The sequence below is a fragment of the Stenotrophomonas sp. FW305-3-2-15-E-LB1 genome (assembly GCF_058787375.1).
This window is the reverse complement of record NZ_JBYSZR010000006.1, coordinates 53886-102409: the sequence shown is the minus strand read 5'-3', so window position 1 is coordinate 102409 and position 48524 is coordinate 53886. Positions and strand designations below refer to the sequence as shown.

At 67.9% G+C, this 48524-nt stretch carries 42 protein-coding genes and 1 riboswitch; of the genes, 26 read left to right on the top strand and 16 right to left on the bottom strand.

From position 1 onward, the window contains the following. Positions 1-253 precede the first annotated feature (253 nt). Both AC3WL7_RS06645 and AC3WL7_RS06640 read left to right on the top strand, forming a co-directional pair. The gene (locus tag AC3WL7_RS06645) at positions 254-1297 is read left to right on the top strand and encodes a GGDEF domain-containing protein (protein ID WP_492749739.1); all 1044 of its coding nucleotides are present in this window, start codon (positions 254-256) and stop codon (positions 1295-1297) included. Between the two features lie 15 nt (positions 1298-1312). Further along, positions 1313-3811, top strand: a complete 2499-nt coding sequence (locus AC3WL7_RS06640) for a putative peptide modification system cyclase (RefSeq protein WP_492749737.1) — start codon at positions 1313-1315, stop codon at positions 3809-3811. On the opposite strand, the gene AC3WL7_RS06635 is transcribed toward AC3WL7_RS06640, so the two are convergent. Further along, on the bottom strand, positions 3784-4062 hold the full coding sequence (locus tag AC3WL7_RS06635; RefSeq protein ID WP_079224820.1) for an NHLP-related RiPP peptide: 279 nt from the start codon (positions 4060-4062) through the stop codon (positions 3784-3786). The genes AC3WL7_RS06640 and AC3WL7_RS06635 overlap by 28 nt on opposite strands. Before the next feature lie 125 nt (positions 4063-4187). Here AC3WL7_RS06635 and AC3WL7_RS06630 point away from each other — a divergent pair, with 125 nt between their 5' ends. Further along, the gene (locus tag AC3WL7_RS06630; protein WP_492749736.1) at positions 4188-5339 is read left to right on the top strand and encodes a putative peptide maturation dehydrogenase; all 1152 of its coding nucleotides are present in this window, start codon (positions 4188-4190) and stop codon (positions 5337-5339) included. An 18-nt stretch (positions 5340-5357) separates the two neighbouring features. On the opposite strand, the gene AC3WL7_RS06625 is transcribed toward AC3WL7_RS06630, so the two are convergent. The 3 genes from AC3WL7_RS06625 to AC3WL7_RS06615 are packed head-to-tail and all read right to left on the bottom strand — an operon-like array spanning position 5358 to position 10166. Next, positions 5358-7373, bottom strand: coding sequence for an acetyl/propionyl/methylcrotonyl-CoA carboxylase subunit alpha (locus AC3WL7_RS06625; RefSeq protein WP_492749735.1), 2016 nt, complete (start codon positions 7371-7373; stop codon positions 5358-5360). An 8-nt stretch (positions 7374-7381) separates the two neighbouring features. Then, a complete protein-coding gene (locus tag AC3WL7_RS06620; protein WP_492749734.1) occupies positions 7382-8992 on the bottom strand; it encodes a carboxyl transferase domain-containing protein in 1611 nt (536 codons plus the stop codon). Positions 8993-9002: 10 nt separating this feature from the next. After that, positions 9003-10166, bottom strand: coding sequence for an isovaleryl-CoA dehydrogenase (locus tag AC3WL7_RS06615; protein WP_492749732.1), 1164 nt, complete (start codon positions 10164-10166; stop codon positions 9003-9005). Positions 10167-10324: 158 nt separating this feature from the next. On the opposite strand from AC3WL7_RS06615, the gene AC3WL7_RS06610 reads away from it, so the two are divergent. From AC3WL7_RS06610 to AC3WL7_RS06600, 3 genes are all read left to right on the top strand, one after another. Next, complete coding sequence (locus tag AC3WL7_RS06610; protein ID WP_283220994.1) at positions 10325-10942, top strand: TetR/AcrR family transcriptional regulator; 618 nt, start codon at positions 10325-10327, stop codon at positions 10940-10942. Between the two features lie 200 nt (positions 10943-11142). Then, positions 11143-11661: a c-type cytochrome gene (locus tag AC3WL7_RS06605; protein WP_079224832.1), complete on the top strand. Its 519-nt coding sequence runs from the start codon at positions 11143-11145 to the stop codon at positions 11659-11661. Between the two features lie 260 nt (positions 11662-11921). Beyond that, positions 11922-13364 carry an ExeM/NucH family extracellular endonuclease gene (locus AC3WL7_RS06600; protein WP_200733986.1) on the top strand — a complete coding sequence of 481 codons (1443 nt, stop codon included), beginning with the start codon at positions 11922-11924 and terminating at the stop codon, positions 13362-13364. Between the two features lie 62 nt (positions 13365-13426). Here the strand turns inward: AC3WL7_RS06600 and AC3WL7_RS06595 are convergent, their stop codons facing one another. Further along, positions 13427-14284 carry an EamA family transporter gene (locus tag AC3WL7_RS06595; protein WP_492749728.1) on the bottom strand — a complete coding sequence of 286 codons (858 nt, stop codon included), beginning with the start codon at positions 14282-14284 and terminating at the stop codon, positions 13427-13429. Between the two features lie 43 nt (positions 14285-14327). Between AC3WL7_RS06595 and AC3WL7_RS06590 the strand changes: the two genes are divergently transcribed. Further along, positions 14328-14999 carry an alpha/beta hydrolase gene (locus AC3WL7_RS06590; RefSeq protein WP_200733987.1) on the top strand — a complete coding sequence of 224 codons (672 nt, stop codon included), beginning with the start codon at positions 14328-14330 and terminating at the stop codon, positions 14997-14999. Beyond that, positions 14996-16096 (top strand): cell division protein ZapE, encoded by a 1101-nt coding sequence (gene zapE, locus AC3WL7_RS06585; protein ID WP_492749726.1) that lies wholly within the window; start codon positions 14996-14998, stop codon positions 16094-16096. The genes AC3WL7_RS06590 and zapE overlap by 4 nt, the downstream gene beginning before the upstream one ends. Positions 16097-16179: 83 nt before the next feature. On the opposite strand, the gene AC3WL7_RS06580 is transcribed toward zapE, so the two are convergent. After that, a complete protein-coding gene (locus AC3WL7_RS06580) occupies positions 16180-16977 on the bottom strand; it encodes a DUF2884 family protein (RefSeq protein WP_492749725.1) in 798 nt (265 codons plus the stop codon). A 567-nt stretch (positions 16978-17544) separates the two neighbouring features. Between AC3WL7_RS06580 and AC3WL7_RS06575 the strand changes: the two genes are divergently transcribed. Beyond that, positions 17545-19956, top strand: coding sequence for a ribonucleoside-diphosphate reductase subunit alpha (locus tag AC3WL7_RS06575; protein ID WP_200733989.1), 2412 nt, complete (start codon positions 17545-17547; stop codon positions 19954-19956). 112 nt (positions 19957-20068) lie between these two features. Then, the gene (locus AC3WL7_RS06570) at positions 20069-21088 is read left to right on the top strand and encodes a ribonucleotide-diphosphate reductase subunit beta (protein ID WP_079224844.1); all 1020 of its coding nucleotides are present in this window, start codon (positions 20069-20071) and stop codon (positions 21086-21088) included. Positions 21089-21209: 121 nt separating this feature from the next. Here AC3WL7_RS06570 and AC3WL7_RS06565 read toward each other — a convergent pair whose 3' ends face one another. Beyond that, on the bottom strand, positions 21210-22061 hold the full coding sequence (locus tag AC3WL7_RS06565; protein ID WP_492749723.1) for a hypothetical protein: 852 nt from the start codon (positions 22059-22061) through the stop codon (positions 21210-21212). A gap of 390 nt (positions 22062-22451) precedes the next feature. Here AC3WL7_RS06565 and AC3WL7_RS06560 point away from each other — a divergent pair, with 390 nt between their 5' ends. Then, entirely contained in the window at positions 22452-22703 is a 252-nt protein-coding gene (locus AC3WL7_RS06560) for a hypothetical protein (RefSeq protein WP_492749722.1), read from the top strand. A gap of 100 nt (positions 22704-22803) precedes the next feature. Here AC3WL7_RS06560 and AC3WL7_RS06555 read toward each other — a convergent pair whose 3' ends face one another. Beyond that, positions 22804-23439 (bottom strand): LysE family translocator, encoded by a 636-nt coding sequence (locus AC3WL7_RS06555; RefSeq protein ID WP_492749721.1) that lies wholly within the window; start codon positions 23437-23439, stop codon positions 22804-22806. Positions 23440-23532: 93 nt separating this feature from the next. On the opposite strand from AC3WL7_RS06555, the gene AC3WL7_RS06550 reads away from it, so the two are divergent. The 3 genes from AC3WL7_RS06550 (at position 23533) to AC3WL7_RS06540 (ending at position 26138) form a co-directional block, all read left to right on the top strand. Next, complete coding sequence (locus AC3WL7_RS06550; protein ID WP_079224850.1) at positions 23533-23955, top strand: acyl-CoA thioesterase; 423 nt, start codon at positions 23533-23535, stop codon at positions 23953-23955. 43 nt (positions 23956-23998) lie between these two features. Next, entirely contained in the window at positions 23999-24805 is an 807-nt protein-coding gene (locus AC3WL7_RS06545) for an NAD-dependent protein deacetylase (protein ID WP_108758357.1), read from the top strand. A 229-nt stretch (positions 24806-25034) separates the two neighbouring features. After that, complete coding sequence (locus AC3WL7_RS06540) at positions 25035-26138, top strand: NADH:flavin oxidoreductase/NADH oxidase (RefSeq protein WP_492749718.1); 1104 nt, start codon at positions 25035-25037, stop codon at positions 26136-26138. Between the two features lie 3 nt (positions 26139-26141). On the opposite strand, the gene AC3WL7_RS06535 is transcribed toward AC3WL7_RS06540, so the two are convergent. After that, the gene (locus AC3WL7_RS06535; protein ID WP_492749716.1) at positions 26142-27053 is read right to left on the bottom strand and encodes a LysR family transcriptional regulator; all 912 of its coding nucleotides are present in this window, start codon (positions 27051-27053) and stop codon (positions 26142-26144) included. Between the two features lie 122 nt (positions 27054-27175). Between AC3WL7_RS06535 and AC3WL7_RS06530 the strand changes: the two genes are divergently transcribed. Together AC3WL7_RS06530 and purU are read left to right on the top strand one after the other, a co-directional pair. Then, on the top strand, positions 27176-27430 hold the full coding sequence (locus AC3WL7_RS06530) for a DUF2798 domain-containing protein (protein ID WP_492749715.1): 255 nt from the start codon (positions 27176-27178) through the stop codon (positions 27428-27430). Positions 27431-27490: 60 nt separating this feature from the next. Next, positions 27491-28342, top strand: a complete 852-nt coding sequence (gene purU / locus AC3WL7_RS06525; RefSeq protein WP_079224860.1) for a formyltetrahydrofolate deformylase — start codon at positions 27491-27493, stop codon at positions 28340-28342. A gap of 90 nt (positions 28343-28432) precedes the next feature. Here purU and pncA read toward each other — a convergent pair whose 3' ends face one another. The 4 genes from pncA to AC3WL7_RS06505 form a co-directional block, all read right to left on the bottom strand. Next, positions 28433-29059: a bifunctional nicotinamidase/pyrazinamidase gene (gene pncA, locus AC3WL7_RS06520; protein ID WP_200734302.1), complete on the bottom strand. Its 627-nt coding sequence runs from the start codon at positions 29057-29059 to the stop codon at positions 28433-28435. A 56-nt stretch (positions 29060-29115) separates the two neighbouring features. Next, positions 29116-29787, bottom strand: a complete 672-nt coding sequence (locus AC3WL7_RS06515; protein WP_108745731.1) for an epoxyqueuosine reductase QueH — start codon at positions 29785-29787, stop codon at positions 29116-29118. A gap of 141 nt (positions 29788-29928) precedes the next feature. Then, positions 29929-30142, bottom strand: a riboswitch (cobalamin riboswitch). Between the two features lie 90 nt (positions 30143-30232). Beyond that, a complete protein-coding gene (locus AC3WL7_RS06510) occupies positions 30233-31642 on the bottom strand; it encodes a nicotinate phosphoribosyltransferase (RefSeq protein ID WP_492749713.1) in 1410 nt (469 codons plus the stop codon). 65 nt (positions 31643-31707) lie between these two features. Beyond that, complete coding sequence (locus tag AC3WL7_RS06505; RefSeq protein WP_492749711.1) at positions 31708-32757, bottom strand: bifunctional nicotinamide-nucleotide adenylyltransferase/Nudix hydroxylase; 1050 nt, start codon at positions 32755-32757, stop codon at positions 31708-31710. 224 nt (positions 32758-32981) lie between these two features. On the opposite strand from AC3WL7_RS06505, the gene AC3WL7_RS06500 reads away from it, so the two are divergent. Both AC3WL7_RS06500 and AC3WL7_RS06495 read left to right on the top strand, forming a co-directional pair. Then, positions 32982-34856 (top strand): patatin-like phospholipase family protein, encoded by a 1875-nt coding sequence (locus tag AC3WL7_RS06500; protein WP_492749709.1) that lies wholly within the window; start codon positions 32982-32984, stop codon positions 34854-34856. Positions 34857-34899: 43 nt separating this feature from the next. Then, positions 34900-35337 (top strand): hypothetical protein, encoded by a 438-nt coding sequence (locus AC3WL7_RS06495; RefSeq protein ID WP_492749708.1) that lies wholly within the window; start codon positions 34900-34902, stop codon positions 35335-35337. Between the two features lie 938 nt (positions 35338-36275). Here AC3WL7_RS06495 and AC3WL7_RS06490 read toward each other — a convergent pair. Beyond that, on the bottom strand, positions 36276-37643 hold the full coding sequence (locus AC3WL7_RS06490) for a helix-turn-helix domain-containing protein (protein ID WP_492749707.1): 1368 nt from the start codon (positions 37641-37643) through the stop codon (positions 36276-36278). 114 nt (positions 37644-37757) lie between these two features. Between AC3WL7_RS06490 and AC3WL7_RS06485 the strand changes: the two genes are divergently transcribed. Genes AC3WL7_RS06485 through mmsB form a run of 5 tightly spaced genes read left to right on the top strand, consistent with a single transcriptional unit; the run spans position 37758 to position 43297 of the window. Next, a complete protein-coding gene (locus AC3WL7_RS06485; RefSeq protein ID WP_492749706.1) occupies positions 37758-39263 on the top strand; it encodes a CoA-acylating methylmalonate-semialdehyde dehydrogenase in 1506 nt (501 codons plus the stop codon). A gap of 14 nt (positions 39264-39277) precedes the next feature. After that, positions 39278-40444: an acyl-CoA dehydrogenase family protein gene (locus AC3WL7_RS06480; RefSeq protein WP_079224873.1), complete on the top strand. Its 1167-nt coding sequence runs from the start codon at positions 39278-39280 to the stop codon at positions 40442-40444. After that, entirely contained in the window at positions 40441-41238 is a 798-nt protein-coding gene (locus AC3WL7_RS06475) for an enoyl-CoA hydratase (RefSeq protein WP_492749705.1), read from the top strand. Before AC3WL7_RS06480 ends, AC3WL7_RS06475 begins: the two co-directional genes overlap by 4 nt. After that, positions 41235-42410, top strand: coding sequence for an enoyl-CoA hydratase/isomerase family protein (locus AC3WL7_RS06470; protein WP_492749703.1), 1176 nt, complete (start codon positions 41235-41237; stop codon positions 42408-42410). Before AC3WL7_RS06475 ends, AC3WL7_RS06470 begins: the two co-directional genes overlap by 4 nt. Beyond that, positions 42407-43297, top strand: a complete 891-nt coding sequence (gene mmsB, locus AC3WL7_RS06465) for a 3-hydroxyisobutyrate dehydrogenase (RefSeq protein ID WP_079224879.1) — start codon at positions 42407-42409, stop codon at positions 43295-43297. The genes AC3WL7_RS06470 and mmsB overlap by 4 nt, the downstream gene beginning before the upstream one ends. A gap of 202 nt (positions 43298-43499) precedes the next feature. Here the strand turns inward: mmsB and AC3WL7_RS06460 are convergent, their stop codons facing one another. Then, complete coding sequence (locus AC3WL7_RS06460; RefSeq protein ID WP_079224881.1) at positions 43500-43925, bottom strand: organic hydroperoxide resistance protein; 426 nt, start codon at positions 43923-43925, stop codon at positions 43500-43502. A 109-nt stretch (positions 43926-44034) separates the two neighbouring features. After that, positions 44035-45015, bottom strand: coding sequence for a cation diffusion facilitator family transporter (locus AC3WL7_RS06455; RefSeq protein WP_492749702.1), 981 nt, complete (start codon positions 45013-45015; stop codon positions 44035-44037). A gap of 208 nt (positions 45016-45223) precedes the next feature. Here AC3WL7_RS06455 and AC3WL7_RS06450 point away from each other — a divergent pair, with 208 nt between their 5' ends. The 3 genes from AC3WL7_RS06450 to dusA all read left to right on the top strand — a co-directional run bounded on the left by AC3WL7_RS06450 (position 45224) and on the right by dusA (position 48360). Then, positions 45224-46678, top strand: a complete 1455-nt coding sequence (locus AC3WL7_RS06450) for a SulP family inorganic anion transporter (RefSeq protein WP_492749701.1) — start codon at positions 45224-45226, stop codon at positions 46676-46678. Positions 46679-46793: 115 nt separating this feature from the next. After that, positions 46794-47231 carry a hypothetical protein gene (locus tag AC3WL7_RS06445; protein WP_492749700.1) on the top strand — a complete coding sequence of 146 codons (438 nt, stop codon included), beginning with the start codon at positions 46794-46796 and terminating at the stop codon, positions 47229-47231. 97 nt (positions 47232-47328) lie between these two features. Continuing rightward, on the top strand, positions 47329-48360 hold the full coding sequence (dusA, locus tag AC3WL7_RS06440) for a tRNA dihydrouridine(20/20a) synthase DusA (RefSeq protein WP_492749698.1): 1032 nt from the start codon (positions 47329-47331) through the stop codon (positions 48358-48360). Positions 48361-48524: the final 164 nt, after the last annotated feature.

The window sequence follows — 48524 nt, the reverse complement described above, 5'->3', positions numbered from 1 at the left end:
CCAGCGCCCGGCTCTACCAGAATATGAGTGCGATCAGGGTGGCCAGGGAAGGGCCAGACGACGCCGGCAGGTCGGGGGACCTGCCGGCGTCGTTGTATCCGGGCACCGCCCGCGCGCGGCAACTGCCCTCATGAATGCGGGTTGCCCGCCTGTTCGGGCCCGATCGTGGTGTCTTCATGAAAAATGAGAAGACGCGCACAGTTTGATTCACTGCTATGCTCCGCTCCTCACCAGGGGACGCTGGCGGCGGGGAATGACCGGCAGGGGTGCGGCCGAGAACATCGACATGACAACCGGTATCGCCCAGGTGGCGATGGCCGAGATCGTGCACGCCGTGTTGTCGGACGCGGAAGTCGCCCTGTTCGCGCGGTTCGCGCGGCTCTCCCGGGTCGAGGCCGGGCAGTGGCTGTTCCATCGCGGCCATCGTGGCGAACGCATGTACGTCATCGTGGAAGGCCGGATTGAACTGGATTTCGGCGAGGACCTGGTGGTCAAGACCCTGGGGCGGCATGAGTTCTTCGGTGAACTCGGCCTGCTGGTGGGCGACCACCTGCGCAGTGCCGGCGCCCGTGCCATCGACGATTGCCAGGTGCTGGAACTGGGCCCGGCCGATTTCCATTGCCTGGTCGAATCCGATCCAGGGCTGGTGGCCTACTTCCTGCGCCGCACGATCATGCGCATGCTGTCCAACGAACAGGTGCTGATCAGCCAGCTGCGCCGGCGCAACCACGATCTGGAAACCGCGTTGGACAACCTGTACATCACCACCCACCAGCTCACCCACACGCGCGAACTGGTGCAGACCGATGAACTGACCGGCCTGCACAACCGCCGTGGCCTGACCCGGTACCTGCAGGACTGCCGCAGCCAGCCCGATGGCGCACCGCAGGCGCTGCTGCTGATCGACTGCGACCGCTTCAAGCAGGTCAACGACCGCCACGGCCACCAGGCCGGTGACCGCGTGCTGCAGAGCATGGGCAACATCCTGCGTTCGATGGCCGGCGAGCACGACCTGGCCTGCCGGCTGGGCGGCGATGAGTTCTGCCTGATCCTGCGCCACGCCGATCGCGAGGCCGCCCAGCACGCGGCCGAGTTCATCCTCAGCGCGGTGCATGGCCTGCTCGAACGCAGCCATGGCAACCCGCACGTCACCCCGGCCAGCATCGGTGCCACGATGCTGGACGCGCAGGGCGACTGGAGCGAGTGGTACGGCCAGGCCGACCGCGCGTTGTACCAGGCCAAGCACGACGGAGGCGATTGCGTGCGTTGGGCATTTGCATACCCTCCAGCAGGATAATGGCGAGCCCCACCGATGAAGGATGCCATCGGCTCCACCCCTGACAACACGCCACAGGTGCGGGCACTGCTGTTCACCGACCTGTGCGATTCGCTGCACGTCGTGAACCGGCTGGGTGATGCCGCTGCCGCCGAACTGTTCCAGCAGCATGATCGCCTGGTGCTGACCCTGCAGCAGCGTTGGCGCGGGCAGCAGATCGATCGCTCCGATGGCTTGTTCATGATTTTCAAGCGTCCTGCCGATGCGGTCGGCTTCGCGCTGGACTACCAGCAGGGGCTGCTCGAGCTGGGTGCGCCCCATCGCGCTCGCCTGCTGTGCCGCGCGGGCCTGCATGTGGGCGAGATCATGATCTGGACCAACAGCACCGACGCCATCGCACTGGGTGCCAAGCCCGTGGAAGTGGAGGGCCTGGCCAAGCCACTGGCGGCGAGGTTGATGCAGATGGCGCGGCCGGGGCAGTTGCTGCTTTCGGGGGTGGCCGAATCGATGGTCCGGCGGTCGCAGGATGCGCTGCCAGCCGAGGGTGCCGAACGGGTCTGGAAGTCGCACGGGCGTTGGCGTTTCCGCGGCGGCGATGCCGAACTGCAGGTGGTCGAACTGGGTCGCAAGGGCACGGCACCCCTGCGGCGCCCGCGCAGGAGCGCCAAGGCGTGGCCGGTCCTGCCGCTGTGGCGGCGGCCGACGTCCCTGCTGGCCGAAGTAGCGGCGTTGGCCCTGGTGGCAACGATGCTGTGGACGCTGTTGCGGCCCGAGCCTGCCATCGCCTTCGCCGAACGTGACTGGGTGGTGCTCGCCGATGTGCGGAACCTGACCAACGACCCGCTGTTCGAGCAGGGCATGGACCAGGCACTGCGCATCAGCCTCGAACAATCCCGCTACGTCAATGTACTGAGCGACCTCAAGGTCCGCGACACGCTGCGCCGCATGCGCGCCGAGGATGCCCCGGCCATCGATCGCGACCTGGCGATCCAGATTGCGCTGCGCGACGGCGCGCGTGCCGTCGTGCTGCCCACCGTGCAGGAAGTGCATGGCCAACTGCAGGTTGCGCTGCAGGTCATCGATCCGGTCAGTGGGGTCGCGGTCTATTCGGAGCATGCCGAAGGCCGCGGCCTGCAGTCCGTGCTCGGGTCCACGGATCAGGTGGTATCGGCCATGCGTGCGCGCCTGGGTGAATCACTGGCATCGATCAGGAACGATTCGCGTCCGCTGCCGGAAGTCACCACGGGTGACCTGGATGCGCTGCGGGCCTATGCGCTGGGCCTGTCAGCCTATGCCGAGCACCGCACCCGCGAGGCACTGGAACATTTCGACCAGGCGGCGCGCATCGACCCGCAGTTTGCGTTCGCCTATGTGGGGAGCATGCGGGTGCACTACAGCCAGGGCAACATGGTGATGGCCCGCACGTTCTTCGAGCGGGCAATGGCCTTGCGCAACCGCATGAGCCCCCGCGATGCCCTGTACATGGATGCCTGGGGGACGGAGTTCAGCGGAGGGACCTTCAAGGACATCGCGCGCCGCTGGGAAGCCCTCTCCACGCTCTACCCGGATCATTACGGGGCGCGTGCCAACTACGCCAATGCACTGGCGAGCGAGGGCAAGTACGCGCAAGCGATCGACGCTGCACGGACGTTGCTGGCATCGCAGAATCCGGCACGCGCCATGGCACTGGATTTTCTCGGCCGCATGTACCTGGCCGAAGATGATCTGGAACGCTCGATGTTCTACTTCCAGGCGGCCACGCATACGGGCGACTGGGCGGGCAGCCGGCAGATGGCCGCAGCGCTGGCCGCCAAAGGCGACCTTGATGGTGCAGAGGCACTGCTTGGGCAGCTTCCGCCCTCGCTGCCCAACAGCATCGAGCGCATCACGTTCGCCGCAGAACGTGGCCAGTGGGACAAGGCAGTGGCCCTGTCAGCTGGAAGCCTGGAGCGCTGCGGAGAGCCGGTGCTCTGCGAGCTGTTCACCCTGATCAATTTGAACGTTCGCTGGTCAGCCGGGGATGCGCCTTCTGCTGCAGAGTGGGACGCCGCCGCTGCGAAGGTGCAGGGCCCCGAGGACACGGTCGAACGCGAATCGAGGCTGTTCACTGCGATGGCAGCGGCGTGGCTGGCGCAGCGGGCAGGTCACCCGGGGGTCGCCAAGCGCTGGCTGCCCACCTACCGCAGCGTTGCCATCGCACTTGATGATGCGCGCGCCCGGCAGATGCTTGCGATTCTGGAAGCCGGCCAGCTGATGCAGGCGGGCGAGCCGGCCCGAGCGCTGGAGGCACTGCGGCCCTGGGACACGAACGAGGCACTGGTTGCGCTGCATGTGTCGCAACGGCAGGCGTACGCCATGCTGGGCGATGAGGCGAAAGAGCGGGGCGAGGCAGCGTGGCTGCAGGCACATCGCGGGCTGGCCTACGCTGATGTTGCAGGCAGCTATGGCCTGCAGACCCGGAACATCCTCGATACAGGGCCGGCCAGCAGGTCGGCCCCGAAGGTTGCTCAGCCCTTGGCGTCGATGAAGCAGTGAGGATTCATGAACAGCGCTTTTCCGGTCAGGTCGGCGAGCAGCGCATCGCGGGCTGCGGCAAACGCTTCCTTGCTGGCCAGCTTGGTGATCGGGTCACAGTAGACGCCCGTCTGGTCCGGCGCCGCGCCCACGGAAGCCAGGGCCGCCTCGCGATCAGACAGGAAACGGGCCCGGAAGTCATCGTCGGTCGCCAGCAGGTCGAGCAGGCGGGAAGCGACTTCAGTTGAAAGCGGAGACTTGGTGTCGGTCATTTTCTATCAAGCGCCTGGGTGGGAGTACGTAGAAAATCCTATCGGCAGCCCTGCAGCAAAATTGAGGCATTGCCCTGGTCTGCGGCCTGCGCCAATGTAGTTGTTTGGGCTTTCCGGTACATGACATGCGCTTTCGCCGTTGCAGCATTCTTTTCCTGGAGCCACGCGCGAGCCTGTCCTTCGATCTCACCGCGATGGCCGATGGCGGAGATGGCCTGCGCGAGGTGGTCCAGTGGTGGGCCCTGGCGCCGCACCTGGAGGCGCCCGTGCAGGTGGATGAAGCGGAAGCGGCGCTGCTGGGACGGGTCAGCCCGGGGCGCTGGCGGGACGTGGCGACGCTTGCCGAGCCCGATCGCGGGCATGTGACACGGCTGATCGACGTGGGCCTTCTGGTCGATGAAGCGGCACCCGGCGAGCCGGGATCCCGCGATGAAGCACAGCGGCAGGCGCACTGGTATCCCGCCGCCGCCCTGCTGCACCGGCAGTCGCGCTGGTCAGGGGAAGACAGTGCCGCTGCGATGGAAGCGCGGCGTCTTTTCACTGCGCGCGACCTGCGCGAGCAGCTGGGCCCGCCGGCACCCGAGATCGTCGAGCGCGGTCATGGCGATCCCATCGCGCTGCCGCAGGGGCCTGCTACCCAGGCCATTGCGGGCAACCGGCGGGTCACCTGCCGCAATTTCGACACGCAGCGGTCGCTCAGCCCAGCGCAGCTGTCAGCGCTGCTGGCCGCCACGGTGATGGCGCATGCACGCGTGGAAGCCGAGCCCGGCGTTGCCTTCCTGAAGAAGGCGGTGCCCTCCGGTGGCGCGCTGCATGCCGCTGAATCCTATCTGCTGGTACAGCGCGTGGACGGAATCGATCCAGGGCTCTACCACTACCGACCGCTTGAACATGCGCTGGTGGCGATGCCGTGCCCACCGATGGAAGGGTTGGCCAAGCGCCTGCTGGCGGGCCAGCACTGGTTTGCAGACGCGCCGGTGCATCTTCTGCTGACCGTGCGCTATGCACGCGCCTTCTGGAAATACCGCAACCATCCCAAGGCCTACCGCGCCGCATTGCTGGATCTGGGGCACATCTCGCAGGCGATGTTCACTGCTGCAGGCGAGCAGGGCCTGGGCGCCTATGTCACCGCCGCGATCAATGAAGTGGATATCGAGCAGGCGCTTGGCCTGGAGCCCCTGGCGGAGGGACCGTTGTTGGCCTGTGGTGCAGGCTGGAGGGGCGCCGCCCAGGTCACCCCGGAACTGGATCCCCTCGCTGTGGTGTGGCCCGGCTGAGTGCCGGGCCAGCCACGCTCAGCCCGCCTCGAAATCCACCAGCACGGCACCGTCACCCACCTGGTCACCGGCCTTGGCGCGATAACCCTTCACCGTGCCATCGGCCGGCGCCTGCAGGGTGTGCTCCATCTTCATCGCTTCCAGCACCACCAGCGGCGTGCCGCGCTTCACCTGCGTACCGGCTTCCACCAGGGTGGCCACGATCTTCCCCGGCATCGGTGCCAGCAGGCTGCCCGCGTCGGCCACTGCGTTGTCCGATTCACCGACCGGGTCGTGCAGGGTGAAGCGGTGCTGGCCATCGGCGCCGAACAGATACAGCTGGTCGCCTTCGCGCAGCAGATGCAGCTGCCAGCGGCGACCGTCCAGCTGCACGCTCATGCGCTGGCCGTCGGTGCTGCCAAGCACCGTGGCTGGTGCAGCCTCGTCGCGCTGCACGCGCCAGCCGTCGGCCTGCGCCCACACCTTCAGCGTGTGCGTGCGCTCGCCCTGCTGCAGCGGCAGCACTCGCGGTGCCGAAGCACCCAGACGCCAACCGTCCTGTGCCTGCCACGGCGAATGCGGATCGCGCGCATCGCTGCCGGCACGCACGGTGCTGGTCACGGCGGCGATGGCCGCCAGCTGCCACAGCGCATCGTCGCTGTCGCCCACGGCGTTCAGCGCGGCCTGTTCGCGTTCGATCAGCGCTGTGTCCAGCTTCGCGTTCGCGAACGAATCGGTGTTGACCAGCCGGCGCAGGAAGCCGGCATTGGTGGTCACGCCCACCACCTGGCAGTCAGCCAGGGCCTGGCTCATGCGGCGCAGCGCGGCCTCGCGGTCCACGTCCCAGACGATCAGCTTGGCAATCATCGGGTCGTAGTACGGGGTGATGCTGTCGCCTTCTTCCACGCCGGTATCCACGCGCACGTTCGCCGAAGGCGTCGGCAGGCGCAGGCGGCGCAGGGTGCCGGTGGAGGGCAGGAAGCCACGGTCGGCATCTTCGGCATACAGGCGCGCTTCGATGGCATGGCCGTGGATGGCCAGTTGTTCCTGGCGCAGCGGCATCGGCTGGCCAGCGGCAACGCGCAGCTGCCATTCCACCAGGTCGGTGCCGGTGATGTACTCGGTCACCGGATGCTCGACCTGCAGGCGGGTGTTCATTTCCATGAAATAAAAATCGCCGTCCGGACCGGCGATGAACTCCACCGTGCCCGCACCCACGTAGCCGACCGCGCGCGCGGCATCGACCGCCGCCTGGCCCATCGCAACGCGGCGTTCGGCGCTCATGCCCGGCGCCGGCGCTTCCTCCAGCACCTTCTGGTGGCGGCGCTGCACCGAGCAGTCGCGCTCGAACAGGTACACCGCATCCCCGTGGGAATCGCCGAACACCTGGATCTCGATGTGGCGCGGGCGCTCGACGTACTTTTCCACCAGCACGTGGTCGTTGCCGAAGGCCGAAGCGGCCTCGCGCTGGCAGCTGGCCAGCGCATCGACGAAGTCCTCGCTGCGTTCGACCTTGCGCATGCCCTTGCCACCGCCACCAGCGCTGGCCTTGATCAGCACCGGGTAGCCGATGGCATCGGCCTGCGCGCGCAGGAACGCGGGGTCCTGCTGGTCGCCGTGGTAGCCCGGGGTCAGTGGTACACCGGCCTGGGCCATCAGGGCCTTGGCTGCGCTCTTGTCACCCATCGCGCGGATGGCGCTGGCCGGCGGGCCGATGAAGGTGATGCCGGCGGCGGCACAGGCATCGGCGAAGTCGGCATTTTCGGAGAGGAAGCCGTAACCGGGATGGATCGCCTGCGCACCGCTGCGGCGGGCGGCGTCCAGCAGCACGTCGCCGCGCAGGTAGCTTTCGCGCGCGGCGGCCTCACCGATGTGGATGGCCTCGTCGGCCAGGCGCACGTGGCGCGCGTTGCGGTCGGCATCGGAATACACCGCCACAGTGTCGATGCCGAGGCGGCGGCAGGTGGCGATGACGCGGCAGGCGATCTCGCCACGGTTGGCGATGAGGATTTTGCTGAACATGGCAACGGGCTTCATGGGAGCTTGCTCGGTCATGGCACGGGTCACATGCGGAACACGCCGAAGCGCGTCTGCTGCGGGGCGGCATTGAGGCTGGCCGACAGAGCCAGGGCGAGCACGCGACGGGTGTCGACCGGATCGATCACGCCGTCATCCCACAGGCGCGCGCTGGCGTAGTAGGGGTGGCCCTGCTGTTCGAACTGGTCGCGGATCGGTGCCTTGAAGGCATCTTCTTCCACGGCCGGCCACTGCCCGCCCTTGGCTTCGATGCCATCGCGCTTGACCGTGGCCAGCACGCTGGCCGCCTGCTCGCCGCCCATCACGCCGATGCGTGCATTCGGCCACATCCACAGGAAGTTGGGCGAATAGGCGCGGCCACACATGCCATAGTTGCCGGCGCCGAACGAACCGCCGATGACCACGGTGAACTTGGGCACCTTGGCGCAGGCCACGGCCATCACCAGCTTGGCCCCGTCCTTGGCGATGCCGCCTTGTTCGTACTTGCGGCCGACCATGAAGCCGGTGATGTTCTGCAGGAAGACCAGCGGGATGTTGCGCTGGGTGCACAGCTCGATGAAGTGCGCGCCCTTCAGCGCGGACTCGGAGAACAGGATGCCGTTGTTGGCGATGATGCCGATCGGGTAGCCGTTCAGATGCGCGAAGCCGGTGACCAGCGTGGCGCCGTAGCGCGGCTTGAACTCATCGAAGCGCGAGCCGTCCACCAGGCGTGCGATCACTTCGCGCACGTCGTAGGGCTTGCGCGTATCGGCCGGGATCACGCCGTACAGGTCGTGCGCCGGCAGCAGCGGTTCTTCGCTGGGCTGTACTGCCATCGCTGGTTCCGGCTTGCGCCAGTTGAGCTGGGCGATGATCGCACGCACCCGCGCCAGCGCCTGCAGGTCGTTGTCGGCCATGTGGTCGGCCACGCCGGAAATGCGCGTGTGCACGTCGGCACCGCCCAGTTCCTCGGCCGTCACCACTTCACCGGTGGCCGCCTTCACCAGCGGCGGGCCGCCGAGGAAGATCGTGCCCTGCTCGCGTACGATCACCGTCTCGTCGCTCATCGCTGGCACATAGGCGCCGCCGGCGGTGCAGCTGCCCATCACGCAGGCGATCTGCGGGATGCCCTGTGCGGACAGGTTGGCCTGGTTGTAGAAGATGCGGCCGAAATGATCGCGGTCGGGGAACACCTCATCCTGCAGCGGCAGGAAGGCACCACCGGAATCGACCAGGTAGATGCAGGGCAAGTGGTTCTGCTCGGCGATCTCCTGCGCGCGCAGGTGCTTCTTGACCGTCATCGGGTAGTAGGTGCCGCCCTTGACCGTGGCATCGTTGGCCACGATCACGCATTCCACGCCGCTGACCCGGCCGATGCCGGCCACCACGCCGGCGGCGGGCACGGCGTCTTCGTACATGCCGTGCGCGGCCAACGGCGCGATTTCCAGGAAGGCGCTGCCGGGGTCGAGCAGGGCATCGATGCGGTCGCGCACCAGCAGCTTGCCGCGTGCGGTGTGCTTTGCGCGCGCGGCCTCGTTGCCGCCCAGCGCGGCGTGCGCCAGCGTGGCGTGCAGGTGATCGACCACGGCCTGCATGGCGGCGCGGTTGCTTTCGAAGGTGTCGCTGCCCGGTTGCAGCTGGCTGTTGAGGACGGTCATCGCAGTGGCCTTACAGGGTGCGCTGGAACAGTTCGCGGCCGATCAGCATGCGGCGGATCTCCGAGGTGCCGGCGCCGATTTCATACAGCTTGGCGTCGCGCCACAGGCGGCCGGTCGGGTACTCGTTGATGTAGCCGTTGCCACCCAGGATCTGGATCGCCTGGCCGGTCAGCCAGGTGGCTTTCTCGGCGGCATACAGGATGGCGCCAGCGGCGTCCTGGCGGGTGGTGCGGCCCTGGTCGCAGGCGCGCGCCACGGCGTACACATAGGCGCGGCAGGCGCCCAGGCCCACGTACATGTCGGCGATCTTGGCCTGGATCAGCTGGAAGCTGCCGATCGCCTCGCCGAACTGGTGGCGCTCGTGCACGTACGGCATCACCACGTCCATGGCCGCGGCCATCAGGCCCAGCGGGCCACCGGAGAGGACCACGCGCTCATAGTCCAGGCCGGACATCAGCACGCGCACGCCACCGCCCACCTGGCCCAGCACGTTTTCTTCCGGCACTTCGCAGTCCTGGAACACCAGTTCGCAGGTGGGCGAGGAGCGCATGCCCAGCTTGTCCAGCTTCTGCGCGGTGGTGAAGCCCTTCATGCCCTTCTCGACCAGGAAGGCGGTGATGCCCTTGGCGCCGGCTGCCATGTCGGTCTTGGCGTAGACCACCAGCACGTCGGCATCCGGGCCGTTGGTGATCCACATCTTGTTGCCGTTGAGCACGTAGCGGTCGCCGCGCTTGTCCGCGCGCAGCTTCATCGACACTACGTCCGAACCGGCGCCCGGCTCGCTCATCGCCAGCGCACCGACCAGGCTGCCGTTGCACAGGCCCGACAGGAAGCGCTGCTTCTGCTCTTCGTTGCCGTTCTTGCGCAGCTGGTTCACGCAAAGGTTGGAGTGCGCGCCGTAGGACAGGCCGATGCCGCCGGAGGCGCGCGAAATCTCTTCCATCGCCACCACGTGGGCCAGGTAGCCCATGCCGGTGCCACCGTATTCTTCTTCCACGGTGAGGCCGAGCAGGCCCTGTTCGCCCAGCTTCGGCCACAGGGCCAGCGGGAACTGGTTGGTCGCATCGGCCTCGGCGGCCAGCGGAGCGACCTCGGCGGCGGCAAAATGGGCCACGCTCTGGCGCAGCAGGTCGATCTCTTCGCCAAGATCGAAGTTCAGGGATGGCACGTGCATTGCGGCGGCTCCACGAGGAAGGTGGGGGAATGGACGCACCCGTCAGGGGGAGGCTGGTGGCTGTTGAAGGCAGCGGCCAGCACGGGCGATGGGCCCAGCGTAGCGGGGTTCGGGAAAGAAGTGAACACAAATTCAAAAATTGAAACTAGAATCAGGATATGGCCTACAAACGCTCTGCATTGATGGAAGAACGCCTGGCCGGGGCCCGTGAACGGATCCTGCTGGCGACCCGCGAGCTGGTGGCTGCCGGCGGCTGGCGCAACGCCCCGGTGACCGCCGTGGCGACCCAGGCCGGGGTGTCCACCGGGCTGATCTACCGGCACTTCCCGTCCAAGGCCGAGCTGTTCGTGGAGGTGCTCAACGCCGCCGTGGCCCACGAGGTGGAGATCATGGAGCGCATCGCCAGCGGCCCCGAAGTGGCCAGCGAGCGCCTGCGCCTGGCCATCACCGCCTTCGTCCGCCGCGCCCTGGCCGGGCCGGGGCTGGCCCACGCTTTCATCGTCGAACCGGTGGACCCGGACGTGGAGGCCGAGCGCATGCGCGGGCGCCGCGCCTTCGGCGATGTGTTCCTGCGCCTGGTGGAAGAGGGCGTGGCGGCTGGCGAGCTGCCTGCGCAGGACGCGCATGCCACCGCTGCCTGCCTGGTGGGCGCCTTCACCGAAGCGATGGTCGGCCCGACCGCGCCCAGCCGCGAAGCACACCGCGACGAAGGCGCACTGGTGGATGCGATCTGCAGCTTCTGCCTGCGCGCGATCGGCGCCCCCGCAAAACGGTAGCGCCGGGCCATGCCCGGCGGCCGTTGCCGCGCTTCGCGCTCGCCGGGCGTGGCCCGGCGCTACCCGCATGCGGCCACGGCCGCATGCTGCGCCGCACCAGCATCGACGCCTGTTGTCGCACGCAAAGCGCGTTCTATACTCGGCCCATCACGCAGTCGCTCAGCCGTGGTCCAACGACTATCAGCCAGGGGTAACGAAGAGTGCGGAATTACGATCTGGAGTTCCTGAAACGCTTCTCCATGGTGATCGCGCTGCTGGCGGCCATCACCCTCGGTCTCATCCTCCTGGCGGCGTACATCCACACCCGGATTCCGCCCGAGGTATCGCCCACGGCGGCCAAGCGCACCGAGCAGCGCATCTCGCCCACCGGCGCGGTGTATGCCGGCAGTACCGGCGCCGCTGCACAGGCCGCCGCCAAGGCCGCCGCACTGGCCAAGGCCGCGTCGCAGGTCGCCTATGGCGGCACCAAGGACGGCAAGGTCATCTTCGACAACCTGTGCACCGCCTGCCACACCACCGGCGTCGGCCAGGCGCCCACGCTCGACCACGCGCACTGGGACCAGCGCCTGGCGCAGGGCAAGGACACCCTCTACAAGCACGCCATCGAGGGCTACACCGGCCCGGATGGCGGCATCATGCCGCCCAAGGGCGGCAACCCGGCCCTCACCGAAGAACAGATCCACGCCACCGTGGACTGGATGCTGGGCAACCTGAAGTAACCGCCGGAACGGCAAAACCGCGAAACAGCGGAATGGCGGAATGGGGGGGTAGAGTCGACTGTCAGTCGACTATCGCGCGCAGCGCGGGCTTTTCGGCGACGTAGCGAAGAGCAGTCGACTGACAGTCGACTCTACCTCCGCGCCCCCGCGCCCCCGTGCTTTGCCTACCGAGGCCTGATCGCCCATCGTGCCCCGCGCTGCAAGCGGGCCTGCACATTTCGGGGTTAGTCTGTGCGCCCATTTCGTGGAGTCGCCCGTCGATGCGCCGCCGTTCCCTCGCCCTAGCCCTGTCCCTGCTGCTGCCGGCCACCGCCTTTGCCCAGGCCCAGCCGCAGGCCGCGCCGACCCCGACCGCCACCACCGCACGCAGCAAGGCCCCGGTCGTGCTGACCACGGCCCCGGCCGACTGGCGCGCGCTGGATGGCCAGCACGTGCGCATCGCCGCCCCGCTCACCCTGGCCGGCACCGATGGCCTGGAACGCTTCGGCCAGCTCACCGTGGCCTTCGACGGCCGCCTCTGGCAGCCCACCGAAGTGGCCGCGCCGGGTACGGCCGGCATCGAACAGGTGATGGCTGACAACCAGCGCCGTCGCCTGGTGCTGGATGACGGCAGCGATGCCCGCGATCCGGGCAGCGTGCCGTACCTGGCCGGCAACCCGGTGCTGCGCACCGGCATGCAGCTGCGCAACGTCGAAGGCATCGTGCGCGTGGACGCACAGGGCCGCCCCAGCCTGCAGGTGGAGGGCACGCTGAAGCTGCCGGACCTGCAGCGCCCGGCAGTGCCCAAGGTGGCCGGCGACCTGCACATCGCCGCGTTCAACCTGGAGAACTTCTTCAACGGTGATGGCCAGGGCGGTGGCTTCCCGACCCTGCGCGGTGCGCGCACGCTGGACGAGCACAAGGCCCAGGTGGCCAAGCTGGTGGCCACCATCAGCGCGCTGGATGCCCACATCGCCGCGCTGATGGAACTGGAAAACGACGGCTACGGCCCGCAGTCGGCCATCGCCGAACTGCTGGCCGCGCTCAACGCCACGCTGGAACCGGCCCAGCAGTGGGCGATGGTCGATGCGGGCGAAGGCCCGGGCACCAATCCGATCCGGGTGGGCATCATCTACCGCAAGGGCCTGTTCAAGCCGCTGGGCGCACCGCTGACCAAGCTGGACGGCCCGTTCGCCGAACACAGCCGTGCGCCGCTGGCCCAGGCGTTCCAGGGCAACGGCGCGCCGTTCATGGTGGTCGCCAACCACTTCAAGTCCAAGGGCTGCCGCGATGCTGCCGGCGCCGATGCCGACCGCAATGATGGCCAGGGCTGCTGGAACGCCACCCGCGTGGAATCGGCGCGGCAGCTGAACCAGTGGGTCGGCGCCGAGGCGGCGCGCCTGAAGGTGAAGGACATCGTGCTGCTGGGCGACTTCAACGCCTACGCCCAGGAAGATCCGATCCGCACCCTGCATGACCTCGGTTGGCAGGACGCCTTCAAGGTGGCCAAGGTCGAGCACCCCTACAGCTACGTCTACAACGGCTACACCGGCCGCCTCGACCACGCGCTGCTGAGCCCGGGCATGGCCAAGCGCCTGCGCGGTGCCGCCGAATGGCACAGCAACGCCGACGAACAGGACGCCAGCGGTTACCAGGGCCGCAACGTGCCGGGCCCGTGGCGCAGTTCCGACCACGACCCGCTGCTGCTGGGTTTCGGTAAGTAAGGATTCGCCGGGGCACGCCCGGCGTGTTGAACGGGTAGCGCCGGGCCATGCCCGGCGGCCTTTCACCCCCAGGCGATCAACCCGATCGCCAGCACCGCCAGCGCCAGCCCGGCGCGGTTCCACTTCGTGGTGGCCTCGCCGAAGGCGAACACGCCCACCAGCGCGCCCAGCACCACCACGCCGATGTTCATGCCGGCGAACACGGTGGCCGGGCTGTCCGGCATCGACTGGTGCGCGTGCACATAGAACAGGATGTTGCCGCCGTTGAGCAGGCCCAGCAGCGCGCCCGCGCCCAGGTTGCGCCAGGCCAGCCGGCTGCGGCCGCTGGCATGCCGCCACAGCTGCAGCGCCAGCATCAGCACGAAGGCCACGCTGAAGCTGGCCAGCACCGCCGCCATCGACGGCGTGCCCGACAGCGCCACCTGCTTCAGCAGCACGTCCACCACCGCAAAGCCGCCCCACACGCCCAGCAGCCAGCCCCAGCCACCCGGCGAGGGCGCCACTGCAGGGCCACGCGGGCGCAGGCTGATGGCCACCATCGCCAGCAGGCCCAGGCCCAGCCCGGCAAGCTTCCACGGCGTGGCGGTCTGGCCGAAGAACAGGAAGGCTGCGGCCAGCGACAGCAGCAGCGACAGGCGCTGGGCCACATCGCTGCGCACGATGCCGGCCACCGCCACCGCGCGGCCCAGCACCAGGAAGATCGACGGCAGCACCACCGCCAGCGCCAGCAGCGACACCCACGGCGCATGCGGCGCGCGCAGCGCCTCCAGCGGCGGCTGCAGCACCACGGCAGTGAGGGTGGCGGCCACCAGGTAGTTCCAGGTCACCATCTGCGGCACGTCCAGCGCGCGGCGGTTGGCCAGCTTCAACAACACCGAAACCAGCACACTGCAGATCACGGCCAGGGACAGGTAGAGCATGGGGCGGGCACAGGGCAGGGGCGGGGGACGGTATCATGGTGCCATGCACAAGCCCTCGTTCCCCGTCGCCCCCGGCGAAACCGCCTGCCTCGTACTGGACGGCCCGGCCGGCCCGCTGGAAGTGGTCGTCGACCTGCCCAAGGCCGACGTGCCGGTGCAGCCGATCGTGGCCATCGTCTGCCACCCGCTGTCCACCGAAGGCGGCACCCTGCACAACAAGGTGGTCACCATGGCCGCCACCACCCTGCGCGAGCAGGGCATCACCACGGTGCGCTTCAACTTCCGCAGCGTGGGCGGTTCGGCCGGCAGCTTCGACCATGGCGTGGGCGAACAGGACGACCTGAAGGCCGTCACCGCCTGGGTGCGCAGCCAGCGCCCGGACGACCGCCTGTGGCTGGCCGGTTTCAGCTTCGGCGCGTTCGTCTCGCTGAAGGCCGCGGGCGAGCTGCAGCCGGAAGCGCTGATCTCGATCGCGCCGCCGGCTGGCCGCTGGGATTTCAGCGGCGTGCAGCCGCCGGCCCGCTGGCTGGTCATCCAGGGCGAGCAGGACGAGATCGTCGACCCGCAGGCCGTCTACCAGTGGCTGGAAACGCTGGATGCCCCGCATGAGCTGGTGCGCATGCCCGAAACCAGCCACTTCTTCCACCGCAAGCTGATCGACCTGCGCGGCGCGCTCACCCACGGCGTCAAGCACTGGCTGGGCGCGGCGGCATGAGCGAGCAGGCGTTGACCCCGTCGCAGCGGTACGCGGCCGGGGTTGCCAGCGGCGAATGGCAGGACGATCCGGCCCAGCACGCGGCCCTGGCCGAACTGGACCGCATCCACCTGGGCCTGGTCGACAGCGCCGAGGACGGCTGGCTGGACCGCCTGTCCTCGTTCTGGAAGAAGCCCGAGCCGGTGAAGGGCCTGTACTTCTGGGGCGGCGTCGGCCGTGGCAAGACCTTCCTGGTGGACCTGTTCTACGACGGCCTGCCGATCAAGCAGAAGTACCGCACGCACTTCCACCGCTTCATGCGCAGCGTCCACGAGCGCCTGCGCGAGCACCAGGGGCAGAGCGACCCGCTGGCGAAGATCGCCCAGGAATGGCGCAGCAACCTGCGCGTGCTGGTGCTGGACGAGTTCTTCGTCACCGACATCGGCGATGCGATGCTGCTGGCGCGCCTGCTTGAGCGCCTGTTCGCCGAGGGCGTGACCCTGGTGACTACCTCCAATACGGCGGTGGAGAACCTGTATCTGAACGGCCTGCAGCGCGAGAGCTTCATGCCGGCCATCGGCCTGCTGCAGCGCTACTGCGTGGAGCTGTACGCCGAGGGCACCGAGGATTACCGCATGCGCGCGCTGACCCGCTCGCCGGTGTACCGCGCGCCGCTGGCGGCCGACAGCGATGGCTGGCTGGCCAGCCGTTGGGGCGAACTGAGCGGCGGGCAGCCGGCCAAGGCCGGCAACATCGAGATCGAGGGCCGCAAGATTGCGGTGCGGGGCCGCGGCAAGAGCATCGCCTGGTTCGATTTCGCCGCCCTCTGCGAAGGCCCGCGCGGCCCGTCGGATTACATCGAGATCGCGCACGAGTTCAACACGGTGCTGCTGGGTGGCATTCCTGCCTTCGACCGCCTGAACGAAGATGCCGCGCGCCGCTTCGTGAACCTGATCGACGAGCTGTACGACCGCCACGTCAACCTGGTCTGCACCGCCAGCACCTCGCCGGTGGAGCTGTATGCCGGCGAGCGCCTGCAGGGCGCGTTCGAGCGTACCGCCTCGCGCTTGATCGAAATGCAGAGCGCGGAGTACCTGGGCACACCGCACCGGGCGTGAGGAAGCCGCGTTGCCGGCCAGCGGCCGGCACTACCCCGCAGCGCCCCGGTAGTGCCGGCCGCTGGCCGGCATCGGCCGCGCGGCTATCGGCTCGGCGCCACCGCATCGCCCTGCGGCTGCTCGCGCACGCTGGCCGCCGCCTGCAGGGTGTCGCTGCGCTGGATCAGCCGCAGCGGCTGCCCCTGGTAGCGCACCTCCAGCGCGTCGTGGGCCTCGGCCACGGCGGCCACCAGCGGGCACAGCGCCTGCGCCTTGGCTTCCAGCTGCTGGCTGCGGGCCTCCATGCGGCGGTCGACTTCCGCATCCAGGCGGTCGGCGCGGCGCTCCATGGCGTCGCCACGGCCGGTGAACACCTGCCACAGCACGCTGCGGGTCATCGAAGAGGCCATGCTTTCGGCCATCTGCTCGATGTGTTCGTCGAAACCCTCGCCGAAGGTGGCCTGTTCCCAGTAGCCGCGGCCCAGGCTGCCGTCGATCCAGCCCTCCATCTCGCCCCGCATCGCACGCATCTGGCGGTTGCGGCGCTTGCCGGTGATGGCCTCGAAGGCGGCATCCAGCGCATCGAAGGTGACCCCGCTCACCTCATGCGCCAGCGCCGTGGCCGCCGGCATCAGCTGCCGCGCCCCGGCCTCCATCTGCCGCAGGCGGGCGGCGTCGGCCTCGCTGACCGGCACGACCGTGTTGTCCAGGCTCAGCACGCCATCGTGGAACACCACCTCGTGCGGCGCCTGCGGGCCGTGCCGCAGCCAGACGCCGCCACTGTCCACCAGCACGTCGTAGTCGGTGCGCATGCCGCACTGGTCGGCGCTCAGCGTCGGGCCGTCGCCGGCCATCGCCGGGGCGGCGGCCAGGCAGGCCAGCAGGGTCAGGGGCAGGCGCATGGTGGAGTCCTTTCCGGTCAGAGCAGGGCCCCAGCATCCCGCGCCCGCAAGGCGCCGTCACCGGCCGGAAGTCACTGCCCGGCGGTCATCCATCCGGCCATACCGGCTTTCCCACCGGCTGCCCACCACCTATCCACAGGGTTGTCCCTAGCCAGCTTCGTCACTGTCATGTGAAGCTGTCATTGTTCCGTTTCCGCAGCACGTTGTACCGCCGATGTGACGCCTTCCGGGCTTGACTGCGCAGCCCGTTCCGGCAGGTCCAAAGCGTCCAGACGCGGCGCCGATGGCATGATCCTTGCGCCGCAAGGGATTACCAAATTTCACTACATTTGGCGTTGACGGCCCCCATCACCCCCACTATCTTGTGGCCGTCAGTCGCAACGACCCCATGTCTTGGGGTCCGCAACGGGGCACTACCGCAGTACCCGCCAGCGATCGTCAACCGGCAGTGGAAGGCGCAGGGTCTCACCTCCTGCGACGCCGTCCTGCCACCCTGGGCTGTCATGTCCCGGGTCGAGCAACCCTGATGCATACAGCACCCCCAATCACGCCAAGAGGACACACGCCGTGACCACCGAATCCAGCGCCACCATCGAGAAGGAAAGCGAGTTCCTGCTGACGTCGCCGCCGACGGCCAACGCGATGAGCGTGACCAAGCGCAACGGCACGACCGAGCTGGTGGATCTGAACAAGATCGTGCGCGCGGTGCAGCGTTCCTCCGAAGGCCTGCACGCCGTCGATCCGATGCGCGTGGCCACCCGCACCATCTCCGGCCTGTACAACGGCGCCACCACCCGCGAGCTGGACGAACTGTCCATCCGCACCGCCGCCCTGCTGATCGGTGAAGAGCCCGAGTACGGCCGCCTTGCTGCGCGCCTGCTGGCCAACTACATCGCCAAGGAAGTGTCGGGCCAGGAGATCTACGCCTTCTCGCAGTCGGTCGGCCGTGGCCACGAAGTGGGCCTGATCAACGACCGCCTGCTGAACTTCGTGCAGACCAACGCACGCAAGCTCAACGATGCCATCGACATCTCGCTGGACCTGAACTTCGATTACTTCGGCCTGCGTACCCTGTACGACCGCTACCTGCTGCGCCACCCGCACACCCGCAAGGTGATCGAGACCCCGCAGCAGTTCTTCCTGCGCATCGCCAGCGCGCTGAGCGAGGACGTGGCCGAGGCCCTGGCGCTGTACAAGCGCATGGGCAACCTGGACTACCTGCCGTCCAGCCCGACCCTGTTCAACTCCGGCACCACCCACGAGCAGCTGTCCTCGTGCTTCCTGCTGGATTCGCCGCAGGATTCGCTGGAATCGATCTACTCCAAGTACGGCGACATCGCCCAGCTGTCCAAGTTCTCCGGCGGCATCGGCGTCAGCTACACCCGCGTGCGTTCGCGTGGTTCGCTCATCAAGTCCACCAACGGCCACTCCAACGGCATCGTGCCGTGGCTGAAGACCATGGATTCGTCCGTGGCTGCGGTGAACCAGGGCGGCAAGCGCAAGGGCGCGGCCTGCGTCTACCTGGAAACCTGGCACGCCGACATCGAGGATTTCCTCGAGCTGCGTGACAACACCGGCGACGAATCGCGCCGTGCGCACAACCTGAACCTGGCCAACTGGATCCCGGACCTGTTCATGAAGCGCGTCGAGGCCGACCAGGAATGGTCGCTGTTCGATCCGCGCGTCGTGCCGGAGTTCACCGACCTGTTCGGCGAAGCCTTCGAAGCCGCCTACCTGCAGGCCGAAGCACAGGGCAAGGCCAACCGCACCATCTCCGCGCGCAAGCTGTACTCGCGGATGATGCGTACCCTGGCCGAGACCGGCAACGGCTGGATGACCTTCAAGGACAAGTGCAACCGCGCCAGCAACCAGACCCTGCGCGCCGGCAACGTCATCCACCTGTCCAACCTGTGCACCGAAATCCTGGAAGTCACCTCGGCTGAAGAGACTGCGGTGTGCAACCTGGGTTCGATCAACCTGGGCAACCACTTCGACGGCAACGGCGAGTTCGATTTCGACAAGCTGGCCGACACCGTGCGCCTGGCCGTGCGCCAGCTCGACCGCGTGATCGACCTGAACTTCTACCCGATCGAATCGGCGCGCCGCGGCAACCTGCGCTGGCGTCCGGTCGGCCTGGGCTGCATGGGCCTGCAGGACGTGTTCTTCCGCAAGCGCCTGCCGTTCGATGGCGCCGAAGCACGCGCGCTGTCGAAGAAGATCGCCGAGACCATCTACTTCCACGCGCTGGAAACCTCGGTTGAACTGGCCCAGGAACGCGGCAAGCACCCGTCCTTCGCCGACACCCGTGCGGCCAGCGGCGAGCTGCAGTTCGATGCCTGGAACGTGGTGCCTGAAGATGCCGAGCGTTGGGATTCCCTGCGCGAGCGCATCAAGGAACACGGCCTGCGCAACTCGCTGATGATCGCCATTGCCCCGACCGCGACCATCGCCTCGATTGCCGGCTGCTACGAGTGCGTCGAACCGCAGGTGTCCAACCTGTTCAAGCGCGAAACCCTGTCCGGTGACTTCCTGCAGGTCAACCGCTACCTGGTGAACGAGCTGAAGAAGCTGGGCCACTGGACCCCGGAAATGCGCGACGCCATCAAGCTGGCCGAAGGCTCGATCCAGGGCATCACGCAGATTCCGGAAACGCTGCGCCACGTCTACCGCACCGCGTGGGAACTGCCGATGCGTTCGCTGATCGACATGGCCGCCGACCGTGGCGCCTTCATCGACCAGTCCGCCTCGCTCAACCTGTTCATGGAAAGCCCGAACATCGGCGCGATGTCCTCCATGTACATGTACGCCTGGAAGCAGGGCATCAAGACCACCTACTACCTGCGTTCGCGCCCGGCTACCAAGATCGCCAAGACCACGGTCAGCCACACCGCAAGCGCCGGCCCGGAGAAGGTGTTCAGCCCGGAAGAGGCCATCGCCTGCTCGCTGGAGAACCCGGAAGCCTGCGAGGCCTGCCAGTAAGACACCGCGCGGTAGGTGCCGACCGTTGGTCGGCACTGCTCGACTGCAGAAAACACCAAGGTAGCGCCGGGCCAAGCCCGGCGTTTTGACCCGAGAATTCAAGGAAACACCCATGGCCGACAAGCCCAAGCAGATGCTGCTCGATCCCGGTTTTGAACTGACCCTGCGCCCGATGCGCTACCCGCAGTTCTATGACATGTACCGGAACGCGATCAAGAACACCTGGACGGTGGAAGAGATCAACTTCCAGATCGACATCAGCGACCTGCACAGCAAGATGTCGCCGGGTGAGCGCCACCTGATCCACCGCCTGGTCGCGTTCTTCGCCACCGGCGATTCGATCGTGTCCAACAACCTGGTGCTGAACCTGTACCAGCACTTGAACGCGCCCGAAGCGCGCATGTACCTGTCGCGCCAGCTGTATGAAGAAGCGCTGCACGTGCAGTTCTACCTGACCCTGCTCGACAACTACCTGCCGGATCCGGACGAGCGCGCCAAAGCCTTCGACGCGGTGGAGAACATCGACTCGATCAAGAAGAAGGCTGATTTCTGCTTCAAGTGGATCGACTCGATCCAGAGCCTGAAGCGCATCGAGACCCGCGAAGAGCGTCGCCAGTTCCTGCTGAACCAGATCTGCTTCGCCGCGTGCATCGAAGGCCTGTTCTTCTTCGCCGCCTTCGCCTACGTCTACTACTTCCGTTCGCGTGGCCTGCTCAACGGCCTGGCCTCGGGCACCAACTGGGTGTTCCGCGACGAAAGCGCGCACATGGATTTCGCCTTCGAGTGCGTGGACGTGATCCGCGAGGAAGAGCCGGACCTGTTCGACGACAAGATGAAGCAGGACGTCTACGAAATGCTGGCCGAAGCCATCGAGTGCGAAGTGCAGTTCGCCGAGGACGTGCTGTCCGGTGGCGTGGCGGGCATCTCCACCCGTGACATGCGCCAGTACCTGCAGCACTGCGCCGACAACCATTTCCACCGCCTGGGCATGGAGCGCAAGTACAACGTGCGCAACCCGCTGAGCTTCATGGAACTGCAGGACGTGCAGGAACTGACCAACTTCTTCGAACGCCGCGCCTCGGCCTACCAGGTCGGCGTGCAGGGCGAAGTCGCCTTCGACATGAACTTCTGATCGAACCGGTCAGGTCTGTCGCAACAAGAAACCCCGGCAATGCCGGGGTTTTTTGTTTCTGTAGAGTCGAGCTTGCTCGACTGCTCTGCTTCTGGTCGCGCAACGTCGCGCGTCAAAACACTCACAAGTGGCGGTGCGCCACCTGCATGCGTTGGCCGCACTGATCGCCGATGGCCTGGATGAATGCCACCATGTCGTGGCCGGTGCCGCCTTCGAACTGGATGAAATGCCAGCCGATGCCCAGGCCTGCGTACCAGTCCAGATCCAGGATGCGGTAACGCGCATCTGCGTCGGGCGGGCTCCACTGCACGTTGATGTCGTCGTAGGCCGCGCCGATGAAATCGGTGTGGTCTCCAAACGGTGGGAAGTCTTCGCGGTCCTCATGTTCGCCCGGCACACGCGGCGGCACCGTCCCTTCCCCCGCCACCACGAACGGCGGCTCGTCAGCGTGCACCTGGAAGAGGCGGATGCTCAGGTCGTCAAGGTCGCCGTCGGGGTAGAGCGCGCGCATGCCCGGGCCGGCCCGGTAACGCGGGCTGTACCACGCGCACTGCGCGTGGTTGTCGAACAGCAGCGCAGGGTCCAGCGCAATGCCGTGCGCGTGCAGGTGCTGCACGCATGCCTCCACGCTTCCCTGGCAATCCACCTGCAAACCGGTCGGCAGATTCCCCGCGCGGATGTGGCTGGCCACCACGTCGGCCGCGCACTGCCACGCCGGGTCATGGAGCCAGCCGCTGGCACCGGTACCTTGGGCAATGGCATAGCTGAGCATGTGCAGGGCGTGGAACGGCACCTGGGCTCCCACGGGTGGAAGCAGGAGGCCTGCCTGCAGCATCCACTTTTCCAGCGCCTGTAGATCCGGCCCCGGCAGGTGGGGTGCTGCGGGAAAGACAAAACAATCGTGTTCGGACATGGACAACCGCAATGGCAACAGGGACCTGGCAGTGTTCGCGCCCCGCACGGCATGCGTCAACGACGCGGGTCGCAGGACGCGGCACTACGCTACCGGGTGGGCATTGACGCAATCCGCATAGATGGTCGATTGCGACGCAATGCGCCGGCTCTGCCAGCAATGTGCCGGCATGTCGCGTAAGCCTCTGGAATCACGCGGATTCCGCTGCACATCATGGCGCGCTGCTGGCGAACCAGCAGCCGGGACTGCAATCCCGCAAAGCAACCACTGTTAGGCTCGCCAACCGTCGCCAGCATTGTCCGCTGTCGGTTGGCGGACCGTCGCACGCCTATGGCGGGCGATGCGTTGGAGGGCGAACGCCCACCGGTTTTTCAGTGGTTTTTCCGGGATTGCAGCCACGCATCGTCCGCCACCCTCAGCGGTGGCCTGATCCGTAATGGAGGCACCACCATGAGTACCGATCCGACGAACGCGCATGAACTCAACCACCTGCTGCTGCGGCTGCGCCGCCTGATGCAGGGCATCGAAGGCACCGCCCTGCTGCTCTGTGACCACCAGCTTGCCCAAGCCAGTGGCAGCACCTCACCACTACAGGGCAAGCAACCGGCCGAAGCCACCCACGCCATGCTGTGCCTGGCCATCAACGGCCGCCGCTGCGCGGAAACCGTGGAACGACTGGTTGCTGGACCAACCGTGCACTGACGGTAGCGCCGGGCCACGCCCGGCGGAATCCATCCGGCGCGGCGGGAAACATCGGCCGCGCTGCGTGCTCGCCGGGCATGGCCCGGCGCTACCAGCGGTCTTACCGCCGCCCTTCCACTGCCATGCGCACGGCCAGCCCGGCCAGCACCGTGCCCATCAGCCAGCGCTGCGCGGCCTGCCAGCTTGGTCGCGCGGCCAGGAATGCCGCAATGCTGCCGGCCATCAGCACGATCACCGTGTTCACCGCCAGGCTGACCGCGATCTGGGTGAAGCCCAGCACGACAGACTGTGCCAGCACGCTGCCGTGGCCGTCCGGGTGCAGGAACTGCGGCAGCAGGGACAGGTACATCACCGCGATCTTCGGGTTCAGCAGGTTGGTCAAAAAGCCCATCGCGAACAGCCGGCGTGGGCTGTCCACGGGCAGGGCATGCACCGCGAAGGGCGAGCGTCCGCCCGGCTTCACCGCCTGCCAGGCCAGGTACAACAGGTACAGCGCGCCGCCGATGCGCAGCGCGTCGTAGGCGAAGGGCACGGTCATCAGCAGGGCGGTGATGCCCAGCGCCGCGCACAGCATGTAGAACACGAAGCCCAGCGCCACCCCGCCCAGCGACACCAGCCCGGCGCGGCGGCCCTGGCAGATCGAGCGCGAGACCAGGTAGACCATGTTCGGCCCAGGCGTGAGCACCATGCCCAGCGACAGCAGGGCGAAGGCCAGCAGGTCGGTGGCGGCGGGCATGGCGACGTTCCGTGCGGTGGGCGTGGCGCAGTGTAGCGCCGCCTGCACCGGGGCTGGCTTAAAATCGCCGCACCCCACACCGATGTCCCCGCCATGACCCCCATTCCCGAAACCGTGCCGCCCATCGAAGTGCGCATGGCCGAAATCGTCTTCCCCAACCACACCAACCACATGGGCACCCTGTTCGGTGGCCAGGCGCTGGCGTGGATGGACAAGGCCGCCTTCCTGGCCGCCGCCCGCTATTCGCGCCGCACCGTGGTGACCGCGCGCAGCGACCAGGTCGATTTCAAGCTGCCCATCCGCATCGGCCAGATGGTGGAAACCGTGGGCCGCATCGTCGAAGTGGGCCGCAGCTCGATGAAGGTCGAAGTGGAACTGATCGCCGAAGACCTGCACAGCGGCGAGCGCAAGCTGTGCACGCGCGGCCACTTCGTGATGATCGCGCTGGGTGACGACGGCCAGCCGACCGCCGTGCCGCGCCTGCCGGGCACCCCGGCGGCCGACCCGGCCAGCTGACCACGCGCTTGCGGGGGTGCCCATGCGCCCCCATTTTGCTGCCATGACCCCGCCGCTGACCGATTTCATCGACCGTGCCCAACGCCTGTTCGTGCTGACCGGCGCCGGCTGCAGCACGGCCTCGGGCATCCCCGATTACCGCGATACCGACGGCCAGTGGAAGCGCACGCCGCCAGTCACCTACCAGGCCTTCATGGGCGAGGCGGCCACCCGCCAGCGCTACTGGGCGCGCAGCCTGCTGGGCTGGCCGCGCTTCGGCCTGGCCCGGCCCAACGGCACCCACCAGGCGCTGGCCGCGCTGGAAGCGCGCGGCACGCTGCAGGTGCTGCTGACCCAGAACGTGGACGGCCTGCACCAGCGTGCGGGCAGCCGGAACGTGATCGACCTGCACGGGCGGCTGGACCTGGTGCGCTGCATGGGCTGCGAACGCCGCAGCGGGCGCGAGGATTTCCAGCAGCGCCTGCTCGATGCCAACCCCGGCTGGGATGCGCTGGAAGCGGGCATTGCCCCGGATGGCGACGCGGATCTGGAAACCGACTTTTCCGCCTTCGTGGTGCCAGACTGCCCGTACTGCGGCGGCCTGCTGAAGCCGGACGTGGTGTTCTTCGGCGAAAACGTGCCGCGCGAGCGCGTGGCGGCCGTGCATGAGCACCTGCAGCAGGCCGACGCCGTGCTGGTGGTGGGTTCCTCGCTGATGGTCTATTCCGGCTTCCGCTTCGTGCAGGCCGCCGCCAAGGCCGGCCTGCCGGTGGCGGCGCTGAACCGCGGCCGCACCCGCGCTGACGACCTGCTGCAGTTCAAGGATGAACGGGACTGCGCCGAGGCGTTAGCGGGCTTCGTGACCCGGTAGAGTCGACTGTCAGTCGACTTCCGCGCGCAGCGCGGGGCGTTCGGGCGCATCGCAGAAAGCAGTCGACTGACAGTCGACTCTACCGTTCATCGCCCCGTGCAGGCGGTAGCGCCGGGCCATGCCCGGCGAGCGTGCAATGCGCCGCCGCGAAACAGCGATCCATCCAGATGGTTGATCCACAGGCCGCGCAGCGGTGCAATACGCACCCCCTCCGCATGTCCTTACCGTCTTGAGCCAGCTGTTCTCGCCGATGTCCCTCGGCCCCCTGACCCTGCCCAACCGCATCGTGATCGCGCCGATGTGCCAGTACTCCGCCGAAGACGGCCGCGCCAGCGATTGGCACGCCATGCACCTGGGCAACCTGGCGCAGTCCGGCGCGGGCCTGCTGATCCTGGAAGCCACCGCGGTCGAGCCGCGCGGGCGCATCAGCTGGGCCGACCTGGGCCTGTGGGATGACGGCACCGAGGCCGCCCTGGCGCAGGTGCTGGCCAGCGTCCGCCGCTGGTCGTCGATGCCGCTGGGCATCCAGCTGGCCCACGCCGGCCGCAAGGCCTCCACCGCCCGCCCGTGGGACGGTGGCCGCCAGCTGCCGGCCGACGATGCCAACGGCTGGGCCACCGTCGCCCCGTCGCCGGTACCGTTCCACGCCACCGATCCGGCACCCGAGGCGCTGGATGAAGCCGGCATCGCCGAGATCATCGCTGCCTTCGCCGCCAGCGCGGTGCGTGCCGAGCGCCTGGGCTTCGAGCTGATCGAGATCCACGCCGCGCACGGTTACCTGCTGCACCAGTTCCTGTCCCCGCTCAGCAACCGCCGCACCGACGGCTACGGTGGCTCGCTGCCGAACCGCCTGCGCCTGCTGGTGGAGGTGTTCGATGCGGTGCGTGCAGCGGTGTCGGACAAGGTGGCCGTGGGCGTGCGCATTTCCGCCACCGACTGGGTCGATGGCGGCTGGGACCTGGTGCAGAGCGAAGCGCTGGCGCAGATCCTGGATGCGCGTGGCTGCAACTTCCTGCACGTGTCCAGCGGTGGCCTCGATGAGCGCCAGAAGATCAGCGTCGGCCCGGGCTACCAGGTACCGTTCGCGGCGGCCATCAAGGCCAAGAAGCTGCGCATGCCGGTCATCGCGGTGGGCCTGATCACCGAGCCGGAACAGGCCGAATCGATCCTGCGCCACAACCAGGCCGATGCCATCGGGCTGGCCCGCGGCATCCTGTACGACCCGCGCTGGCCGTGGCACGCCGCCGCCGCGCTGGGCGACAGCGTGGTGCCGTCGCCGCAGTACCTGCGCTGTGAGCCGCGCGAAGCACGCAACGTGTTCCGCGCGCGCTGAACCTCAGACCTGCCAGGCCGGCGCCATGCCGGCCTGCAGGTGCTCGAACAGCGCGCGGATCTTCGCGGTGAAATCGCGGCGGTCGCTCACGCAGAAGAACACCTCCATCGGTGCCGGCTGCCACGCGCTGGCCGGGCCGAATACCGCCTGCAGGCGGCCATCGCGCAGGTAGGGTTCGGCCACGAACGCGGCCAGCCGGGTGATGCCCGCGCCGGCCGCCGCCAGCTCGGCCAGCGCGTCGATGTCATCGCAGACCATGCTCGGCGGCAACGCCGCGTCCATCCGCTGGCCGTCCTTCAACAGGCCCCAGCGCAGCGGCCGGCCATCGGTAGGGAAGCGGTGCAGCAGGCCGCGATGGCCGTTCAGTGCGGCCGGATCGCCCGGCGTGCCGTGCGCCTCCAGGTAGGCCGGCGAGGCACAGAACACGAACGGGATGCGCGCCAGCGGCCGTGCCACCAGCCCGTCTTCCAGCTGCGCGCCGATACGGATGCTGGCATCCACCGCCTCCGGCCCGTGCTGTACAGCGCGATCGCTCAGGCGCAGTTCCAGCTGCAGTTGCGGGTAGCGTAGCTGCAGGCTGGGCAGCAGGGGTGCCAGCACGTGGCGGCCGAACGCGCTGCTGCTGGCGATCCGCAGCGGCCCGGACGGTTCGATATCGCCGGCAGTGACCATCGCCTGCGCGCGCGCCAGGTCCGCCTCGATGTGCCGCACCTGCGCCAGATACACCGCCCCAGCCTCGCTGAGCGCCAGCTGCCGCGTGCTGCGGTTGAGCAGGCGCACGCCCAGGTGGGCTTCCAGCCGGTTGATGTTCTGGCCCACGGCGGTGGCGCTGATGCCGAGCTGGCGGGCCGCGGCGGCAATGCTGCCGGTCTCTGCGGTGCGGGTGAAGCTGCGGATGAGCTGCAACAGGTTCATGACCGACCAGCTTGCCATGCGGAAGGACAAGTATCGCTTGGGTCTGTGCCAAGCGTGGCGGGGCTGTGCGCCGGCCGCCGCACCGCTAGCCTGCCGGCCCACTTCACTCGACGCGATATGCCATGTCCTACCCCCGATCGCCCCGCTGGAAGCTGCACGCCCGCAGCACGCCGTTTGTCTTCGCCTTCTTCATGGCCGGCCTGATGGCACTGCTGATGTGCCTGGTCATCACCGCCGCCAACGCCGGGATGGGCAGCGGCTATCTGGCGCGGGTGCTGGCCGCCTACCAGATGGCCATGCCAGTCGCGTTCTGCGGCGTGCTGCTGGTGCGCCCGCTGGTGGTGCGGCTGGTGGCGTTGACGGTGCATCCGCACTGACGATCGGTTGCATCTGACAGCATTGTGCATCGCGGCAGGATGCTGCCCTACACTCGGGCGATGCGCCCCGATTCCATTCTTACCCTGTCCTGCCCCGACCGCACCGGTATCGTCTACCGCGTCTCGGGGCTGTTGTTCGACCACGGCTGCAACATCCTCGACGCCCAGCAGTTCGGCGATGAGGAGAGCGGACGCTTCTTCCTGCGCGTGCATTTCGACCGCGACGCCAGCCTGCCGCTCGACACCGTGCACGCGGCGATGGCTGCACTGGCCGCTGACTACGGCATGGACTGGCAGCTGCACGACGGCCGCCGCCGCGCGCGCCTGCTGGTGCTGGTCAGCAAGCAGGGCCATTGCCTGAACGACCTGTTGTTCCGCGCCCACAGCGGGCAGCTGAAAGTGGACATCGCCGCCGTGGCGTCCAACCACGCCGATTTCGCGCCGCTGGCGGCGTCCTACCAGGTGCCGTTCCACCACCTGCCGGTAAACGCCGAAACGCGCGCCGTGCAGGAACAGCAGATCATCGATCTGGTCGAGCGCGAGCGCATCGACCTGGTGGTGCTGGCGCGCTACATGCAGATCCTGTCGCCCACGCTGTGCCGCGCCCTGGCCGGCCGCGCGATCAACATCCACCACAGCTTCCTGCCCAGCTTCAAGGGCGCGCAGCCGTACCACCAGGCGCACGCACGCGGGGTCAAGATCATCGGTGCGACCGCGCACTACGTCACCGAGGATCTGGACGAAGGCCCGATCATCGAACAGGACGTGGCCCGCGTGGACCACGCCATGGCACCGCGCGAACTGGTGCGACTGGGCAGCGATACCGAATCGCAGGTGCTGGCGCGCGCCGTGCGCCGGCACGTGGAGCACCGCATCCTGCTCAACGGGCACCGCACGGTGGTGTTCCGCTAGCAACGGCTGTGATCCGGTAGTGCCGGCCGCTGGCCGGCAACTGCAGAGATCCCGAGGTTGCCGGCCAGCGGCCGGCACTACCGTTCCGGGTCAGACGATCGCAATCCCCGCCTTGCCCAGCGCCTCACGCACCATCGCGTCGTTGGCTTCGGTCACCGGCCGGGTCAGGTCCCACAGGAACTTCACCCGGAAGCCGGATTTCACCGCGTCCTGTGCGCTCCACAGCACGCAGTAATCGCGCGCCAGGCCGCACACATGCACCTCGCGGATGCGGCGCTCATGCAGCCAGCCGGCCAGGCCGGTCGGCGGGCGTTCGCCCTCCGGGCCGTGGTTCTCGCGGAACGCGCTGTACGAATCCACCTGCTGGCGCGTGCCCTTGCGCAGGATCAGGTCGGCCACGGTCCAGTCCACGCCCGGGTGCAGCGCGGCGCCGTCGCTGCCCTGCACGCAGTGGTCCGGCCACAGCGTCTGCGGCTGTGCATGCAGCAGGATGCTCTCGAACGGGCGTGTGCCCGGGTGCTGGCTGGCGAACGAAGCGTGGTCGGCCGGGTGCCAGTCCTGGGTGGCCACCACCGTGCGGTAGTGGCGCTGCGCCAGCAGCTCGGCAATCGGCGCCACCAGCGCATCACCCTGGTCGCAGGCCAATGCGCCACCGGGCATGAAGTCCGGCTGCAGGTCGATCACCAGCAGGGCGACATCGGCGGGCAGGGCAGTCATGGCAGGGTCCAGCACAGCAGAAGGGGCGACCAGCGTGGCTGCCCCCTGCGCGCACGTCAATCGCCCTGCGGCGTTTCAGCGTCCTGTCCGTAGTACAGCAGGCCGATCTTGATGCGCTCGCGGCCGGTTTCGCGGCGGTGGCGGTTGGCATCGCGCAGCGAGTACACGCAGCCGCAGTATTCCTGCTGGTAGAACTGCTCGCGCTTGCTGATTTCCACCATGCGGCTGGCACCGCCACCCTTGCGCCAGTTGTAATCCCAGTACTGCAGGCCTTCGTAGCGCGACGCCGCGCGGATGCCACAGTCGTTGATCTGCGCCATGTTCTTCCAGCGCGAAATGCCCAGCGACGAACTGATGGTGTCGTAGCCGTGCTCATGCGCGTACAGCGCAGTGCGCTCGAAACGCATGTCGAAGCACATCGTGCAGCGGATGCCGCGCTCGGGCTCGTTTTCCATGCCGCGCGCACGGCTGAACCAGTTGTCGGTGTCGTAGTCGCAATCGATGAAGGGAATGCCGTGCTGCTCGGCGAAGCGGATGTTCTCCTGCTTGCGCAGCTCGTATTCCTTCACCGGGTGGATGTTGGGGTTGTAGAAGAAGATCGCGTAGTCGATCCCGGAGGCGGTGATCGCCTCCATCACTTCACCCGAGCAGGGCGCGCAGCACGAATGCAGCAGCAGGCGCTTGCCGTCGGCGGGCAGGGACAGGTCGGGGCGTTGGAACTCGGTCATCGTCGGGTGCATCTGGGCGTGGGCAACGGGTCTGGCCGGAAACCGTGAACAGGACGCGCGCGGCCACCCCGCCTGCACGCGCAGGACGAAGACGGCCCCGGCAACCTCCCCGCGGAGATTCCAGGTCGAATCAGGGGACGGTCGTGTCCCCCGGCCGGGGCCGGTATTCGGGCTGATGGACACGGGCCGCAGCCCACCTACTACCTGCCGCTTCCCAGACGCGAGCCCAGTGCTGTTGGCAGGATTCGTTTCCATTCACCGCTGCGGGGCAGCTCCGGAATGGGCGCGTAAGGCGCCTTCACCGGATTCCCGTTTAAATCCCTGCCGCCATCCAGCCTCGGCAGGGATACCTTCGGCGTGCCCACGGTGGACGCGATGCTGGCGTGGGTCAAGGGGGATGCGTCCACTTACCCCCAGTAGATCCACGCCATGCGTGGATGCGCCCTCAGTGCTGACCCGCCGCCCGCGCGCGGATCTCATCCAGCCGCTGGTCGTACAGCAACCGGCCGTTCTCCCATACGGTCACCATCGCGTCCTCGAAGCCGGCCGGGAGGGTCGGGTCACCGCTGGCCGGCAGCGCCACCGTGTGCAGGCTGCCATCGTCCAGGCGGCGCAGCAGGCGCATGCGGCCGCGCTTGCTGGCCTTGCCGGCGTCGGTGATCGGGTCCTTGTAGACGTCGATCCATTCGCCGTCCACCCGTGCGGCCGAGCACTTCAGCGCGAACTTCTGCGTATCGCGGTCCAGCCGCTGCAGCAGTGCACCGCCCATGCCGAAGGCCACGTTGTCGGCGGCGTAGCCGTCGCCGGTGATGCGCTGCAGGATGGCGCGGATCGTGCCCGGGTTGATGCCATCGCCCTGGATCACCCGCACGTGGTTGAGCACGCGATAACCCTTGCCGTTGATCGTATGGCCAAAGGCCTCGTCCAGCCGGCGCAGGCTCTCGGCCACCACCTCCACGGGGTCGCCCGAATCCGGGCGGATGACCAGGGTCGCGCCCGAGGCGATCACTTCATCGCGCAGGGTGGTACCCCAGTGCTCGCTGATCGCGCGGTAGATGTCATAGCTGTCCGACACCACCGCGACGATCGCACCGGGCTTGCCGAACTGGCGCAGCATGTTGCGGTACGCATCCACCTCACGCTCGCGGCCCCAGCTGGTGATGGTGCTGTGCTCGGCAGCGGGGATCGAATAGCCGGCCATCGGGGCGTGGTAGTGCGCGCGGGCCAGGCACAGCGCCGAAACCGTATCGGTGCCGAGGAAGTTGACCAGGTGCGCGGCACCGCCGAGCGCGGCCGACTGCAGGCTGGACACACCGCGTGCGCCGAAGTCGTGCAGCTTGAACGGCAGCTGCCCCTGCGGGTCGTCGCTGGTCTGCTGCAGGAAGCGGGCGATCGTCTGCCGCGCATGCCAGCTGATGGTGGCCACGGTGACCGGGTACCACACGCGCAGCAGCAGGGTTTCCAGGTACGAGGGCACCCAGAACGCGGCCGGATCGGTCGATTCGATGGTCATCAGCGCCTGGTGCGTGGGCACCACACTGCCCTCGGGCACGGCGCGGATGCGCACCGGCAGGTGGCCACCGAGTCGGTCGACGATATCGCGCCAGCCGGCTTCATTGAACGGTTCGCCATGCGCGGCGAACACCGCAGCGGCGTCGTCGATGTCGGCGTGGGTGATGGGCCGTGCCAGCGCGTCCTTGAGGATCGCCTGCAGGCCGAAGAACACCGTGCGGTCGTGCAGGCCGCCGCGCGATTCCACGTAGAAGAACGTGGCATCGGTACCCGGCGGGTACTGCAGCCAGTGGCTGGCCTTGTAGCTGTCGGTGTCGAGGAGAAGATTATCGAGGTAGTGCATGACGGAAGCTCCTTCGCGTCGAGTGACACCGGCGGTCTATCCGCCGATGGGGAGGCCGGACCTGGTCAGCCGCGGCCGAGGAAATACTCCAGGATGTGCAGGTGGTCTTCGAACAGCTGCGGGCCCATCTCCAGGGCTTCGCTCACCGGAATCCAGCGCGCCTTGTCGGCGTCGTCGCCGCCGCGCACTGCCGGCAGGTCGCCGGCCGGGAAATCGAAGTGGAAGCCGTGGGTGATGGTGCGGCCGCGCTGGCTGCGATCGGGGTGGTCGAACACCTGCTGGCTCTTCAGCGAGCCCTTCAGTACCGGCAGCGGAATCTTCAGCCGGGTTTCCTCGCGCAGCTCGCGCAGGCAGCTGTCCAGCAGGCTCTGTTCCTGGCCGACGAAGCCACCGGGCAGCGCCCACAGGCCCTTGCCGGGTTCCGAACGGCGGCGCACCAGCAGCACGTGGCCCGAATGCACCACCACCGCATCGGTGGTGACGAACGTGGGCGCGTACGGCGCGTCCTTCCAGGCCGCCTTGTACTGTTCGATGAAACGGTACTCGGCCACCAGCTGGCCATAGGCCGGTGCGCTTTTGCGGAACGCTTCGAGCATGTCGTACACCGGCGCCGGCACGTTGCCACGCAGCATCAGCAGCGCACCGTGGAAGTCGACATCGCCGGCTTCGAACAGGTAGCGGCGCAGCTCGGTGGCCGACAGGGTGGCGGTGTGCTGCACGTCCACCAGCGGCCACTGCGGGAATTCGCGCAGGTAGTAGCTGGAGGCGTCCTTGTCCATGCCGATCAGGCCGACCTTTGCATCAGGGGCGGCGCCGTCGTTGCGCAGGGCTTCGGCCACCTGGCGCTGCACGTTGGCGATCCACTGGGCTTCGTTGTACAGGTGGTCGCGCAGCGGGCGGATCAGCAGGCGGTCGGTGTGGCCATCGAGGGCCGCCTGGATCATCACGGCGCGTTCGGCCACGGTCCAGGGATTGCGCAGGCTGCGAGGAGTGTCAGCAGAGCCGACCAGGAAGATCAGCTTGCGGGCCCGGCTCAGGGCCAGGCGGGCAACGGCGGCGTGGCCGTTGTGGAAGGGCTCGAAACGCCCGATGAAGACGAGATAGTCGAATTCCATGAGAATCCCTCATGTCGTTGTGGCAGCCGCGGGTCTGTCCCTTGGCTTGTTGCTGATGCTACGCCGATGGTGGTCAGGGTCAAGTGCACCGGCCAGTAGATCCACGCCATGCGTGGATGCCTGGCCCTTCCGTGGTCGGGTTCTCAGGCGGTGAGAAGCCTTCGCGTCATACTGCATCCGTAGCGTCGGGTGGCATCTCAGGCACAGTCAGCGGGGGCAGGGTAGTGGCAGACAAGTACTGCGATCTGGTCATGAAGGGCGGCATCACCAGCGGCATCGTGTACCCCAATGCGGTACTGGCGCTGGCCCGCGATTACCGGTTCAAGAGCATCGGCGGCACCTCGGCCGGCGCCATTGCGGCGGCGGTGGCGGCCGCTGCGGCGTATGGCGACCGCCGCCAGCAGGCGGGTGAGCACCTGGCCGACGGCACCGGTTACGGCGGCCTGTCCGCGGTGTCAGCGCAGTTGTCGCGGCGCGGTTTCATCTACAGCCTGTTCCAGCCGGCGCGCGGCGCGCGGGCGGCCTACCGGCTGCTGGTGGCGCTGACCGGCGGCTACGGGTGGCCACGCAAGCTGTTGTGCCTGGCGGTGGCCGTGTTCGAGATCGCCCCGCTGGAAGTGCTGGTGTCGCTGGCGCTGCTGCTGGGGCTGGGCTGGTGGGGCGGTGGCTGGAGCGGCGTGGCCGCCACCCTGCTGCCGTCGCTGCTGTGTGCCTATGGCGCCGGGGTGGCCGGTGCCGCGCTGCGGGTGGCGCGGGTGGCACGGCGCAACCTGCTGGGCCTGTGCAGCGGCCTGGGCCGCGATGCACGCAAGCCGGCACTGACCGAATGGCTGCACCAGAGCCTGCAGGAGCTGTCCGGCAAGCCGCTGGACGCACCGCTCACCTTTGCCGATCTGCACGATGCACCGCGTTATGCCGGCGAGCCGGAGAGCCCGCATGCCATCAGCCTGCAGATGATCACCACCTGCGTGTCGCACAACGAACCGCGCACGCTGCCGCTGGGCGGTGCGCAGTTCTGGTTCCTGCGCGAGGAGTTCGAGCAGCTGTTCCCGGCCAGCGTGGTGCAGTGGCTGGTCGACCACGCCGGCACGCCGGTGGATGTGGAAGGGCGGCAGTACTACCACCTGCCGCAGGGCCCGCAGTTGCCGGTGCTGGTGGCCACCCGGATGAGCCTGAGCTTCCCGCTGCTGATCAGTGCGGTGCCGCTGCACGAGCCGGCACGCCGCGAGCGCCGCTGCGCACCGTCACCGTCCACCCCCGATGCCGAGCACAACGTAGCCGACAGCATGGAAGGGCTGACCAGCGCCGGCCAGTCCTGCGGGCCGGTCATCACCGCGTTCCGCATCTGCTGGTTCTCCGATGGTGGCATCAGCAGCAACTTCCCCATCCACCTGTTCGACGCGGCGATGCCGCGCTGGCCGACCTTCGCCATCAACCTGGTCTACCCGCAGCATGCCGAGGATGTCAGCCATGGCACCACCGGCCAGCAGGCGCTGGAGCGCGCCGTGGTGCTGCCCACCGAGAACCGCCACGGCTGGCAGCGCCATTACCAGTCCATCGCGACGCCGCTGGCCGCGGCCGAGCTGGGTCGCTTCCTGTTTGCGGTGGTGGCCACCATGCAGAACTGGCGCGACCTGCTGCAGGCACGCGCACCGGGCTACCGCGACCGCATCGTGCACGTCAGCCTGCAGGGCGACGAAGGGGGCATGAACCTGGACATGCCGCAGGAGGTGCTGAGCCGCATTGCCGACAAGGGCAGCCTGGCCGGCGCACGCTTCTGCGCGTTCTCGTTCGAGAACCACTACTGGATCCGCTGGCGCAACCTCGCTTCGGCCTACCAGCGCTACACGCTGGAAGTGGCGCGTACCGATGACCCGGCGCAGCAGGTACTGGCCTACCGCGCGGCATATTCCATCGTCGCCAATGGTGAGCCGGTGGCGCCGTCGTACAAGCTGGGTTCGGAAGACAAGCGTCGCGGATCGCAGCAGTTGTGGGCGCAGATGGTGGAGCAGGGCCGCACGTGGGAAGACCTGGGCCCGGACCTGACCGACGGTGCACCGCGTCCGCTGCCGCAGATGAAGGTCACGCCGATCTACTGAGCGCGATGGATACAATCGCGGCCCCCACTGCAAGGAACGCTTCATGTCCTCCCGCCAATACCTGCTGGACCTGCTGGAACGCCTCGATGCCCGCGATCCGGACCACCTGCCGGTGGTACCGCTGGCCGCGTATTTCGAAGGCAACGATTTCGAAGAGTGCATCGCACCGAACCAGTGGGGCTACGGCCGCCCGCCGATTGCCGAGCTGTACGCACGCCTGGCCGCGATAGCCGCAAAACCGGAAGTGGAAGGTGTCTACGTGGGCCTGCACCAGGACTGGGGCAGCGCACTGGAAGACGACAGCGAATGGCCTGCCGCCGAGAACGTGCACCTGCTGACCCGCGCCGACGCCGCAACCGTGGAAGGCTGGCTGCAAGGGCTGGAATGCGACGACGTCGGCGAAGGTTGGCCGTACGGGCAGCACATCGATGCCCCCGTGCCTTCGGAAGGCCACCATGTACTGACTGTGTTCTGGGACTAGTGGATCCACGCCACGCGTGAATGCATTTCGCGCACGGCTGGATCGTGCCAACCAACGGTGGGCACCTACCGGTAGATCCACGCCACGCGTGGATGAACTTCGCGCACGGCCGGATCGTGCCGACCAACGGTGGGCACCTACCGGTAGATCCACGCCACGCGTGGATGCACTTCGCACACGGCCGGAGCGTGCCGACCAACGGTCGGCACCCACCAGGGCGGTAGATCCACGCCACGCGTGGATGCACTTCGCGCACGGCCAGAGCGTGCCGACCAACGGTCGGCACCCACCAGGGCGGTAGAGCCACGCCACGCGTGGATGCATTTCGCGCACGGCCGGAGCGTGCCGACCAACGGTCGGCCCCACCAGGGCGGTAGATCCACGCCACGCGTGGATGCATTTCGCGCACGGCCGGAGCGTGCCGACCAACGGTCGGCACCCACCAGGGCGGTAGATCCACGCCACGCGTGGATGCATTTCGCGCGCGGCCAGAGCGTGCCGACCAACGGTCGGCACCTACCAGTAGATCCACGCCACGCGTGGATGCATTTCGCGCACGGCCGGATCGTGCCGACCAACGGTCGGCACCTACCAGTAGAGCCACGCCACGCGTGGATGCATTTCGCGCACGGCCGGATCGTGCCGACCAACGGTCGGCACCCACCATCAGCATCAGCATCAGCATCAGCAGTAGCAGTAGCAGTAGCAGTAGCAGTAGCAGTAGCTTCCAACAGCTCGCGGAAAACTGTCGAAGGCGGGGTGGGTCCGGTTGCAGGGGCGTGAGCCGCATGGATGCGGCGACCGAGCTTACATGGACGTACTTGCAGCGTCCCCTGCAACCGGACCCACCCCGCCAACCCACGGATAGCCAGCTTTTGACGTTGCCGTTGCCGTCGCCGTTGATTCGGCAGGTGCAGGGCGCAGCCCTGCAACAACCCCTACCTTCCCGGCAACTGCGCGAACGCGCGCTGCATGCAGTCCTCGCGCGGGCACACCCGGCAACCCGGGCCGATCGAGACCGAGTTGCCCGGGCTCTGCACATCCAGCCCCAGCGAATACACCAACCGCTCCGCATGCTGCAGGTCGCACCCCAGCGCCACTGCAAACGTCTTGCGCGGCTGCCCATGGCCCACCGGCCCACTGCTGACCTGCCGCGCCAGCCAGAAGTGGCGTCGTCCATCGGGCATGCGTGCGGTCTGCGTCAGGATGCGCCCCGGCTGGTTGAACGCCTCATAGACGATCCACAGCGGGCACGACCCACCCACCTGCGAGAAATGGAAATCGGTGGCCGAATGGCGCTTGGACACATTGCCCGCACGGTCCACGCGGATGAAGAAGAACGGCAGCCCCGGCGCACTGCGCCGCGCCAGCGTGCTCAGCCGATGACACACTGCTTCGAAGCCCACGCCGAACTGATGCGCCAGCAGTTCGATGTCATAGCTGCTGGACTCGGCCGCACGCAGGAAGCGCATGTACGGCATCACCAGCGCACCGGCGAAGTAATTCGACAGGCCAATGCGCGCCTGCGCGATGCGCGGCTCGTCGTGGAAGCCCGCGCGCGCGATCACCGCATCGATCTGCGGCAGGTAACCGTGCAGGGCCAGCTCGGCGGCCATCTGGAACGCCTGCTGGCCCGGCTCCAGGTAATCGGGCAGCCACAGCCGCCGGGCACCGGCATCGAACTGGCGCTTCTCGCGTCCGGCCTGCAGCGCGGCCACTTCCACCAGCACGCCGTGGCGGTCGGCCAGCAGCTGGCGCAGGCGCGGCGCCACGTGCCCGGGTGACAGTCCCCACTCGGCGAACAGGCGCTCGGCCAGTTCGTCCAGCTCGGGGATGTGGTTGTGCATGCGGTTGAAGAACTCGCGCACCTGGTCGCCGGCGGGCAGGGTGCTGCCGGCCTCGGGCTCGCCCAGCTGGAACTCCAGCGCCGCGGCGTGCTCGCGCAGGGCCAGGTGGCGGCGGTGCAGGTCCAGCAGGGCGCGGCTGACCTGCGGCAGGTTGCCGGCCAGCGCCCGCAGCTCGGTCGCGCTCACCTCCGCCAGGCCGAGGTCGCGCAGGGTCTCGCCCAGCGCCTCCTGCAACGCGGCGGGCTCATCATCGTCGAACAGGGCCGAAACGTCGCCCAACACCTCGCCCAGCTTCTTCTGCACGGCCGGGGTCAGCGGGCGCTTGTTGCGCTCGATCTGGTTCAGGTAACTGGCTGACAGGCCCAGGGCACGGGCCAGGTCCACCTGGCTGTAGCCGCGCTGTTCGCGCAGGCGCAGCAGGCGCAGGCCCAGCTGGCGTTGTGGAGGCTGGAAATTCACAGAATTAACATGAATCGTCTGGCGTGTTGGCCAGATTAAGCGGATTCAGGCCGGAAATCGAGGAGGGTGCTGTGAATAATGCCAAGCATCTTTCGAGCCAGTGGGATTGTCGTCATGACTGTTGCAGCGCCCCGTATCCGCATGCTGATCGATGGCCAGTTCGTCGAATCGGCCACCTCCCACTGGCAGGACGTGATCAATCCGGCCACCCAGGACGTGCTGGCCCAAGTGCCGTTCGCCACCACCAGCGAAGTGGATGCCGCCGTTGCTGCCGCCAAGGAAGCCTTCAAGACCTGGCGCAAGACCCCGATCGGCACCCGTGCGCGCATCTTCCTGAAGTACCAGCAGCTGATCCGCGAGAACATGAGCGAGCTGGCCCACATCCTCACCGCCGAACAGGGCAAGACCCTGCCGGACGCGGAAGGCGATGTGTTCCGTGGCCTGGAAGTGGTCGAGCACGCCGCTGCCATCGGCAACCTGCAGCTGGGCGAGCTGGCCAACAACGTGGCCAACGGCGTGGACACCTACAGCATCATGCAGCCGCTGGGCGTGTGCGCCGGCATCACCCCGTTCAACTTCCCGGCGATGATCCCGCTGTGGATGTTCCCGATGGCGATCGCCACCGGCAACACCTTCATCCTCAAGCCGTCCGAGCAGGACCCGATGGTGACCATGCGCCTGGTTGAATTGGCGCTGGAAGCCGGCATTCCGAAGGGCGTGCTGAACGTCGTCCACGGTGGCGAGGAAGTGGTCAACGCGATCTGCGACCACCCGGACATCAAGGCCGTGTCGTTCGTCGGCTCCACCCGCGTCGGCACCCACGTCTACAACCGCGCCTCGCTGGCCGGCAAGCGCGTGCAGTGCATGATGGGCGCCAAGAACCACGCCGTGGTGCTGCCGGACGCCAACAAGGAACAGACCCTCAACGCGATGGTCGGCGCCGCCTTCGGTGCGGCCGGCCAGCGCTGCATGGCCGCCTCCACCCTGGTGCTGGTCGGTGAAGCGCGCAACTGGGTGCAGGACCTGGTGGCCAAGGCGCAGACCCTCAAGGTCAGCGGCGGCACCGTGTCCGGCACCGACGTCGGCCCGGTCATTTCCTGCAGCGCCCGCGAGCGCGTGGAAGGCCTGATCGCCTCGGGCGTGGAGCAGGGCGCCAAGCTGGTGCTGGACGGCCGCAAGCCGCAGGTCGATGGTTTCGAGAAGGGCAACTTCGTCGGCCCGACCATCTTTGCCGGTGTCACCACCGACATGCGCATCTACCAGGAAGAAATCTTCGGGCCGGTGCTGGTCATCCTCGAAGCGGAAACGCTGGACGAGGCCATCGCCATGGTCAACAGCAACCCGAACGGCAACGGCACCGCGCTGTTCACCCAGTCCGGCGCCGCCGCGCGCAAATTCCAGGAAGACATCGACGTCGGCCAGGTCGGCATCAACGTGCCGATTCCGGTGCCGGTGCCGCTGTTCTCGTTCACCGGTTCGCGCGCGTCCAAGCTGGGCGACCTGGGCCCGTACGGCAAGCAGGTCGTGCTGTTCTACACCCAGACCAAGACCGTCACCGCACGCTGGTTCGATGACGAGACGCTGAGCCACGGCGTCAACACCACCATCAGCCTGAAGTAAGGGCAGGAGCAGCCATGAGCCACTCGATGACGACGGACCAGGAAGAAGCGCAGCAGGCGTACCGCGAAGCCGCGCGTGACTTCGCACAGGCCGAACTGGCGCCGCACGCCGCGCGATGGGATGCGGAGGGCATCTTCCCGCGCGAGGCGATCGCCAAGGCCGGTGAACTGGGCTTCTGTGGTCTGTACATGGACCCGGAAGTCGGCGGCAGCGGCCTCAGCCGCCTGGACGCCGCCGTCGTCATCGAGGAGCTCGCCAACGTCGATCCGTCGACTGCGGCGTACATCAGCATCCACAACATGGCTTCGTGGATGGTGTCCAAGTGGGGCCAGGCCGAGCTGCGCGATGCGTGGGGCACCGACCTGTCCTCGGGCAGCAAGCTGGCCTCGTACTGCCTGACCGAACCGGGCGCTGGCTCGGATGCTGCTTCGCTGAAGACCACCGCCGTGCGCGACGGTGACTTCTATGTGCTGAACGGCTCCAAGGCCTTCATTTCCGGCGCCGGTGCCACCGAGCTGCTGGTGGTGATGGCGCGTACCGGCGGTGCCGGTGCAGGCGGTGTCAGCGCCATCGCGGTGCCGGCCGACCTGCCGGGCATCAGCTATGGCCGCAAGGAAGAGAAGATGGGCTGGAACAGCCAGCCCACCCGTGGCATCACCTTCGAAAACGTCCGCGTGCCGGTCAGCCACCTTCTGGGAGAGGAAGGCGGCGGCTTCAAGCTGGCGATGAAGGGGCTGGACGGCGGCCGCATCAACATCGCCGCCTGCTCGCTGGGTGCCGCGCAGGGCGCGCTGGACGCTGCACGCCGCTACATGGGCGAGCGCCGCCAGTTCGGCAAGGCGCTGGCCGATTTCCAGGCGCTGCAGTTCAAGCTGGCCGACATGGCCATCGAACTGGTGGCCGCGCGGCAGATGGTGCATTCGGCTGCGCGCAAGCTCGACGCCGGCGCCAGCGATGCCAACGTGTGGTGCGCGATGGCCAAGCGCTTCGCCACTGATGCCGGCTTCAAGATCTGCAACGAAGCGCTGCAGATCCACGGCGGCTACGGCTACATCCGCGAATACCCGATCGAGCGCCTGCTGCGCGACAGCCGCGTGCACCAGATCCTGGAAGGCACCAACGAGATCATGCGGGTGATCGTTGCCCGCCACCTGCTCAACACCGAAGAGGAACTGCGATGAAGGATTGGCGTACCCAGGAGCACGTGGGCCTGAAGGTCGAGGCCGATGGCCACACCGCCGTGGTCACCCTGCACAACCCGCCGGCGCACACCTGGACCGTGCACAGCCTGGCCGCGCTGCGCGACCTGGTGGGCGCGCTCAACGCAGACCGCGACATCTACGCGCTGGTGATCACCGGTGACGGCGAGAAGTTCTTCTCCGCCGGCGCCGACCTCAACCAGTTCGCCTCGGGCGACAAGGGCGCCGCACGCGAAGCCGCGCGTCGCTTCGGTGAAGCCTTCGAAGCGCTGTCCGCGTTCCGTGGCGTGTCGATCGCCGCCATCAACGGCTACGCCATGGGCGGTGGCCTGGAATGCGCGCTGGCCTGTGACCTGCGCATCATCGAAGACCATGCCCAGGTCGCGCTGCCGGAGGCCACCGTCGGCCTGCTGCCGTGCGCCGGTGGCACCCAGAACCTGCCGCGCCTGGTGGGCGAGGGCTGGGCCAAGCGCATGATCCTGCTGGGCGAGCGCGTCAACGCGGATACCGCGCTGCGCATTGGCCTGGCCGAAGAGAAAGTCGGCAAGGGCGAAGCCAAGGCACTGGCGCTGGAATGGGCGAAGAAGGCCGGCAAGCAGAGCCCGACCAGCATCGCCGCCTGCAAGACCCTGGTGCAGTCCACCCGCACCGGCACCCACGCCTCGGCGCTGGTGGCCGAGCGCGAAGCCTTCGTCGATCTGTTCGACACCGCCGACCAGGTCGAGGGCGTGACCGCCTTCCTGGAAAAGCGCGCCGCGCAGTGGAAGAACGCATGACCGCCGACACCGTTGCCGACGACGCACCGGTGCTGTTCGAAGAGCGCGTGGCCGGCAACGGCACGCGCATCGGCATCGCCACCCTCAACGCGCCGCGCACGCTCAATGGCTTCTCGCTGCCGATGGCACATCTGCTGCTGAAGCAGTTGAACGCCTGGGCCGACGATGACGGCATCGCGATGGTGGTGCTGCAGGGTGCAGGCGAAAAAGCGTTCTGCGCCGGTGGTGACCTGCACAGCCTGTACAAGGCCATGGTCGCCTTCCGCGGGGCCGGCCACGGCGATATCCGCGAAAACGACTACGCCGCCGAGTTCTTCGACGTCGAGTACCGCGTCGATTACCTCATCCACACCTACGCCAAGCCGATCCTGTGCTGGGGCCACGGCATCGTGATGGGCGGTGGCATCGGCCTGATGTCCGGCGCCAGCCACCGTGTAGTCAGCGAGCGCTCCAAGCTGGCCTTCCCGGAAATCACCGTCGGCCTGTTCCCGGATGTGGGTGGCAGCTGGCTGCTGCCGCGCGTGCCGGGCAAGGGCGGCCTGTTCCTGGCCCTGACCGGCGCGCTGCTGAACCCGGGCGATGCCATCTACGCCGGCCTGGCCGATGTGCACGTGGCCGAAGACCGCCGCAGTGCAGTGTTCGATGCGCTGCTGCAGGTGGCCTGGTCCAGCGACGCCGCGCACAATCACGAACGCCTGGATCATCTGCTGCAATCGCATGCCAGCGACGCCGCCACCGGCCCGCTGCTGGCCAACGCCGCGCAGGTCGACGCGCTGTGCGAAGGCGATGACCTGTCCGCAATCATCGACCGCATCAGCAGTCTGCAGACCGACGATGCCTGGCTGCAGGCCGCACAGAAGACCCTCGCCGCCGGTGCACCCGGTTCGGCGCGGCTGGCCTTCGAACTGCAGCGCCGCAGCGCCGGCCAGGATCTGGCCAGCGTCTACCGCCTGGAATACATCACCGCCCTGCATTGCGCCGCCCGTGGCGATTTCGCCGAAGGCATCCGCGCGCTGCTGATCGACAAGGACCGCAACCCGCAGTGGAACCCGGCCACCCTGGCCGAGGCGACCGCCGCATGGGCGCAGACCTTCTTTGTTTCCCCCTGGGCCGACGCCGCGCATCCGCTGGCCGACCTGGGCACTCCCCTTGCTGAAAGGAGCCTTGCATGAGCCGCATTGCATTCATCGGGTTGGGCAACATGGGTGGCCCGATGGCCGCCAACCTGGTCAAGAACGGCCACACCGTGCGCGTGTTCGACCTGGTGCCGGCTGCCGTCCAGGCCGCCGTCGATGCCGGTGCCAGCGCCGCACCGTCGGCCCGTGACACCCTGGCCGACGCCGAAGTGGTGATCTCGATGCTGCCGGCCAGCCGCCACGTCGAAGGCGTGTACCTGGGCGAGGACGGCATCCTCGCCGCGATCCCGGCCGGTGCGCTGGTCATCGACTGCAGCACGATTGCCCCGGCCAGCGCTCGCAAGGTGTCCGAAGCCGCTGCCGCACGTGGCCTGCAGATGCTCGATGCACCGGTGTCCGGCGGTACCGCCGGCGCACAGGCCGGCACCCTCACCTTCATCGTCGGTGGCGAAGAGGACGCACTGGAACGTGCGCGCCCGGTGCTGCAGGCCATGGGCAAGAACATCTTCCACGTCGGTGCCAGCGGCGCCGGCCAGGTGGCCAAGCTGTGCAACAACATGGCGCTGGGCGTGATCATGGCCGTTACCGGTGAGGCCATCGCCCTGGGCGTGGCGCACGGGCTGGACCCGAAGGTGCTGTCGCAGATGATGGCGGTCAGCACCGGCCGCAGCTGGGCCACCGAAGTGTGCAACCCGTGGCCGGGCGTGCTGGAAAACGCCCCGGCCTCGCGTGGCTACAGCGGCGGCTTCGGCAGCGATCTGATGCTCAAGGACATGGGCCTGGCGGTGGAAGCGGCGATGAGCGTCGGCGCCTCGATCCCGCTGGGCGAAGTGGCCCGCAACCTGTACTCGATGAACCACCAGGCCGGCCGCGGCAAGCTGGATTTCTCCAGCGTCGTGCAGCTCATCACGAGCGAGAAATAAGGCTTGAACGTGTAGAGCCGAGCCCATGCTCGGCTGCATGGATCAGCCGAGCATGGGCTCGGCTCTACACAAGTGAATGCGTCCCCGGCCACGTGCCGGGGCCCACCCGAGGTGGGATGGGCGGATGCCCGGTTTCGACCGGCATCCGCCCATTTTTTTGCTCTTGCCGTGGTAGTGCCGGCCGCTGGCCGGCACCACCGGATCAGGCAACGATCAGCGTCACGTCGATGTTGCCGCGGGTGGCGTTGGAATACGGGCAGACGATGTGCGCCTTCTGCACCAGCTCTTCCAGCTGTTCGCGCGGCACGCCCGGGGCGTTGATGGTCAGCTCGGCTTCGATGCCGAAACCGGTCGGGATCTGGCCGATGCCCACCTTGCCGGTGACGGTGGTGTCGGCCGGCAGCGCGACCTTGGCCTGGCCGGCCACGAACTTCAGCGCGCCCAGGAAGCAGGCCGAGTAGCCCGCCGCGAACAGCTGTTCCGGGTTGGTGCCCGGGCCGCCGGCGCCGCCCAGCTCGCGCGGGGTCGACAGCTGGATGTCCAGCACGTTGTCGGAGGAGACCGAACGGCCTTCACGGCCGCCGGTGGAGGTGGCCTGGGCGGTGTACAGAACCTTTTCGATGGACATGGGATGCTCCTGGTCAGTGGGTGGGTGTTTCGATGGGTCTACTTTGCCCGGTCCTGCAGGACGATGGGTGATAGTTCGTCCTGAATATTTGACGCATCGTCCTGCCGTCCTAGATGGTCCACTCGCGGTCGGTGGTGAATATGATGGTCAGCCAGCGGTCCGGGGACGCTTCGCCCAGTGCATCGCCGATCTCATCGCGCAGCTGGTCCCACTCCACCAGGGGCCGCGGCGGGTCGTCCTCGCGCACCACGAAGAACAGCTCGATCTGTTCGCCACGGCCGACCTGGGCCACGTAGCTGCGGTGTTCGACGAAGCCATGGCGGGCCACGATGTCGCGCGCCACGGCGTCCACGTGCGCCTGCAGGTCCGGCGGGGTCACCAGCAGGATGCCGGCGAGCGCCCGCCGCACCGTGCCGAGCGGCGCCACCATCACGAACAGGCAGACCACCGCCAGGATGGCCGGATCGATGTAGGGCCCGACCCAGGCCAGCGACGTGCCCTGCACCAGCACGCCGCCCACGAACGCGGCCACGTAGCAGGCCGACATGCTCGCGGCGATCATCCAGTTCTTCGCATCCAGGGCGATGAAGTCCGAACCGATGCGACGGTTGGCGCGCCACACGAAGGCGCCGAACGCGCTTTCCGCCAGCAGGGACACCACGCCGAACACAATCGCCGGCCCCAGCGCGATATGGCGCCCGCCGGACATCAGCGCATCCACCGCATTGACCAGCGCGTACAGCGCCGCGCCGATCATCAGCAGGCCGCTTACCCCCAGCACGATCGGCTCCAGGTGCCAGAAGCCCATGGTGAAACGCTGGTTGAGCCGCGACTGCAGCGCATCGGTCTGCGTGGACAGCGCGATCAGGCGCGCCACCAGCAGCGACAGCCAGGTCATCACCACGTCGATCAGGCCGTAGATGCCGTCGAAGATGATCAGCGAGGAATTGGCCAGCAGGCCGAACACCACCCCGGCCAGCGCGACCGCCAGCGAGAAGGCAATGGACAGGCGCAGCACGCCCTGTTCGGTGGCGGGGTCGAAGAAACGGGGCGAGGGCAGAGCCATGGCCCGATTGTAGGGCGCTGCCATGTCACGCTGCGTTCAATGCCTGCCCGCGCTACCGCCGCCGGGCGGCTTCCCGTAGACTGCGCGCCTCCCACGTACCGACACCCGCCTGCAGTGATCACGCCACCCTGACCCTTGCCGCACCTCGGCAGCCGGCCCGCCCGGCTCAGGAACCCGTGTCTTTCCACTGCAGCGCCACGTGGCCCTTTGCCCGTGCGCGCGGAGTTTTCCCATGCAAACGTCCTACCCCCTGCGCCAGCAATGGCTCGGCAACATCCGTGGTGATCTGCTGTCCGGCATGGTCGTCGCCCTGGCCCTGATTCCCGAGGCCATCGCTTTCTCGCTCATCGCTGGCGTCGACCCCAAGGTGGGCCTGTATGCCGCTTTCTCGATCGCGGTGGTCACCGCCATCGCCGGCGGCCGCCCGGGCATGATTTCCGCTGCCACCGGCGCCATGGCGCTGGTGATGGTCGATCTGGTCAAGGACCACGGCCTGCAGTACCTGTTCGCCGCCAGCATCCTGGCCGGCCTGCTGCAGGTGCTGGCTGGCGTGTTCAAGCTCGGCTCGCTGATGCGCTTCGTCTCGCGCTCGGTCATCACCGGTTTCGTCAACGCGCTGGCCATCCTCATCTTCCTGGCGCAGATGCCCGAGCTGATCGGCCGCGGCCCCACCGTCTATGTGCTGTGTGCCGCCGCGCTGGCCATCATCTACCTGCTGCCGCGCATCACCCGCGCCGTGCCGTCGCCGCTGGTCGCCATCGTCGTGCTCACCGCCGTGGTCATCGGCTTCGGCGTGGACGTGCGCAGCGTGGGCGACATGGGCCAGCTGCCCGACAGCCTGCCGCACTTCCTCATTCCCGATGTGCCCCTCACCTGGGAAACCCTGCGCATCCTGCTGCCGGTGTCGGCCACGCTGGCCGTGGTCGGCCTGCTCGAATCGATGATGACCCTGCAGATCGTCGAGGACATCACCGAGACGCCCAGCGAGCGCAACCGCGAATGCGTCGGCCAGGGCGTGGCCAACACGGTCACCGGCTTCCTCGGCGGCATGGCCGGCTGCGCGATGATCGGCCAGTCGGTCATCAACGTGACCTCCGGTGGCCGCGGCCGCCTGTCCTGCCTGGTGGCCGGCACGCTGCTGCTGGTGCTGGTGGTGTACGGCAGCGACCTGGTGCGGCAGATCCCGATGGCCGCGCTGGTGGCGGTGATGATCATGGTCAGCATCGGCACTTTCAGCTGGCGCTCGCTGCGCGACCTGCGCACGCATCCGCGCAGCTCGTCTGCGGTGATGCTGCTGACCGTGGTGGTCACCGTGGCCACCCACGATCTGGCCAAGGGCGTGCTCAGCGGCGTGCTGCTGTCGGCGCTGTTCTTCGCCCGCAAAGTTGGCCGCATGCTGGACGTGCAGCGTGAGGACGCGGCGGATACCCAGGTCTACCGCGTACGCGGGCAGGTGTTCTTTGCCTCGGCTGGCCAGCTCGGGGCGGCCTTCGACTACCAGCACGTCGCGCCGAAGGTGCAGATCGACCTGCGCGACGCCCATCTGTGGGACCTGACCGCCGTGGCCGCGCTGGAGCGCGCGCAGGAAAAGCTGGCCGCGCATGGTGCGCAGGTGACAGTGGTGGGCCTCAATGCCGCCAGCCAGACCCTCATCGAGCAGGTGGGCGGCGCGCGCGGCGGGCACTGAGCCGTCGCGCGTAGAACTGCAATTTTCCTGATGGATTGATGTCCCTGGGCAACCCATGCTGGTAGCGTGCAATCGCGCACACCTCATGGAATGAACAATGGCAGGACGCAGGAACATGTCGCTTCTTCTCGCACCGCTGCTGGCCCTTGGCCTGGCCCCGGTACCGGCCGTCGCGGGCGCCGGGACGCCGACGGCATTCGTCGAGCACGTGTCACATCATCGGGCCGGTACCCGCGAAGCAACGGCGATCATGGGTTGGCTGGACGGTCTTCCAGATGCGGACCGCCGGGTGATGGAGCCGGGAAGGCTGACCGTGCGCCAACGCCGGGTCGGGTACGACGCCCTGGCTCGTGCGGGCGCGGCGACGCCCGTTCCGCTGCCAGGGTCCGGTGCGCCTGGCGAGCGGATCACCATCACCAACGAATTGCCTGGCGGCTTCATCGAGACCTGGACGTTCCAATGGGTGTCGGGAGACGGCGGCGGCGGCTGGAAGCAGACAGACTACGAGATGCACGCGCCGGTGATCGAGCCGGAGCGCCCGCAGGAACTCTGACGGGATGCCAGCCGCTGGCGCGGACGTCGGGCAGCGCCCCGCCGCGCCAGCGCGGGCAGATTCAGCCACGCGGTGTAAACTATTGATCTCACTGGCAATGCCAGTCTCCACGATCAACACCCCGATGACGTCCGCCACCGCCCGTTACGCCGATTCCCTGCGCCTGTCCGTTGCCCCCATGATGGATTGGACCGACCGCCACTGCCGCGTGTTCCACCGCGTGCTGGCGCCGGGTGCGCGGCTGTACACCGAGATGGTGCACGCCAACGCGGTCATCCACGGCGATCGCGAGCGCCTGCTCGGCTTCGACGCCAGCGAACAGCCGCTGGCCCTGCAGCTGGGCGGCAGCGATCCGGCCCTGCTGGCGCAGGCCGCGCGCATCGCCGCCGATTGGGGCTACGACGAGGTCAACCTCAACTGTGGCTGCCCGTCCGACCGCGTGCAGGCCGGGCGCTTCGGTGCCTGCCTGATGCGCGAACCGGCGTTGGTGGCCGAGTGCGTGGCGGCCATGGTCGCTGCGGTGGACATCCCGGTGACGGTGAAGTGCCGCCTGGGCGTGGATGAGGACAACGATTACGAGGTGTTCGCCGGCTTCGTCGACCGCCAGGTCGCCGCCGGTGCCGCCATGGTCGTGGTGCATGCGCGCAATGCCTGGCTGAAGGGCCTGTCGCCGAAGGAGAACCGCGAGGTTCCGCCGCTGAAGTACGACTGGGCCTACCGCCTCAAGCAGGCGCGCCCGGCGCTGCCGGTGGTCATCAACGGCGGTCTGGCCACGGTGGAAGCGGTGCAGGCCCAGGCCGCGCACGTCGATGGCGTGATGCTGGGCCGCGCGGCCTACCACGATCCCTACCTGCTGCATGAGCTGGAGGCGCTGCAGACCGGCGCCGCGCTGCGCCCGCGTGGCGAACTGCTGCGGGCGCTGCGCCCCTACATCGAGGCCTGCCTGGGCGAGGGCCTGGCCCTGAAGCACATCACCCGCCATCTGCTGGGCCTGTTCCACGGCCAGCCGGGTGGCCGCGCCTTCCGCCAGGTGCTGAGCGAGGGCGCACACCGCCCCGGCGCCGACTGGGCGCTGATCGAGCAGGCGCTGGCGGTCACCGAGCGCGCATCGGACCGTGCTGCAGCGTGACCGCAGTCACACTCCCGACTTGACAAGGCCCGTAGATTCGTCCCGAATGTTCACTTAGATGAACAACGCCGGAGAGCACCCGGAAAAGTTCAGATCGGATTCACCGCGCCAAACCAATCATTTGCAAAGGAAATGTAAAGGCCGGGTTCCGTATCCGGCGCTCC

Bases quoted from the DNA above. Each gene is read 5' to 3' on its own strand.
- AC3WL7_RS06645 (WP_492749739.1), top strand. From the start codon at position 254: ATGACCGGCAGGGGTGCGGCCGAGAACATCGACATGACAACCGGTATC.
- AC3WL7_RS06640 (WP_492749737.1), top strand. From the start codon at position 1,313: ATGAAGGATGCCATCGGCTCCACCCCTGACAACACGCCACAGGTGCGG.
- AC3WL7_RS06635 (WP_079224820.1), bottom strand. From the start codon at position 4,062: ATGACCGACACCAAGTCTCCGCTTTCAACTGAAGTCGCTTCCCGCCTG.
- AC3WL7_RS06630 (WP_492749736.1), top strand. From the start codon at position 4,188: ATGCGCTTTCGCCGTTGCAGCATTCTTTTCCTGGAGCCACGCGCGAGC.
- AC3WL7_RS06625 (WP_492749735.1), bottom strand. From the start codon at position 7,373: ATGACCGAGCAAGCTCCCATGAAGCCCGTTGCCATGTTCAGCAAAATC.
- AC3WL7_RS06620 (WP_492749734.1), bottom strand. From the start codon at position 8,992: ATGACCGTCCTCAACAGCCAGCTGCAACCGGGCAGCGACACCTTCGAA.
- AC3WL7_RS06615 (WP_492749732.1), bottom strand. From the start codon at position 10,166: ATGCACGTGCCATCCCTGAACTTCGATCTTGGCGAAGAGATCGACCTG.
- AC3WL7_RS06610 (WP_283220994.1), top strand. From the start codon at position 10,325: ATGGCCTACAAACGCTCTGCATTGATGGAAGAACGCCTGGCCGGGGCC.
- AC3WL7_RS06600 (WP_200733986.1), top strand. From the start codon at position 11,922: ATGCGCCGCCGTTCCCTCGCCCTAGCCCTGTCCCTGCTGCTGCCGGCC.
- AC3WL7_RS06595 (WP_492749728.1), bottom strand. From the start codon at position 14,284: ATGCTCTACCTGTCCCTGGCCGTGATCTGCAGTGTGCTGGTTTCGGTG.
- AC3WL7_RS06590 (WP_200733987.1), top strand. From the start codon at position 14,328: ATGCACAAGCCCTCGTTCCCCGTCGCCCCCGGCGAAACCGCCTGCCTC.
- zapE (WP_492749726.1), top strand. From the start codon at position 14,996: ATGAGCGAGCAGGCGTTGACCCCGTCGCAGCGGTACGCGGCCGGGGTT.
- AC3WL7_RS06580 (WP_492749725.1), bottom strand. From the start codon at position 16,977: ATGCGCCTGCCCCTGACCCTGCTGGCCTGCCTGGCCGCCGCCCCGGCG.
- AC3WL7_RS06570 (WP_079224844.1), top strand. From the start codon at position 20,069: ATGGCCGACAAGCCCAAGCAGATGCTGCTCGATCCCGGTTTTGAACTG.
- AC3WL7_RS06560 (WP_492749722.1), top strand. From the start codon at position 22,452: ATGAGTACCGATCCGACGAACGCGCATGAACTCAACCACCTGCTGCTG.
- AC3WL7_RS06555 (WP_492749721.1), bottom strand. From the start codon at position 23,439: ATGCCCGCCGCCACCGACCTGCTGGCCTTCGCCCTGCTGTCGCTGGGC.
- AC3WL7_RS06550 (WP_079224850.1), top strand. From the start codon at position 23,533: ATGACCCCCATTCCCGAAACCGTGCCGCCCATCGAAGTGCGCATGGCC.
- AC3WL7_RS06545 (WP_108758357.1), top strand. From the start codon at position 23,999: ATGACCCCGCCGCTGACCGATTTCATCGACCGTGCCCAACGCCTGTTC.
- AC3WL7_RS06535 (WP_492749716.1), bottom strand. From the start codon at position 27,053: ATGAACCTGTTGCAGCTCATCCGCAGCTTCACCCGCACCGCAGAGACC.
- AC3WL7_RS06530 (WP_492749715.1), top strand. From the start codon at position 27,176: ATGTCCTACCCCCGATCGCCCCGCTGGAAGCTGCACGCCCGCAGCACG.
- purU (WP_079224860.1), top strand. From the start codon at position 27,491: ATGCGCCCCGATTCCATTCTTACCCTGTCCTGCCCCGACCGCACCGGT.
- pncA (WP_200734302.1), bottom strand. From the start codon at position 29,059: ATGACTGCCCTGCCCGCCGATGTCGCCCTGCTGGTGATCGACCTGCAG.
- AC3WL7_RS06515 (WP_108745731.1), bottom strand. From the start codon at position 29,787: ATGACCGAGTTCCAACGCCCCGACCTGTCCCTGCCCGCCGACGGCAAG.
- AC3WL7_RS06510 (WP_492749713.1), bottom strand. From the start codon at position 31,642: ATGCACTACCTCGATAATCTTCTCCTCGACACCGACAGCTACAAGGCC.
- AC3WL7_RS06505 (WP_492749711.1), bottom strand. From the start codon at position 32,757: ATGGAATTCGACTATCTCGTCTTCATCGGGCGTTTCGAGCCCTTCCAC.
- AC3WL7_RS06495 (WP_492749708.1), top strand. From the start codon at position 34,900: ATGTCCTCCCGCCAATACCTGCTGGACCTGCTGGAACGCCTCGATGCC.
- AC3WL7_RS06485 (WP_492749706.1), top strand. From the start codon at position 37,758: ATGACTGTTGCAGCGCCCCGTATCCGCATGCTGATCGATGGCCAGTTC.
- AC3WL7_RS06480 (WP_079224873.1), top strand. From the start codon at position 39,278: ATGAGCCACTCGATGACGACGGACCAGGAAGAAGCGCAGCAGGCGTAC.
- AC3WL7_RS06475 (WP_492749705.1), top strand. From the start codon at position 40,441: ATGAAGGATTGGCGTACCCAGGAGCACGTGGGCCTGAAGGTCGAGGCC.
- AC3WL7_RS06470 (WP_492749703.1), top strand. From the start codon at position 41,235: ATGACCGCCGACACCGTTGCCGACGACGCACCGGTGCTGTTCGAAGAG.
- mmsB (WP_079224879.1), top strand. From the start codon at position 42,407: ATGAGCCGCATTGCATTCATCGGGTTGGGCAACATGGGTGGCCCGATG.
- AC3WL7_RS06460 (WP_079224881.1), bottom strand. From the start codon at position 43,925: ATGTCCATCGAAAAGGTTCTGTACACCGCCCAGGCCACCTCCACCGGC.
- AC3WL7_RS06455 (WP_492749702.1), bottom strand. From the start codon at position 45,015: ATGGCAGCGCCCTACAATCGGGCCATGGCTCTGCCCTCGCCCCGTTTC.
- AC3WL7_RS06450 (WP_492749701.1), top strand. From the start codon at position 45,224: ATGCAAACGTCCTACCCCCTGCGCCAGCAATGGCTCGGCAACATCCGT.
- AC3WL7_RS06445 (WP_492749700.1), top strand. From the start codon at position 46,794: ATGTCGCTTCTTCTCGCACCGCTGCTGGCCCTTGGCCTGGCCCCGGTA.
- dusA (WP_492749698.1), top strand. From the start codon at position 47,329: ATGCCAGTCTCCACGATCAACACCCCGATGACGTCCGCCACCGCCCGT.